The organism is Pararhizobium sp. P1_E7 (assembly GCF_056405855.1).
On the sequence record NZ_JBFUBH010000026.1, the window covers coordinates 1 to 52,102 of the forward strand.

At 60.2% G+C, this 52,102-nt stretch carries 47 protein-coding genes; 10 read left to right on the forward strand and 37 right to left on the reverse strand.

All coding sequences use genetic code 11. The features are described from left to right. The 6 genes from clpA to AC1D17_RS19775 all read right to left on the reverse strand — a co-directional run. Nucleotides 1–1,959 (reverse strand): ATP-dependent Clp protease ATP-binding subunit ClpA (clpA, locus tag AC1D17_RS19750; protein WP_477567034.1); only part of this gene is annotated, 1,959 nt, incomplete at its 3' end. A gap of 9 nt (nucleotides 1,960–1,968) precedes the next feature. After that, complete coding sequence (clpS, locus tag AC1D17_RS19755; protein ID WP_455271789.1) at nucleotides 1,969–2,322, reverse strand: ATP-dependent Clp protease adapter ClpS; 354 nt, start codon at nucleotides 2,320–2,322, stop codon at nucleotides 1,969–1,971. Nucleotides 2,323–2,575: 253 nt separating this feature from the next. Continuing rightward, entirely contained in the window at nucleotides 2,576–2,938 is a 363-nt protein-coding gene (locus AC1D17_RS19760; protein ID WP_477567035.1) for a phasin family protein, read from the reverse strand. A 232-nt stretch (nucleotides 2,939–3,170) separates the two neighbouring features. Further along, nucleotides 3,171–3,374: a DUF3126 family protein gene (locus AC1D17_RS19765; protein ID WP_068955492.1), complete on the reverse strand. Its 204-nt coding sequence runs from the start codon at nucleotides 3,372–3,374 to the stop codon at nucleotides 3,171–3,173. Nucleotides 3,375–3,481: 107 nt separating this feature from the next. Further along, entirely contained in the window at nucleotides 3,482–4,309 is an 828-nt protein-coding gene (gene cysE, locus AC1D17_RS19770) for a serine O-acetyltransferase (RefSeq protein WP_264218929.1), read from the reverse strand. 104 nt (nucleotides 4,310–4,413) lie between these two features. Next, the gene (locus AC1D17_RS19775) at nucleotides 4,414–5,199 is read right to left on the reverse strand and encodes an alpha/beta fold hydrolase (RefSeq protein WP_477567036.1); all 786 of its coding nucleotides are present in this window, start codon (nucleotides 5,197–5,199) and stop codon (nucleotides 4,414–4,416) included. A gap of 164 nt (nucleotides 5,200–5,363) precedes the next feature. Between AC1D17_RS19775 and AC1D17_RS19780 the strand changes: the two genes are divergently transcribed. Beyond that, nucleotides 5,364–5,609, forward strand: coding sequence for a zinc-finger domain-containing protein (locus tag AC1D17_RS19780; protein ID WP_477567037.1), 246 nt, complete (start codon nucleotides 5,364–5,366; stop codon nucleotides 5,607–5,609). A gap of 17 nt (nucleotides 5,610–5,626) precedes the next feature. After that, nucleotides 5,627–6,781, forward strand: a complete 1,155-nt coding sequence (locus AC1D17_RS19785) for an FAD-dependent monooxygenase (protein WP_477567038.1) — start codon at nucleotides 5,627–5,629, stop codon at nucleotides 6,779–6,781. Between the two features lie 36 nt (nucleotides 6,782–6,817). Here AC1D17_RS19785 and AC1D17_RS19790 read toward each other — a convergent pair whose 3' ends face one another. After that, entirely contained in the window at nucleotides 6,818–8,008 is a 1,191-nt protein-coding gene (locus tag AC1D17_RS19790; RefSeq protein WP_477567039.1) for a cystathionine beta-lyase, read from the reverse strand. A 347-nt stretch (nucleotides 8,009–8,355) separates the two neighbouring features. On the opposite strand from AC1D17_RS19790, the gene AC1D17_RS19795 reads away from it, so the two are divergent. The 4 genes from AC1D17_RS19795 to AC1D17_RS19810 all read left to right on the forward strand — a co-directional run bounded on the left by AC1D17_RS19795 (nucleotide 8,356) and on the right by AC1D17_RS19810 (nucleotide 12,649). After that, a complete protein-coding gene (locus AC1D17_RS19795; protein WP_477567040.1) occupies nucleotides 8,356–9,381 on the forward strand; it encodes an amino acid ABC transporter substrate-binding protein in 1,026 nt (341 codons plus the stop codon). A 96-nt stretch (nucleotides 9,382–9,477) separates the two neighbouring features. Continuing rightward, on the forward strand, nucleotides 9,478–10,692 hold the full coding sequence (locus tag AC1D17_RS19800; protein ID WP_477567041.1) for an amino acid ABC transporter permease: 1,215 nt from the start codon (nucleotides 9,478–9,480) through the stop codon (nucleotides 10,690–10,692). Nucleotides 10,693–10,696: 4 nt separating this feature from the next. After that, nucleotides 10,697–11,854, forward strand: a complete 1,158-nt coding sequence (locus AC1D17_RS19805) for an amino acid ABC transporter permease (RefSeq protein ID WP_477567042.1) — start codon at nucleotides 10,697–10,699, stop codon at nucleotides 11,852–11,854. 18 nt (nucleotides 11,855–11,872) lie between these two features. After that, nucleotides 11,873–12,649: an amino acid ABC transporter ATP-binding protein gene (locus AC1D17_RS19810; protein WP_477567043.1), complete on the forward strand. Its 777-nt coding sequence runs from the start codon at nucleotides 11,873–11,875 to the stop codon at nucleotides 12,647–12,649. 85 nt (nucleotides 12,650–12,734) lie between these two features. Here the strand turns inward: AC1D17_RS19810 and AC1D17_RS19815 are convergent, their stop codons facing one another. The 10 genes from AC1D17_RS19815 to cysG all read right to left on the reverse strand — a co-directional run bounded on the left by AC1D17_RS19815 (nucleotide 12,735) and on the right by cysG (nucleotide 26,647). Beyond that, nucleotides 12,735–14,294, reverse strand: a complete 1,560-nt coding sequence (locus tag AC1D17_RS19815) for a caspase family protein (RefSeq protein ID WP_477567044.1) — start codon at nucleotides 14,292–14,294, stop codon at nucleotides 12,735–12,737. Beyond that, entirely contained in the window at nucleotides 14,294–15,829 is a 1,536-nt protein-coding gene (locus tag AC1D17_RS19820) for a caspase family protein (RefSeq protein WP_477567045.1), read from the reverse strand. Before AC1D17_RS19820 ends, AC1D17_RS19815 begins: the two co-directional genes overlap by 1 nt. Next, nucleotides 15,830–16,726, reverse strand: a complete 897-nt coding sequence (locus tag AC1D17_RS19825; protein ID WP_477567046.1) for an OmpA family protein — start codon at nucleotides 16,724–16,726, stop codon at nucleotides 15,830–15,832. 73 nt (nucleotides 16,727–16,799) lie between these two features. Beyond that, on the reverse strand, nucleotides 16,800–20,048 hold the full coding sequence (locus tag AC1D17_RS19830) for a c-type cytochrome (RefSeq protein WP_477567047.1): 3,249 nt from the start codon (nucleotides 20,046–20,048) through the stop codon (nucleotides 16,800–16,802). Nucleotides 20,049–20,094: 46 nt separating this feature from the next. After that, nucleotides 20,095–21,354 (reverse strand): ferredoxin reductase family protein, encoded by a 1,260-nt coding sequence (locus tag AC1D17_RS19835; RefSeq protein WP_477567048.1) that lies wholly within the window; start codon nucleotides 21,352–21,354, stop codon nucleotides 20,095–20,097. Between the two features lie 354 nt (nucleotides 21,355–21,708). Next, the gene (locus AC1D17_RS19840) at nucleotides 21,709–22,521 is read right to left on the reverse strand and encodes a ferredoxin--NADP reductase (RefSeq protein ID WP_477567049.1); all 813 of its coding nucleotides are present in this window, start codon (nucleotides 22,519–22,521) and stop codon (nucleotides 21,709–21,711) included. Between the two features lie 137 nt (nucleotides 22,522–22,658). Further along, complete coding sequence (locus AC1D17_RS19845) at nucleotides 22,659–23,156, reverse strand: DUF934 domain-containing protein (protein ID WP_477567050.1); 498 nt, start codon at nucleotides 23,154–23,156, stop codon at nucleotides 22,659–22,661. Nucleotides 23,157–23,173: 17 nt separating this feature from the next. Continuing rightward, nucleotides 23,174–24,847 carry a nitrite/sulfite reductase gene (locus AC1D17_RS19850; protein ID WP_477567051.1) on the reverse strand — a complete coding sequence of 558 codons (1,674 nt, stop codon included), beginning with the start codon at nucleotides 24,845–24,847 and terminating at the stop codon, nucleotides 23,174–23,176. Nucleotides 24,848–24,861: 14 nt separating this feature from the next. Beyond that, a complete protein-coding gene (locus AC1D17_RS19855) occupies nucleotides 24,862–25,176 on the reverse strand; it encodes a DUF2849 domain-containing protein (RefSeq protein WP_264218946.1) in 315 nt (104 codons plus the stop codon). 1 nt (nucleotide 25,177) lies between these two features. Then, nucleotides 25,178–26,647: a siroheme synthase CysG gene (gene cysG, locus AC1D17_RS19860; protein ID WP_477567052.1), complete on the reverse strand. Its 1,470-nt coding sequence runs from the start codon at nucleotides 26,645–26,647 to the stop codon at nucleotides 25,178–25,180. Between the two features lie 247 nt (nucleotides 26,648–26,894). Between cysG and AC1D17_RS19865 the strand changes: the two genes are divergently transcribed. Then, nucleotides 26,895–27,482: a nucleoside deaminase gene (locus AC1D17_RS19865; protein WP_477567053.1), complete on the forward strand. Its 588-nt coding sequence runs from the start codon at nucleotides 26,895–26,897 to the stop codon at nucleotides 27,480–27,482. 5 nt (nucleotides 27,483–27,487) lie between these two features. Next, nucleotides 27,488–28,321, forward strand: coding sequence for a nucleoside triphosphate pyrophosphohydrolase (gene mazG, locus AC1D17_RS19870; RefSeq protein ID WP_477567054.1), 834 nt, complete (start codon nucleotides 27,488–27,490; stop codon nucleotides 28,319–28,321). A gap of 60 nt (nucleotides 28,322–28,381) precedes the next feature. Here mazG and hflX read toward each other — a convergent pair whose 3' ends face one another. The 8 genes from hflX to dusB all read right to left on the reverse strand — a co-directional run bounded on the left by hflX (nucleotide 28,382) and on the right by dusB (nucleotide 38,512). Continuing rightward, complete coding sequence (gene hflX, locus AC1D17_RS19875) at nucleotides 28,382–29,707, reverse strand: GTPase HflX (RefSeq protein WP_477567055.1); 1,326 nt, start codon at nucleotides 29,705–29,707, stop codon at nucleotides 28,382–28,384. Between the two features lie 78 nt (nucleotides 29,708–29,785). Further along, the gene (gene hfq, locus AC1D17_RS19880; RefSeq protein WP_018325164.1) at nucleotides 29,786–30,028 is read right to left on the reverse strand and encodes an RNA chaperone Hfq; all 243 of its coding nucleotides are present in this window, start codon (nucleotides 30,026–30,028) and stop codon (nucleotides 29,786–29,788) included. 110 nt (nucleotides 30,029–30,138) lie between these two features. Then, nucleotides 30,139–31,002, reverse strand: coding sequence for a D-amino-acid transaminase (locus AC1D17_RS19885; protein ID WP_477567056.1), 864 nt, complete (start codon nucleotides 31,000–31,002; stop codon nucleotides 30,139–30,141). Between the two features lie 33 nt (nucleotides 31,003–31,035). Continuing rightward, nucleotides 31,036–32,400, reverse strand: a complete 1,365-nt coding sequence (ntrX, locus tag AC1D17_RS19890; protein WP_060638306.1) for a nitrogen assimilation response regulator NtrX — start codon at nucleotides 32,398–32,400, stop codon at nucleotides 31,036–31,038. Then, nucleotides 32,390–34,663 carry a sensor histidine kinase NtrY-like gene (locus AC1D17_RS19895; protein ID WP_477567057.1) on the reverse strand — a complete coding sequence of 758 codons (2,274 nt, stop codon included), beginning with the start codon at nucleotides 34,661–34,663 and terminating at the stop codon, nucleotides 32,390–32,392. Before AC1D17_RS19895 ends, ntrX begins: the two co-directional genes overlap by 11 nt. 218 nt (nucleotides 34,664–34,881) lie before the next feature. Then, nucleotides 34,882–36,336 carry a nitrogen regulation protein NR(I) gene (gene ntrC / locus AC1D17_RS19900; protein WP_264218954.1) on the reverse strand — a complete coding sequence of 485 codons (1,455 nt, stop codon included), beginning with the start codon at nucleotides 36,334–36,336 and terminating at the stop codon, nucleotides 34,882–34,884. Further along, nucleotides 36,333–37,490, reverse strand: coding sequence for a two-component system sensor histidine kinase NtrB (locus AC1D17_RS19905; RefSeq protein ID WP_477567058.1), 1,158 nt, complete (start codon nucleotides 37,488–37,490; stop codon nucleotides 36,333–36,335). Before AC1D17_RS19905 ends, ntrC begins: the two co-directional genes overlap by 4 nt. Next, nucleotides 37,487–38,512 carry a tRNA dihydrouridine synthase DusB gene (dusB, locus tag AC1D17_RS19910; RefSeq protein WP_477567059.1) on the reverse strand — a complete coding sequence of 342 codons (1,026 nt, stop codon included), beginning with the start codon at nucleotides 38,510–38,512 and terminating at the stop codon, nucleotides 37,487–37,489. The genes AC1D17_RS19905 and dusB overlap by 4 nt, the downstream gene beginning before the upstream one ends. A gap of 245 nt (nucleotides 38,513–38,757) precedes the next feature. Between dusB and AC1D17_RS19915 the strand changes: the two genes are divergently transcribed. Together AC1D17_RS19915 and AC1D17_RS19920 are read left to right on the forward strand one after the other, a co-directional pair. Further along, nucleotides 38,758–39,966, forward strand: coding sequence for a bifunctional 2-C-methyl-D-erythritol 4-phosphate cytidylyltransferase/2-C-methyl-D-erythritol 2,4-cyclodiphosphate synthase (locus tag AC1D17_RS19915; RefSeq protein ID WP_477567060.1), 1,209 nt, complete (start codon nucleotides 38,758–38,760; stop codon nucleotides 39,964–39,966). Continuing rightward, entirely contained in the window at nucleotides 39,963–40,463 is a 501-nt protein-coding gene (locus AC1D17_RS19920) for a CinA family protein (RefSeq protein WP_477567061.1), read from the forward strand. Before AC1D17_RS19915 ends, AC1D17_RS19920 begins: the two co-directional genes overlap by 4 nt. A gap of 10 nt (nucleotides 40,464–40,473) precedes the next feature. On the opposite strand, the gene AC1D17_RS19925 is transcribed toward AC1D17_RS19920, so the two are convergent. From AC1D17_RS19925 to kdsA, 12 genes are all read right to left on the reverse strand, one after another. Further along, nucleotides 40,474–40,926, reverse strand: coding sequence for a type II toxin-antitoxin system RatA family toxin (locus tag AC1D17_RS19925; protein ID WP_477567062.1), 453 nt, complete (start codon nucleotides 40,924–40,926; stop codon nucleotides 40,474–40,476). Nucleotides 40,927–41,089: 163 nt separating this feature from the next. Further along, a complete protein-coding gene (gene lipA / locus AC1D17_RS19930) occupies nucleotides 41,090–42,067 on the reverse strand; it encodes a lipoyl synthase (RefSeq protein WP_264218960.1) in 978 nt (325 codons plus the stop codon). Nucleotides 42,068–42,158: 91 nt separating this feature from the next. Beyond that, the gene (gene lpdA / locus AC1D17_RS19935; RefSeq protein WP_477567063.1) at nucleotides 42,159–43,604 is read right to left on the reverse strand and encodes a dihydrolipoyl dehydrogenase; all 1,446 of its coding nucleotides are present in this window, start codon (nucleotides 43,602–43,604) and stop codon (nucleotides 42,159–42,161) included. Between the two features lie 20 nt (nucleotides 43,605–43,624). After that, complete coding sequence (locus AC1D17_RS19940; protein ID WP_477567064.1) at nucleotides 43,625–44,206, reverse strand: GNAT family N-acetyltransferase; 582 nt, start codon at nucleotides 44,204–44,206, stop codon at nucleotides 43,625–43,627. Further along, nucleotides 44,207–44,848 carry an SGNH/GDSL hydrolase family protein gene (locus tag AC1D17_RS19945; protein WP_477567065.1) on the reverse strand — a complete coding sequence of 214 codons (642 nt, stop codon included), beginning with the start codon at nucleotides 44,846–44,848 and terminating at the stop codon, nucleotides 44,207–44,209. It abuts the gene before it with no gap. Nucleotides 44,849–44,852: 4 nt separating this feature from the next. Further along, nucleotides 44,853–45,374, reverse strand: a complete 522-nt coding sequence (locus tag AC1D17_RS19950; protein WP_477567066.1) for a hypothetical protein — start codon at nucleotides 45,372–45,374, stop codon at nucleotides 44,853–44,855. A gap of 14 nt (nucleotides 45,375–45,388) precedes the next feature. Then, a complete protein-coding gene (locus tag AC1D17_RS19955; RefSeq protein WP_477567067.1) occupies nucleotides 45,389–46,729 on the reverse strand; it encodes a pyruvate dehydrogenase complex dihydrolipoamide acetyltransferase in 1,341 nt (446 codons plus the stop codon). A gap of 14 nt (nucleotides 46,730–46,743) precedes the next feature. Further along, nucleotides 46,744–48,123, reverse strand: coding sequence for a pyruvate dehydrogenase complex E1 component subunit beta (locus AC1D17_RS19960; RefSeq protein ID WP_477567068.1), 1,380 nt, complete (start codon nucleotides 48,121–48,123; stop codon nucleotides 46,744–46,746). A gap of 21 nt (nucleotides 48,124–48,144) precedes the next feature. Continuing rightward, nucleotides 48,145–49,191 (reverse strand): pyruvate dehydrogenase (acetyl-transferring) E1 component subunit alpha, encoded by a 1,047-nt coding sequence (pdhA, locus tag AC1D17_RS19965; protein WP_113550315.1) that lies wholly within the window; start codon nucleotides 49,189–49,191, stop codon nucleotides 48,145–48,147. A 147-nt stretch (nucleotides 49,192–49,338) separates the two neighbouring features. Beyond that, nucleotides 49,339–49,647 carry an FtsB family cell division protein gene (locus AC1D17_RS19970; protein ID WP_264218967.1) on the reverse strand — a complete coding sequence of 103 codons (309 nt, stop codon included), beginning with the start codon at nucleotides 49,645–49,647 and terminating at the stop codon, nucleotides 49,339–49,341. Nucleotides 49,648–49,782: 135 nt separating this feature from the next. Further along, nucleotides 49,783–51,057 (reverse strand): phosphopyruvate hydratase, encoded by a 1,275-nt coding sequence (gene eno, locus AC1D17_RS19975; protein WP_264218968.1) that lies wholly within the window; start codon nucleotides 51,055–51,057, stop codon nucleotides 49,783–49,785. Between the two features lie 133 nt (nucleotides 51,058–51,190). Then, nucleotides 51,191–52,033 (reverse strand): 3-deoxy-8-phosphooctulonate synthase, encoded by an 843-nt coding sequence (gene kdsA, locus AC1D17_RS19980; protein ID WP_477567069.1) that lies wholly within the window; start codon nucleotides 52,031–52,033, stop codon nucleotides 51,191–51,193. Nucleotides 52,034–52,102 lie beyond the last annotated feature (69 nt).

The following is a 52,102-nucleotide window of genomic DNA, read 5'->3' on the forward strand; positions in this document are numbered from 1 at the left end:
GTGAACAGTGAACAGACGGTTCAGCGCCTCCACATCGTCGCCCTCGCGCTTGGCCGAGCCGAAACCGAACGCAGCCTTTGCCATTTCGGACGCACCCGCATTGGTCGTCATGATCAGGATGACGTTGCGGAAGTCGATCTTCTTGCCGTTATGGTCGGTCAGCGAGCCATGGTCCATGACCTGCAACAGGATGTTGAACAGGTCCGGATGCGCCTTCTCGATTTCGTCGAGCAGCAGAACCGAATGCGGATGCTGGTCGATGCTGTCGGTCAAAAGGCCGCCCTGGTCGAAGCCGACATAGCCGGGAGGTGCCCCGAGCAGCCGCGAAACGGTATGGCGTTCCATATATTCCGACATGTCGAACCGGATAAGCTCGACGCCGAGCGAGGCTGCAAGCTGCTTGGCGACTTCGGTCTTGCCGACGCCGGTCGGGCCGGAGAACACGTAGGAGCCGATCGGCTTGTTCGGTTCGCGCAGACCCGCACGTGCCAGCTTGATCGCCGACGCAAGCGCCTCGATTGCCAGGTCCTGGCCGTAGACGACCGAGCGCAGTTCCTTTTCCAGGTTGGCGAGAACGGCCTCGTCATCCTTGGAAACGGATTTCGGCGGAATGCGGGCCATCGTTGCGATCGTCGCTTCGATTTCCTTTTCGGTGATCAGCTTGCGGCGCTTGCCCACGGGCAGCAGCATCTGCGCCGCACCTGTCTCGTCGATCACGTCGATGGCCTTGTCCGGCAGCTTGCGGTCGTTGATGTAGCGGGCCGAAAGCTCGACGGCCGACTTGATCGCCTCGTTCGAGTATTTCAGCTTGTGATAGTCTTCGAAGTAAGGCTTCAGGCCCTTCATGATCTCGATGGCGTCATCGATCGTCGGTTCGCTGACATCGATTTTCTGGAACCGGCGCACCAGCGCACGGTCCTTTTCGAAGAACTGGCGATATTCCTTGTAAGTGGTCGATCCGATGCAACGGATCGCGCCCGAAGACAGCGCCGGCTTCAACAGGTTGGATGCATCCATCGCGCCGCCGGATGTCGCACCGGCACCGATCACGGTATGAATCTCATCGATGAAAAGCACGGCACCCGGATATTCTTCCAGTTCCTTGACGACCTGCTTCAGGCGCTCTTCGAAATCACCACGGTAGCGGGTACCGGCGAGCAGCGTGCCCATGTCGAGCGAGAAGATCGTCGCGTCCTGCAACGCTTCGGGAACCTTCTTCTCGACGATACGCTTGGCCAGGCCTTCGGCGATCGCGGTCTTGCCGACGCCGGGGTCGCCAACATAGAGCGGATTGTTCTTGGAACGGCGGCACAGGATCTGGATCGTACGATTGACCTCGGCATGGCGGCCGATCAGCGGGTCGATCTTGCCGACCTTGGCCTTCTCATTGAGGTTGACGCAATAGGCCGTCAGCGCATCCTGCTGCTTCTTTGGACCGCTTTCGTCCTGCTCACGCGATGCCTTCTGTTCGGATTCCGGCTCATCGGCACCGCGCGGCGGGCGCGATTCGGATGCGCCGGGGCGCTTGCCGATACCGTGCGAGATGAAGTTGACGGCGTCGTAGCGCGTCATCTCCTGCTCCTGCAGGAAGTAGGCGGCATGGCTTTCGCGCTCGGCGAAGATGGCAACAAGCACATTGGCGCCTGTCACTTCCTCGCGCCCGGACGACTGGACATGAATCACCGCGCGCTGGATGACGCGCTGGAAGCCCGCCGTCGGCTTGGAATCCTCGTCATAGCCGGTCACCAGGTTGCCGAGTTCATTGTCGACATAATCGGAGACGGTCTTGCGCAGGGCGTCGAGATTGACGTTGCACGCGCCCATGACGGCCGCCGCATCGGCATCGTCGATCAATGCCAACAGGAGGTGCTCCAGGGTCGCATATTCGTGATGGCGCTCATTGGCCAGCGTCAGAGCCTGGTGCAGAGCCTTTTCAAGGCTTGTTGAAAATGTTGGCACGTCAGTTCCTCATTTCTTTTCCATGACGCATTGCAGCGGGTGCTGATGCTCGCGGGCGAAATCCATCACCTGCGTCACTTTGGTTTCGGCAACTTCGTAGGTGAAAACACCGCATTCACCCACGCCGTGATTGTGAACGTGCAGCATGATCAGAGTTGCCGCCTCGCGGTCCTTCTGGAAAAAACGCTCCAGGATGTGGATCACGAACTCCATCGGCGTGTAGTCGTCATTCAGAAGCAGCACGCGATAAAGGCTCGGCTTCTTGGTCTTCGGCTTTGTCCGAGTGATGACGGACGTGCCACGGTTGGCATTGCCCCCATCCCCGTCGCTGTCTTTTTGCATCCGGACCGGCGTGGCGATCATTCTACTTCATTCCCTTGTCCAGCCGCAAATGCTTGGGAGGAATTCGCGGCCTGTTCGTGACACATAATCTAGTGGTTCTTTTTCAGATTTTAAGGCTGTTCGTCTGCACTGCAATCATATTTGCGCGGTGAGGCACAAGATTGATCAACTTTCTTGGGGCTGCCTGCCGCCAATCTCCCGGATAGACAACAAAAAACCGGCTGCAGAAAGCGCAACCGGTTTTTCAGTGCTGAAAATATGGGATACTGGCTGCTTAAGCGGCCGCGGCAGCCGCGGCGGCCTTCACAGCGGCCGCTGCCTTGGCAACCRGCGCTTCATAGGGCTTGTAGGCATCCTTGGCGAGATCGGCATACATTTCGCCGATCTTGGTGGCCTCGGCGACATAACCTTCGTAAGCCGACTTCAGGTAGCTGGTTTGCAGCTCGAAAGCGGCTTCGACGCTCTTGACGGTGCTGATCTTCTCGATATGGGCAACGCTGTCTTCAAAGGCCTTCTTGGAGTAGTCGGCGGCTTCGGTGGCGATTGCCTGGAAAGCCTTCGTCAGCGACGCATAGCTCTTCGACATCGCGTCCATCGTTTCCTTGCTCTTCTTATTCGCATCTTCGAAATTGAACATCAGGCTGCTCCTTTTTGGTGACGCTCGCAATAGCAACAATCTATGTGCACTGCACAATAAAGTCAATGTAGACGTGCAGTGCGATAAAATGCTTTGATTGCAACAGCTTGATGAAAGACCGGAAAATCGGCCAAATTTTGCGGAAAAAATAAACAAAAGTATGATTTTAACAAAAAACCCGGCCTGAATATCAGGGCCGGGTCAAATTCAGGCATTCAACCGAGGATCGCACTTACAGGTCGATATCGAGGATCGCCATCGAAAAGTTGTACGACAGTTCGCCGTCTTCCTCGTCCCGGAAAACAACGCCCAGAAACTCGTCGCCCAGGTAAACCTCAGCGGATTCGTCCTTCTTCGGGCGTGCCTTGATGACCATTGCCTGATTGAAGGTACGCTTGAAATAGGCTTCGAGCTTTTTGATTTCTTCGGGCTTCAAGACTCTTCTCCATGACGATTTGATTTGCGACGGTTTGATTTGCGCCGCTTCTGGCACAGAGGCTCAATCGGTGTAAACCCCCGGCCGGCAGCCAACCGGCAAATCGCTCAGATCTCGAAGGAAACCAGCAACTGATCCATGGAGCGGGACGGCTCCGAACATCCGGCTTCGCCGACGACACGGGCCGGAACCCCGGCGACGGTGGTTTTTGCGGGAACCTCCTTGAGCACGACGGAGCCCGCGGCAACGCGCGAGCAGTTGCCGATATGGATATTGCCGAGAATTTTTGCGCCAGCGCCGATCAGCACGCCATTGCCGATCTTCGGGTGACGGTCGCTCCCTTCCTTGCCGGTGCCGCCGAGGGTGACGCCGTGCAGGATGGAAACGTTGTCGCCGATAACAGCGGTTTCGCCCACCACAAGCCCTGTCGCGTGGTCAAGGAAAATTCCCTTGCCGACACGCGCTGCCGGATTGATATCGGTCTGGAAAACCGAGGAAGAACGGCTCTGAAGGTAGAGCGCGAAATCGCGCCGACCGCGGTTTATCAGCCAATGCGCCAGACGGTGCGTCTGGATGGCGTGGAACCCCTTGAAATAGAGGATTGCCTCCAGAAAACGCGTGCAGGCGGGATCGCGGTCGTAGACGGCCTGAATGTCGACGCGCAGGATGCTGCCCCATTCCGGCCAGTCTTCGAGCATTTCGGCAAAGGTCTGGCGCAGAAGATTGGCCTGAAGGTCGGGATGATCGAGCCGTTCGCAGATCCGGTAGATGACGCTGTCTTCAAGCGAACGCTGGTTGATGATCGTGGAATAGAGGAACGCCGCAAGCAGGGGATCCTGCTGGGCAGCGATCCGCGCCTCTTCCTGCAGACTATCCCAGATCGGGTCCATGATCTTCACGGTTTCGGTCGGGCGTATGTCAGTCCTGGCGACCATCGCCACTCTCCTTCGTAGTCCGTCTATCCCCCAGATATAGGCCAAATCGCGCTGGATATAAATGGCCGCTCCGAAATAGACGCTTAAAACGCTTGGTATAGGCGTTACGCTTGCCCGACCTTGGCCCAAAACTCAAGCGCGGCCTTCTTGAAGACCCTGTCGCCAACGGCAAGCATGTGATCGCGGCCGGGAATGTCCAGCGCCAAGGCATGCGGAATAAGGGCGGCCAGCTCCTGCGGTGAACCCGCGATGTCGTCCTTGGTACCCACAGCGATCAACACCGGCACATCGATGCGGCCGACATCGTCAACCGACAACAGGTCGCGCGAAGTGGAGATGCAGGCGGCGAGTGCCTTGCGGTCGCTTTTCGTCTGGTCGGCAAAGGCGCGGAACATCCGTCCCCGCTCATGGGTCACCTCGTCGAGGGAGGGCGCGTTCAGCGCATCGGCGATCGGATCCCAGTCGCCAACGCCGGTCACCATGCCGATACCCAGTCCACCGAGAACGAGAGACCGCACGCGGTTCGGATGCGCCAGCGTCAGGAACGCCGAAATGCGGGCGCCCATCGAATAACCCATCACATGCGCTTCGGCGATACCGAGATGATCAAGCAGCGCCACGGCGTCGCCAGCCATTGCCTGCGGATGATAGACTGAGGGATCATGCGGCTTGCCGCTGGCACCGTGGCCGCGATTGTCCAGCGCAATGACCCGGTATCCGGCATCGCCCAGCGTCTTCAGCCAACCCGGATAGACCCAGTTCACATTGGCGCTGGAGGCAAATCCATGGATCAGCAGGATCGGATCGCCGGACGGATCGCCCTCGTCGAAATAGGCGATCGACAGGCCGTCATGAGTGAAGGTCGAAAAGGCGGGTGGGTTCAGATCCATGGCATGCGTCCTGTTTTGAGCGAACCTATGATAGCGGCTGCGCCGGGAAAACCCCGGCACGCCAAAAAACCCACAGGCGCGGCATCTTTGCCGCTACACTTTTGACGCAAAGCTTTCTATGGTGCGGCCAAATTCGACTATTCTTCTACACGACGGAGCATCACATGGCCGCGCACGGTATTCCCCACTTTCAAAACGATGGCGGCCACGCGGTCATCGAGGTCGGCGTCAAGGAATTCATGTGCACGGGTGCCTCCGTGCCTTTCGACCATCCACACATCTATATCGACATGGGCGACGACAACGAAAAAGTCTGTTCCTACTGCTCGACGCTGTACCGCTATAACGCCAAGCTCCATGCGGACCAGACGGCACCGGACGGCTGCACGTTCAATGTGAAGGCGGCCTGAGCGGCGGCTTCGCTGATATGAAACAGGGCACGCCCGTCGCAATTGCCGGGGCCGGCATAGCCGGCCTGACTGCCGCCCTCAGTTTCGCCCGCAAGGGCATTCCCACCGAAATCTTCGAACGGACCGGCATCCTGACGGAAGCCGGCGCCGGGCTTCAACTGTCTCCCAATGCAACACGCATTCTGATACGGCTGGGCTTAGCTGAACGGCTTGAAGGGGTCTGGAGCGAACCCGAAACGATCAATCTCGTCGATGGCGGTTCGCTGCGGACGATTGCCGCCGTCCCTTCCGGTACCTTCGCGCGCAAGCGCTGGCATGCGCCCTATGGTGTCCTCCACAGGGCCGACCTGCAGACAATGCTGCTCGATGCAGTCAACGCCAATCCGTTGTGCCTTCTTCATCTTGGCCGGCAGATCGAAAGCCCGACCTCCATCGCTGAGATCATCGGCACAGAGCCGCGTTTGATCGTCGGTGCCGACGGCGTCTGGTCCAGTCTCAGACAACACGTGCAAGGCGCTGGAAAAGCGACGTTCTCAGGCAACGTTGCCTGGAGACTGACGTTGGGTGAGGCGAACGCTCCCGTTTTCTTCGACGCCGCGAAAGTCACCGCATTTCTCGGCAACGGCTGCCATCTCGTCGTCTATCCGCTGCCGCAAAAACACACATTCAACATCGTGGCGATCAGCGGCGGGGCCGATTCTGGAAAAACATGGGACCGCGCCCTGCCCTTAGATGAAGCAAAGCACAGGCTGATGGGTGCCTTTTCCGGCTGGCATCCCGGGATCACCGGCATTCTGCAAACGGCCGTGGAGCCGACGACCTGGCCACTCTACGAAATGAGTGCCGGCGCATGGCACCGGGGCGACGAGGTCGTTCTGATCGGGGATGCAGCCCATGCGATGATGCCGTTTGCCGCCCAGGGTGCCGCGATGGCGATCGAGGATGCGTTTGAGCTTGCGTCTTTCGTGGCTGGCGGACAGTCCCTCGCCGCCTTTGCCGGCCACCGCCAAAACCGGGTCGCGCGCGTCCGCTCCCGCGGCGCCTTCAATCGCTTTGCCTACCACGCCCGCGGCCCAATACGGCTCGGGCGTGATCTGGTCCTGTCTGTGCGGCGGCCGGAAAGCCTGGCCGCCGATTTTGACTGGCTCTACGGATACGAGCCGAAGGACTGATACCAAGTCTCGATGATAGAGACCTGGTATGCGGCTTCAGACGGCTTTGGCAGCAGCAAAGCCGGCTTCGATGTCCCTGCGCAGATCCGCCACGTCCTCAAGTCCGATCTGCAGCCGGATGACAGGGCCTTCGCTTGGCGCCTTGCAGATTTTGCGGTCGGAAAGACCGACGTGAACGGCAAGGCTTTCAAAGCCGCCCCAGGACCAGCCGAGCCCGAAAATCGACAGGGCGTCCAGGAAGGCATGCGCTTTCGGCTTGAACTGCTCCGGGCTTTCGGCCTTGAGGACAAACGAGAAAATGCCGCTCGATCCGGTAAAATCGCGCTTCCACAGCTCATGACCCGGAAAGCTCGGCAGCGCCGGGTGCAGGACGCGCGCAACGTCGTCGCGTTCCTCGAGCCAGCGGGCGATGTTGAGCGTGCTTTCCTGATGGCGCTCAAGACGGATACCCATCGTTCGCAGGCCCCGCAAAATCTGGTAGCTGTCATCGGGTGCGCCGCAAATCCCAAGAGCGCCATGGGCGTCCAGCAGCCGCTCCCAATGGGCCGCATTGGCGGAGACCGTCCCCATCAGAACATCGGAATGACCGGAGGGATATTTGGTGGCCGCGTGGATCGATATATCGACACCGTGGTCCAGCGGCTTGAAATAGAGCGGTGTCGCCCAGGTATTGTCCATCGTCACCACGCATCCGTGGCGATGGGCGACCGCGGAAATCGCCCGGATATCCTGCATCTCGAAGGTGTTGGAGCCCGGCGCTTCGGTATGCACAAGCCTGGTATTCGGCTTGATCAGGCCTTCGATGCCGGCGCCGATCATCGGGTCGTAATATTCGACGGCGACCCCCAGCCTCTTCAGCATCGTGTCGCAGAAATGCCGGGTCGGGAAATAGACCGAATCGACGATCAGCGCATGATCGCCGGCGGACAGGAATGCCAGCAACGGCACGCTGACGGCGGCAAGGCCCGAGGGTACGAGGATCGTGCCTGCCGAACCTTCCAGCGCATCGATCGCCTCGCACAACGCGTCGGTGGTCGGCGTTCCGCGCGTCCCATAGGTGTATTTCTGCGACTTGGTTTCCATGGCTTTTGCGTTTGGAAACAATACCGTGGATGCGTGCACGACGGGCGGATTGACGAAGCCATGAAAATCGGAGGGCGAGTTGCCGATATGGGACAACCGGGTGTTCACGCCGGCGCCGGCGAGAAAATCATTCTTTTCATTCATGGGATACGGTCCGCCTGTGAAATTACATATCCGAGCACTTTTCCGCCCGCCGGACCGAGGGGTCAAGGGACTTCCGGTGCGGCACTGACGCGCAAACGTGGAAAAACTCCGTTTCTGACGATTTTTTAAACAAAACAACGGAACAAACAGTCGAAAACTGCCTAAACATGCGGCGCAATAAACGATTCTGGCAGCGCGGCCCGGAAAATCGGCAACGTATCTTGACCCTGCGCGGTTTTGAGCATGAGATAGACGGTACTCGCGCCAGGAGGGTGGCGGGGGCCGTAGCTGCGTCCAGGCGCAGCTGTGCGGAATAAGAACAAAGACAACAGAAAAAGGTTCTAAAAATGGCAAAAAGAGTTCTGACAGCGCTCATCGGCGCTGCCGTCATGGGGATTGGCGCCCAGGCAGCATCGGCAACGACGCTCAGCGACGTTAAGGCGAAGGGCTTCCTTCAATGCGGCGTCAACACCGGACTGACCGGCTTTGCCTCCCCCGACGCTTCCGGCAACTGGAGCGGCTTCGACGTCGACTATTGCAAGGCGATTGCTGCCGCCATCTTCGGCGACCCGACCAAGGTGAAGTATACTCCGACCTCCGCCAAGGACCGCTTCCCGGCGCTGCAGTCCGGCGAAGTCGACGTTCTGGCCCGTAACACGACCTGGACGATCAACCGCGACACAGCACTCGGCTTCAACTTCCGCCCGGTCAACTATTACGACGGCCAGGGCTTCATGGTCCGCAAGTCTTTGAACGTGAAGTCGGCGCTTGAACTGTCGGGTGCTGCCGTCTGCGTTCAGACCGGCACGACGACCGAACTGAACCTTGCCGACTACTTCAAGGCCAACAACCTTCAGTACAACCCGGTCGTCTTCGAAAAGCTCGAAGAAGTGAACGCGGCCTATGACGCTGGCCGTTGCGACGTCTACACGACCGACCAGTCGGGCCTGTACTCGCTGCGCCTGACGCTGGCGGCTCCGGACGATCACATCATTCTGCCGGAAATCATTTCCAAGGAACCGCTCGGACCGGCCGTTCGTCAGGGTGATGATCAGTGGTTTGACATCGTTTCCTGGGTTCACTACGCGCTTGTCGGCGCCGAAGACTTCGGCATCACCCAGGCCAATGTCGAGGAAATGAAGAAGTCGGCCAACCCGGACATCCAGCGCTTCCTCGGCGTTGAGGCGGACACCAAGATCGGTACCGACCTCGGCCTCGAAAACGATTGGGCCGTCAAGATCATCAAGGCTGTCGGTAACTACGGCGAAGTGTTCGACCGCAATATCGGCACGGGCAGCCCCTTGAAGATCGAACGCGGCCTGAACGCTCTGTGGAGCAAGGGCGGCATCCAGTACGCACCGCCGGTGCGCTAAGACCATACGACAATCGGAAAGCGGCTCCGGCCGCTTTCTCTCCCAAAAATAAGAATCGCTCGAAACAGGGCGATCAGGGGAATGAAGAGGCTCTAAATGACGATCGACGCCACGATTCCGCCCGGCAAGCACACGACACCGCCCGGCAAGCACAAGCCGACCGGCTCAATTTTGAACGATCCCAAAGTCCGCGGCATCATCTTCCAGGCCGTGACGCTGCTTTTGCTGGCCATTTTCATCTACTGGGTCGCCGTGAACACCAGTGCAAACCTGAAGCGTGCAAACATTGCTTCCGGTTACGGCTTCCTCAACGGACGGGCCGGCTTTGACGTCGGACAATCGCTGATCGCGTATTCCAGCGATTCGACCTATGGCCGCGCGCTTTGGGTGGGTTTTTTCAACACCATCCTGGTTGCCGTTGCAGGCATTATCACGGCGACGATCATCGGTTTTGTGGTTGGTATCGGCCGGCTGTCGAAGAACTGGCTGATCGCCAAGCTGTCGATGGTTTATGTCGAGGTCTTCCGCAACATTCCGCCGTTGCTGGTCATTTTCTTCTGGTATTCGGGCGTTCTCGCCGTCCTGCCGCAGCCGCGGGAATCGGTGGCGCTGCCCTTGAATATGTATATCAACAACCGTGGCCTCGCCTTCCCCCGGCCCGTTTTCGACAGCGGCGCACAGTTCATCTTCTACGCTCTGGTCCTCGCGGTGATCGCCAGCATCGTCTTTGCGCGATATGCGCGAAAAAAGCAGATGGAGACAGGCAAGCGCCTGCCCGTGCTCTGGACCGTCCTGGGCCTGCTGATCGGCCTGCCGCTCCTGACATTCCTTGCCACCGGCTCGCCGATTTCGTTTGACGTTCCGGTCGCCGGCAAATTCAACCTGACGGGCGGATCGGTCGTCGGACCGGAATTCCTGTCGCTGTTTCTGGCGCTGTCCTTCTATACGGCGGCGTTCATCGCCGAAATCGTGCGCGCCGGTATTCGCGGCGTCAGCCATGGCCAATCGGAAGCCGCGCATGCGCTCGGTATCCGGTCGGGCCTCACTACCCGCCTGGTCGTGGTGCCGCAGGCCATGCGGATCATCATCCCGCCTTTGACCAGCCAGTATCTCAACCTGACCAAGAACTCGTCGCTTGCCATCGCCGTCGGCTACTCCGATCTCGTCGCCGTCGGTGGTACGATCCTCAACCAGACCGGTCAGGCCGTTGAAGTCGTCAGCATCTGGATCGTCGTCTATCTGACGCTCAGCCTGTCGACATCGCTGTTCATGAACTGGTTCAACGCCAAGATGGCACTGGTGGAGAGATAAGATCATGAACACACACCAGACCAATTTCGTCCGCACCAGCATGCTGGCCCAATCGGCACCTCCCGTGCTTGAAAAAGGTTATATCGCCTGGTTTCGGAAAAACCTCTTCGCCACGCCGAAGGACACGGTGCTGACGATCATTGCCGTCCTGCTCCTTGCCTGGCTCCTGCCGCCGGCGATCAAATGGCTGTTCATCGACGCCTCCTGGACAGGCGGCGGGCGCGGCGTCTGCGCGACAGTCGCTCAAGGAGGCTCGCAGCCGGAAGGCTGGAGCGGCGCCTGCTGGGCGTTCGTCGGTGCAAAATTCGACCAGTTCCTCTTCGGGCGCTACCCGATTGACGAACGCTGGCGGCCGGCGCTGGTCGGCGTCCTGTTCATTGCCCTGCTCGTGCCGATGCTGATTCCGAAAATTCCGCACAAGGGCCCGAACGCGATCCTGCTCTTTGCCGTGCTGCCCCTCGTGTCGTTCTTTCTGCTGCTCGGTGGCGTGCTCGGCCTTCCCTATGTGGAAACGCCGCTCTGGGGYGGCCTGATGGTAACGCTGATCCTGTCCTTCGTCGGCATCGCCGTGTCGTTGCCTTTCGGCATCATCCTGGCACTTGGCCGACGATCGGCAATGCCGGTTATTCGGCTGATCTGCACTGCCTTCATCGAACTCGTCCGCGGCATTCCGTTGATCGCGGTTCTGTTCATGGCCAGCGTCATGCTACCGTTGTTCCTGCCTCAGGGCATGACCGTCGACAAGTTCCTGCGGGCGCTGATCGGGGTGTCGTTCTTCGCTTCCGCCTATATGGCTGAAGTGGTGCGCGGCGGCCTGCAGGCGATCCCGAAAGGACAGGCGGAAGGTGCGGATTCGCTGGGTCTCGGCTATTGGCAGAAGATGCGGCTGATCATCCTGCCGCAGGCGTTGAAACTGGTCATCCCGGGTATCGTCAACACCTTTATCGGCCTGTTCAAGGATACATCGCTGGTGTCGATCATCGGCATGTTCGACCTGCTCGGCATCGTCCGCCAGAACTTCTCGGACGCCAACTGGGCATCGCCGGTCACGCCGCTGTCGGGTCTCGTTTTCGCCGGATTCACTTTCTGGCTTTTCTGCTTCGGCATGTCGCGCTATTCAGGGTTCATGGAACGAAGGCTCGACAAGGGCCACAAACGATAACAATTGAGGGAGAATATTATGGCTGCTGAAGCCCTTGCATCAAAACTGACCGTGTCGTCCACGGATGTCGCCGTCGAAATTTCCGGCATGAACAAGTGGTATGGCGATTTCCATGTCCTGCGCGACATCAACCTGAAGGTCATGCGCGGCGAGCGCATCGTCGTCGCCGGCCCATCCGGCTCCGGCAAATCGACGATGATCCGCTGCATCAACCGGCTGGAAGAACACCAGAAGGGCAAGATCGTCGTTGACGGCATCGAGCTCACCAACGACCTGAAGAAGATCGACGAAGTGCGCCGCGAAGTCGGCATGGTGTTCCAGCACTTCAATCTCTTCCCGCACCTGACGATCCTGGAAAACTGCACGCTGGCACCGATCTGGGTGCGCAAGATGCCGAAGAAACAGGCGGAAGAAATCGCCATGCACTTCCTCAAGCGCGTCAAGATCCCCGAGCAGGCCAACAAGTATCCGGGCCAGCTCTCCGGCGGTCAGCAGCAGCGTGTGGCGATTGCCCGCTCGCTGTGCATGAACCCGCGCGTCATGCTGTTCGATGAGCCGACATCGGCGCTCGATCCGGAAATGATCAAGGAAGTGCTCGACACCATGGTGGGCCTTGCTGAAGAAGGCATGACGATGATCTGCGTCACCCACGAAATGGGCTTTGCCCGCCAGGTCGCCAACCGCGTGATCTTCATGGACCAGGGCCAGATCGTCGAACAGAACGAACCGGCGGCCTTCTTCGACAACCCGCAGCACGAGCGCACCAAGCTGTTCCTCAGCCAGATCCTGCACTGAGGCAAAACAGTCCTACCAACGAACGAAAGAGGCCCGCGGCGTTCGCCGCGGGCCTCTCTGCTTTTCAGGATCTTTGATCCGGCAATTACTCGATGGTGTATTTCAGGGTGCCCAGCGACCAGTGCACGCCGCGGTTTTCCGCGTCACCGCTCCAGACCTTCTGAAGCCTGGCGATAATCGCGCTCAGCGACTGGCGGGCATCGAGTTCGGCATTGAGACCCTGCGCCGACGGCGCGACATCCTTGAGTTCCACCGCATCGCTGACGACGATCGCGACCAGCATGTTCTCACCTTGACCGTCAGCCTCGAAATCGAAACCGTAATAGTCGTCCGGTATGGTCAGCGCCGATCCGGCCGAAAGCGGCGTGATTTTCTGCGCCATGTCGTTCGGAAAGATCTGCGTGGCGATGCCGTCACCGTTCACATCCAGAAGGATGAGATTGCCGTCATATTTGCTGGTCACCGAAATCTTGAAGGCCTGACCTTTTTTCAGCACCGGGCCTGGATCGAGCGAAACCATCACGTCGCCGCTATCCGCCTTGCCGGCGATATCGCCCATGGCCATAACGGGATCCGCAGCGACATAGGCTGGCGCGACGCCGGCCTCTACCTTCACTTCCTGGTAGGCCGGCGCGGGCTGTCCTTGAGGCTTTTCCGCAGTCGTCTGTTCTGCCCCGTATGGTTCAGAGTACGCCTCAGGCTTGGCGATGCTCGCGCCGAGGGCTTCCGGCACGCTTTCCAGCTGCGGATCGAGATTGTCGCAATCCTCCAGCGCCGAGCAATATTCCTTCGATTTTTTCGTCACATACTCGAAAAGCTCGGCATTGCTGACCAGACCATTGTTGTTCGCATCGGACTCACTGGGTGTGTAGCCGGCTATGTAAGCGGATGTGAAAACGCCGTGACGGTCCTCGACCGGCAGCCGAACGTCATCCCAGGCCACCTGATAGGCTGCTGCGGCACTCCAGGCGGTAAGTCCCCCGGCCGTCAACTGCGCCGGCTTGTCGATGACACCAAGGTCGATCCGAAGCCCCCTGGTTGCCGGCTGTGTGGCCGCCCGGGCAAACGGGCGCGGCAGATAACGCGCGCCTTTCAAACCTGACGCCGCCTGCGGCGACAATGAGCGGGAAATCGTGCCTGAATGGCAGGCATCGATTACCAGCGTCACCGCCCTGCCCTTCAATTTCGCAAGCACTGCCTCAAGGTCGTCGTCGAGGATGACGTTTGTCCAGTCGGTCTCATCAGCCTTGATATCGTAGGTCGATATGGCCTCGTCCATCCCGTCCTCCTCATCGCCGCTGACGTCCTTGACCTGCAGGCCATGGCCGGAGAAATAGAGATAGACCCGGTCGCCGGGTGCGGTTCCTGTAACAAGCCATTCGTCCATCGTCGACAACATCGCCTCTCTCGTGGCTTTTTCGTCGGTCAGAACCCGGATTGCCTCAGGCTTGAAGGACAGTGTTCCGGTCAAAAGCTGCTGAATAGCCTTCACGTCGTTCTTCGGACCGTGCAGGAACATGTCCTCCGACAGGTTTTCATATGCGCCGATGCCAATCAGCAAAGCCCGGTCTTCCGCGCTTGCCGCCCCTACGCTCAGGAAGGCGGCACATATCGATAGCGCCAGTACGGTGCGTAAAACGGCCATCACAGTTTTTCCCGGGTGTAGAGCGGCTGGATCGCCACGCTGGTGTCGGTTCCGTCGATGCGGGTGGACAACAGCTGCAATAGGGTGGCTGCATCGATACTCTTGCTCGCCAGCGCCGCGCCAATCGCATCAATGGGTTCATTGGTGGAGATGACGATCAGGTGGTCGGCACCGAAGGGTTCGACGACCTGCAGGTTGGCGAGCTTGAACTCGACACTCGCCGTGCCCTCGGACTGGACATCCAGAAGCTGCACCTGCCCGGTATTGGCAAGATTGAAAACAACCATGTTCTTGTAGCCAGACGCCGGTGCATCGAAGGAAATCTTGTCGCCACCGGCATAGATGTCTTTTTGTGGTGTCAAGGACACGACGCCCGGGTTCTGGCTTGCCATGACTTTTAGAAAGTCGAGCAGGATAAACTTGTTCACCACGGACTGGATCATGCCGGCATCGATATGTTCGCCCGCAACGTCTCCATTCGGCGTGTAGAAAATTCCGCTTGCCGCATCCCAGCGATAGGGTACGCCCTTTCCGCCGGTATTGTCCGGCACCACATCGGAAGCCTCAACGGATAGCGCAAGCTTACCATCCCAGCCGGTTTCCCGGACAGGCTTGTAGGTCTTCTTTACACCCGGATCGGCCACGACAGCGCTCCGGGTCAGCGGCAGAACCACTTCATCCTCGGAACGCGGCAGTTGCGGCGTAAAGTTCGGCACCTGCAAGGCTTCGGACTGATGCTTCACATTGGCAAAGACATAGTCTTCCAGCTCCACCCTCGAAATCTTGCCGTCGCCATTGCGATCCGCCGATCCCTCCACCGCGCGGGCAAAACTCCAGCTCAAGGCGCCGCGCGCTTCACCGCCGATGATGACCTCAGGCGACGGCTGGCTCTCCAGCGAGGCGGCGAGCACCGTGACCTTACGGAACTGCGCTTCCTTTACGGCAGCACCGGACACCGCCTCGTCCGACGGCGGCGGCAGTTTTACGGTGACGGCATGGGCAAGGCGTGTCTTGCCGGAAAACGACCGGCTCATGCCGCCGGAATGGCAGCTGTCGGAAACGAAGAGAACCTGTACGCCCTTTGCTTCAGCTTCGGAAAACCAGGCATTCAGCTCGTTATCGACGATGATTTCGTGGTCGGTTTCCGCAGCACGGCCGCGATCAAATCCCGGCAATTGCAGAAACTCGTCGAGCCCGTCGGCCTCATCCCCGGCAACAAGCTCCGGCATCTGTGCGCCGTGCCCTGCATAGGTGAAAATGATCGTATCGCCTTGCGAGGCGCTATCGACAAAGCCTGCCCAGGCCGCGCGAATATCGTCCTTGCGAGCTGTCGCATCGAAGAACGTCGCCATCTGATCAACACCAGCCCGCTGCAAGGCGCCTTCGACGTCTTTGGCATCCTTGACGGCCCCATCCAGGCTCACCTCGTAGGGATAGGCATCGACGCCGACGACCAGAGCATAGGTCTTGGCCGATGCGGCAGCGAGCGGTGCGACGGAGAGGAGAAGGGCAAGCGACAAACCACGCAGCATCATTCAGTTCTCCACATCGACTTCAACGCGCCGGTTCATCTGGTTCAGCGTTTCCTCGTCATAGGCACTGGCATCATCCGCCTTGAAGGGCTCGTCCTCGCCCTTGCCGACAGTCGTCCATTCGCCTGCATAGCCTTGAGCGACGAGATACTGCGCCAGGGCCTCGGCGCGCTCCAGAGACAGCACCCGATTGGCCTCCGCTGCGCCGACCGTGTCCGTATGGCCGATCAGGGTGATCGTCGTCGGTTTCACCGATTTCAGGCATTCCGACAGGTCCTTGGCCGAAACCAACCCCTCCGGGGTAAACTCCGCCGTGCCGAACACGTAGCGCACCGGCGTCGATTTCTTCTTCAGCGAGACGCCGCGATAGCTGATCTTGCAGGCGCCCCGCATGGCAAGCGTCACCGGCTTGGGTGCGGCAAGCCGCATCTCGGTGGCCATATGATCGAGCCGGGTAATGTATTTGTCGTCCGGCGCCATCCAGTCCGGCGTCAACACCTCGTTGGCGGCATCCTCCAGCGCCAGCTGATAGTAACGCGCCGCGGCCTCATAGTCCCGGCGGTCCCGGTTGATATCGCCGAGCGCATCGAAGACCTGCCAAGGGGCCGAATTGCTGGTGCGGATCGTCTCGAGTTCTTGCTCGAAATCCGCCAGATTGGCACCCTGCCCGACAGCACCGACGATCCGGTTGAACGATGCGAGCGCCGCCACGCGATTGATCATCGCCTTGTCATCTGTCGTACAACCCGGTTTCGGCCTGCCGGCAATCTGCTTGGCCAGCGCTTCATCACCGGCATCGGTGGCCTCAGCGATTTGCGTCAAGGCATCGCACGCCGCGAAAGCCGTACCGGCAAAGAAAAATGCCAGCAGCGCTGCTCCGGCCAAAAGCTTCAATTTCATGACGCTGCCTTCCCATGCCACGCAAAAATACGGTTCGAGAGTGCCTGCCGCCCATCGGCGGCCGGCCCTTTCCCTATTGCTTGATCTCGAACGTCACCACCTGCAGGCCACTGGCGCCGTTGTCGCCCTCGGCTTTCTTGGCCAGGTTGATCGCCAGCCCGCGCGTCGGCGGCAAATGCGATTCCGCCACCAGCTGGCGCGCCCGCTCGACCGAGAGTTTCTGATCGCCAAGCCCGCCTTCGCGGCAATAGGCAATCATCGTTTCGGCCGGTGCCGGCGTATCGAAAGTCAGGTTACCGGTGCCCGGCTGCGGGATCTGGCGTTTTTCGCCTGCCTTAAGTGTCGTATCGCCGATCATCGCATCCGGAATGACCTCGACGTTTCCGGTCTCCTCGACATAGAGGATCTGCAGCTCGCAGGCCTTGTTGGAGCTGAGTTCGAAGGACAATTGATCGCCGACCCTTGCGGTTGTCGTTGCGACATGCAGCGCCAGTTCGAGCTTGTTGTAGTCAGCGGGCTGCTCCTGACGATAGGCGGGTGTCGCCGCAACGACGGTCTCGGCCTTGACATAATCCGGCTGTGCCGTCTGACCGGCCACATCCTGGCTCTGGCTTGCCGCTGCCACATGGACCGTGGTCGTATCGAGCGGCTTCAACTGCATCAAAGGATGCAGCAGCAGCGGAAACTGCTGCTCGACTTCGGCCCGCGGGATGGTTCCGCCCGCTTCCAGCGTCGTTACCCAATCGATACCGAGCCGCAGGGTATCGACATCTTCCACTCGCTTGATAGCCGAGGAAAATTCGGCCGGGGTCATATCGAATTCCGCTGACAGAGCGTCGAAATCGAGCTCATCCTCGTACTTGTCGGCAAAATATGTGACGAGTTCGGCATTGCCAGGCGCCTGCATGCTTTGGGCGCTGCCATCCGGCGTCGGTTCGGTGACGCCCAGCTTGACCAGCGCCTCGACGAAGCGCTGCCGGTCCTTGTTGTAGGCGGCATCAAGCTCTTCCTGCGGCACATACATGTCGAGCAGGAGGGCCTGCTGATCCTTGTTGAACAGCGTCGATGTCTGGATGTGTTCGCGCAGTTGGTCGCGCTTCGACAGGATGCCGTTGGCATGGCAGTCGAAACAGGACCGGGCATTGATGATCTCTACGCCCTTGCCGATCGGCCGTTCCCGGAAGGAAACGATCGAGGTCGGTCCGACATCCAGCTGCTTGCCAGCCGCTGTCGACAGATAGTAGCCCTGCAAACCGTTCGGCAGCGAGAAAATCATTTCGCCGCCGTCATGTTCGAAGGCAGTCAGCCCGCCATCGAACGGCTCAAGCTCCTTTGGCCCTTGCGGAAAGCGCTTCAGCACCTGGCGGCCGACATCGCCGCCGAAATCATAGGATTTCCAGTAATAGCCGCCGAACGGCATTTCGTGGCGCTCAAGCATGCGGTTGTGGTCGGAAACACCGGACGAGCCATCGGCAAAGCCCGCCCGCAGCACCTGACGGCGGCGGATATTGTCGTCCACGTTGATCTGGAACCGCTGTTCGAGCTCGCGGATATGTGTCGGCAGCTTCATCAACTGGTTGTAGATCTTCGGCTTGGCCGCATTGGCCATGAACCAGTCGATGCGCATGATCGGCAGGACGGTATCGGTTTCCTTGGTCAGCGCCAGAAGCGACGCGTCGCTGCCCGGATCGACCCCGTAGAAATATTGAGAGATCAGGAAATTATAGTCGTCAGCCGACCATTGCAGATCGCGCAAATCGACCCGGACCATCAGTCCGTTGGTGCCTTCGACCTCTTGCGGCAGCACCACCTTGGGACCGTAGGAGAGCGAGTTCAAAAGCTTCTTGAAGCCGCCAGCCAGCACGTCCATGCGCTTCATGAAGGTCTTGTCGTCCTCGCAGCCCATCATGCCGTTATACTGGTTGCGGTAGGAGAAATAGCGCATGTATTGCCGGTCGAGATCGTTGACCGTGGAAATATCCTTCAGCCCGGCCTCGATGAAGTCGCGATAGGACAGCATCGGACGGGTGCGATCGGGTTTGCTTGCCGCAGTTTGCGGCAGGTCGGATTGCTTGAGCGAATTGATCCAGTCCTCCAGGCTCTTGACCTCTTCCGCAGACGGCCGTTTTCCAAGCGGCATGCGGCCGCTGGTGACCGAGGTGAACAGACGGGATTTGGCGGCATCGCCCGGAACGACGAAAGCCGCGTCGGCTGCAATCGTATTCAGATCGCCGGCCGGATAAGACCCTTGCGAGCTTTCGCCCGGGCCGTGGCAGTTGCGGCAATATTTCCCGATGAAGGCATCGGCCTGCGTCGCCAGAGCCGCATTGTCACCGGCAAGGGCGGCGGCCGGTGTGCTTTCCTTGCAGACCGCCGTTGCCGATTGCGCCACCGGCTGCGGCGGCTTGACCTCACGGTCGGACAGGAGGGCATAGATCGCCGTGCGGTCCTTCTCGGTCAGTGCCGAAAGCCCGTGGGCGATCTCGCGCATCACCGGGTCTGTCAGCGGTGCACCGGACAGTTTCTTGCCTTCGTCGATCAGGCCGACGGTAAACACCTCCGGCGAGGCGAGCCCTGCCATCCTCGCCTTGGAAATATCCGGCGCTACCGCGCCGGTCAGGCCCTTTTCGCCCGTATAGGCGTTTTCCAGGTCGAGCCCGTAGGTCGTCGTGCGCGGTGTATGGCAATCGCCGCAGCCACCGACGTTTTCGACGAGATAACGTCCACGCTCCATCTGCGTTTCTTCGCGCGACTGATATTCCGGGACGTTGAAATGGCTGCGTTTCCACAGGGTGATCGTCGTCTGGCGACTATAGGGAAAGGCGATCTCGTGTTCCTGCGATACCGCATCCGACCCAATCAGCGTGTCGATATAGGCTTTGATATCGAGCACATCCTCCGGCTTCATGCCGCCATAGGCGGTGTAGGGCATGACTGGATAGAGATTGTTGCCCTCGCGATCGATCCCTTGCATCACCGCATTGAGGAACTGTGCATTGCTCCAGCCGCCAATGCCATTGGCATGCGGCGAGATGTTCGGTGCATAGAACTTGCCGATCGCCGTATCCATCTGCAGTCCGCCGGATAGGACCTGGGTATTGCTGCCCGATCCATGGCAGGCGCCGCAGCCTGAGGCATTGAATAGATACTTGCCGTTGTCGGTGTTGGCCTTGTAGGTCGCGTAGGCGTCCTCGGTGAAAGCATCGCGCCCCGACGCGGTGGCGGGACACTGGGTCAGAGCCAGAATCGCCGCCGCTATCGCCAAAGCCTGGCGTGGCAGGCCGCGGATCATTTTCCCGGACAGTCGATCGAACATGCGCATGGCTTGTTCCCCTTGCTTTCTCAAACGACAAAATATGCGAGGCGCGTTATCGGAACTCGAACTGCTCGAACTCGACCCGTTTGGGTTTCTTGCCGAGGTCCTTCAGGCCCTTTTCGATGGCTTTTCGTAAGGGCGGCGGCCCACAGAACCAGAGGTCGGCCCCCGCCGGATCGACGGCGCTCGATGCTGCAAGCTTGGCTGCATCGAGCCGTCCGTCGGTTTTGGAATCATGCAAAGTAAAACTGAAATTCGAGAGTTTTTCTGCCTGCGCCTCGAATGTGTCGAGGCCGATCGCCTCGCTGCGGTCACGCACGCAATAGACCATATGAATGTCCTGGCCTTCGTCACCTTTCAGGCGTCCCGCCATCGCAAGGAAGGGTGTCACACCGATGCCGCCGGCCAGCCATATCTGCTTCTTGCCGCCCCTGCGATGGTTGAAGCGACCATAGCCGCCCTCCAGCTTGAGCCGGTCGCCGGCGGCAAGTCCTTCCCGCAGGGCCTTGGTATAGTCGCCCAGCGGCTTGATGGCGAAACGGACCACGCCATTTTCATCCATGCCGGCAATCGTGAAGGGATGCGGCTCGCGCAGGCCCGGCTTGCTGACCCGGAAGAACCCGAACTGGCCGGGCTTTGCGCGCAGCGGACGCCGGGTCGGGCGGGCGGATATGATCGTTGCACCCTCGTGGCGCGTCACGTCGATGACTTCATAAGTTCGCGTGCGCAGCCAGGGGAAGAGCTGGGTGTAGATGTAGCTCACAGTCCCGATCATCGCAAAAATGTTGAGATAGGTCGCCAGCATCGCGGTGCCGTCATAGGGCCGCTTGATGAACGTCTGGTGGAAGGCGACCATGATGAACAGCAGGCCGATGAAACGGTGGGTCAGCCGCCAGAAGTGGTAGGGGATCTCGATCTTGGTTTTCGGGATGATCTTGACGATACTCAGCACCAAAAGCACCACGAAGGCATAGAATGCATACTTGCCCGCCTGTGCTGCGAGCTTGTTCAGCCCGCTGGTCAGCGACAGGCCCTTGAAATCCGGCGTTATGAAATAGTGCACGAGGATCAGCACCAGAACCGTGATGCCCACCCGGCGATGCGTCTGATAAATCCGGTCAAGCCCGCCGAAAAGCCGCTCGACGAACGGCGGACGCGTCGCCATGAACAGCGCGAGCGCCATGCCGGTAAACGCCATCGAGGACGCCATCAGCGAAAACGTCGTGCCCGCATTGGTGTGGCTGACCGCAGGGACGGCCAAGAGCCCCGCAAATCCCATCAGCGACCAGACAAGAACAGCACCCGCGCTCACGCAAATATCCCTCACCGCACCGCAATCGCGGAGCCCCTGGGACAAGACTGGCAAGCCCCTCAAGCTTCGTCAACTGCTATTGTGGAAGATACGATTTTGCGGTTGGCTTTATTCGCCCGGCACCCCAACCTTTTGTGTTTGCGGGGAAATTGTACCTGGCCAAGGGATCGCAGGTTGAAGCAATCCTGGGTTACTCAGCCTGCCTCCGGCAAGCACTTCCCGTGCTTTCTGCGCCATGAAAACCGGATGAATGCATTGGGCGCGGCGCAACCGCCCTGCCCTCCCGGATTGCATCCAAACAAAAAAAGCGGCCCGAAGACCGCCCTTTTCCATCCCGGTTTTCTCGATCAATCGTCAGCCAACGAACGCACGTTCGATGACGAACTCGCCCGGCTTGTTGTTGGAGCCCTCGTTCAAACCGGCCGCCTCGAGAATTTCCTTGGTTTCCTTCAGCATCTCGGTCGAGCCGCAGATCATGCCGCGATCCACCGCCGGATCGAAAGCCGGAAGGCTGAGATCGGAGAAGAACTTGCCGTCACGCATCAGGTTGGTGATGCGACCCTTGAATGGATAATCCTCGCGGGTCACCGTCGCATAGTGACGCAGCTTGTCGCCGACCAGTTCGGCCAGAAATTCGTGATTGCGGATTTCCTCGATGAGGTCGAAGCCGTACTTCAGTTCGGCAACGTCGCGGGTCGTATGGGTGAGGATCACCTCTTCGAATTTCTCGAAGGTTTCCGGATCGCGGATCAGGCTTGCAAACGGCGCGATGCCGGTGCCGGTCGAAAACATGTAGAGGCGCTTGCCAGGCGTGAGCGCGTCAAGCACCAGCGTGCCGGTCGGCTTCTTGCGCATCAGCACCTGGTCGCCCGGCTTGATACCCTGCAGATGCGAGGTCAGCGGGCCATCCGGAACCTTGATCGAGAAGAATTCAAGCTCGTCATCCCAGGCCGGGCTGGCAATCGAATAGGCGCGATAGACCGGTTTGCCGTCGACCATCAGGCCGATCATGGCAAATTCGCCGGAGCGGAAACGGAATTCGGCCGGACGCGTCATGCGGAAACTGAACAGCCGGTCCGTGTAATGGGTGACCTTCGTCACTGTTTCAGCGAACACGCCGGCAGGTACGGTTATGGCAAATTCTTCGATCTTGGCAGGAGCATTCATCTCGGCGTCAGGTCCTGTAATGATGTGCAGTTCTTTCAGGTATCAGCGGATATTCCAAAAGGCACTGGTTTGGAAGCAAATCCGTTCCAATTATAGCGCCTTTTGCAGATTGATGCGTGCTTCAGTGTGTCGCGGCCTCAGGAAACCCGGCGCCACCTATAGGACTTCGCGTCCGTCGATGGCTTGGCTGCCGGCTGATAGTGATTATCGATGCCGGGCAGCCGTCCTTCGGACAGGCGCTTGAGAGCCGTCTCGTTGCTGACGGCAAAACTGTCAATGCCGCAACGCAGCATCAGCGGCACCTGGTCGATCAACACGTCGCCGACGGCGCGCACTTCCTTGCCGTAGCCCAGACGGGCCCGCAGCAGCGATGCGTGGCTGAAGGCCCGGCCGTCGTTGAACGCCGGAAAGGCAACAGCAATCAGCGACACCTGCTCCAGAAATGGCTGCAGACGCGTCACGTCGTCGGCCGGATTGATCAAAACGCCAAGCCCGCCATCACCGGACGATGCCTTTTCGAGGAAGGCATCGATGCCGAGAATGGCTTTCTCGTTCGAGCCGGCCTTGGTTTCCTCGGTTTCGACAACCCAGGGATCGTCGGTCACGAAGCCGGTTTCTTTCCAGATCTTTGTCATATGCTTGTCCTTGAACCTCAGGCCGCTTCCTGGGCATTGCCGCCGTAGAGCGCATCCTTGAAGGGCTGTGGCCCAACCCGGCGGTAGGCGTCGAGGAAGATCTCCGACGCATCCTTGCGCAAGGACAGGTAGGTGTTGACGATCGTCTCGATCGCATCCGTGACCTTTTCCGGCTCGAAACCGCGGCCGATGATCTCACCGATCGACGTATTCTCGTCGCCCGAACCGCCCAGCGTGATCTGGTAAAGTTCAGCACCCTTCTTTTCCACGCCCAGAAGGCCGATATGACCGACATGGTGATGGCCGCAGGCATTGATGCAGCCCGAAATCTTGATCTTCAGTTCGCCAATTTCGGCCTGCCGGTCCGGACTGCCGAAGCGCGTTGAAATTTCCTGCGACAGCGGGATCGAGCGCGCATTGGCAAGCGCGCAATAGTCCAAGCCGGGACAGGCGATGATATCCGTGATCAGGCCGGCATTGGCCGTGGCAAGCCCGCTGGCGGCCAGACCGCGATAGAGCGCTTCCAGATCGGCGAGCGCCACATGCGGCAGGATGATGTTCTGCTCGTGACTGATGCGGATTTCGTCAAACGCGTATTCTTCGGCGAGATCGGCGATCGCATCCATCTGGCTGTCGCTCGCATCGCCCGGAATACCACCGATCGGCTTCAGCGACACCGTCACCATGCCATAGTCCGGATGCTTGTGCGGCTGCACGTTCTGTTGCACCCAGCGGGCGAAATCCGGATCGGCCTTCTTCCAGCCAGCAAGATTCGCCCAGCCTTCCGGGCGCTCGACGAGCGGCGGCAGAGCGAAGTAGGTGGTGATGGCCTGGATGTCGGATTCCGGCAGCTTCAGTTCGGTGTTCTTCAGTTCGGCAAATTCCGCATCGATCTGCCGCGTCAGTTCCTCGGTACCGGTTTCGTGCACGAGGATCTTGATGCGGGCCTTGTACTTGTTGTCGCGGCGCCCGTGCAGATTGTACACGCGGATGATCGCGGTCGTGTAGGACAACAGGTCCTCTTCCGGCAGGAAGTCGCGAATTTTCTTGGCGATCATCGGGGTACGTCCCTGCCCGCCGCCGACATAGACGGCAAAGCCGATCTCGCCCTTGTCGTTTTTCTTCAGGTGCAGGCCGATGTCATGCACCTGGATTGCCGCGCGGTCGCGCTCGGCGCCGGTGACGGCGATCTTGAACTTGCGCGGCAGGAATGAGAATTCCGGATGAACGGAGGACCACTGGCGCAGGATTTCGGCATAGGGACGCGGATCGGCGACTTCGTCGGCAGCGGCCCCGGCAAAATGGTCTGCCGTAACGTTGCGAATGCAGTTGCCAGATGTCTGGATGGCGTGCATCTCCACCGAAGCGAGTTCCGACAGGATATCCGGCGTATCGGACAGTTTCGGCCAGTTGTACTGGATGTTCTGACGGGTGGTGAAATGGCCATAGCCGCGGTCATATTTGCGGGCGATATGGGCAAGCATGCGCATCTGCTTGCCGTTCAGCGTGCCATAGGGGATCGCAACGCGCAGCATATAGGCGTGAAGCTGCAGATAGACGCCGTTCATCAGCCGCAGCGGCTTGAAGGCATCCTCGGCAAGTTCGCCCGAAAGACGGCGCGTCACCTGATCACGAAACTGCGCGACACGGTCGGCAACAAAGGCATGGTCGAATTCGTCGTAACGGTACATCGGTCTTCTTTTCCTTAAGCCGCGTGCAGGGGGCCGGTCAGGCCCTTGTATCCCGGCGCATAATCGATCGTCGGGCCCTCGGCGCGAACGCGCTCGCGCAGACGCAACGGCCGCAAGACGCCTGCCACTTCTTCAATATCAATGACATTCACGTCAACCACCTTGTTGTCGGCAAAAGCGGCTTTTCCGGTCGCTTCAAGGGCAGTGACCGCTTCGGCATGGCGGGCGACAAACGCGTCCTGCAGCGATTCCACCCAGTTGCCCGACGCATCGAGCCAGACGGAGATACCGTCGGACAGGCGGTTTGCGGTCAATACCTTGTCGGCCATGTCAGTTCCTCACTTCATCCGTCAGTTTGTGCGTCGCCACCGTCTTGGCGCCGGTATTCGTGTGGGCGGTATTCTTGTGGGCGGCCAGCGGCTCGGACCGCTCGAAATTGGCGCCTGCAACCGCATCACCGATAATGACCATGACGGGGCCATCCAGTTCGTCGCGATATTGAAGGTCCGGCAGATCCTTCAGCGTCCCGTGCAGCAGCTTGCGCTCGGGGCGGCTGGCATTTTCGATCACCGCAACCGTGGTCTCCGCCGGCAGACCGGCCTTAATCAGGCGGGCGGCAACGGACGCGGCAACCGTGCGGCCCATGTAGACGGCAACGGTCGCACCGGAAATTGCAAGCCGGGCCCAATCCGGCAGGACGTCGCCGGTCAGGTCGTGGCCGGTGGTAAAGATCAGCGACGAGGCGACGCCGCGCAACGTCAATGGCAATTCGAAATCGGCGGCGGCAGCAAAGGCCGAGGTGATCCCGGGAACGATTTCGTAGGTGATGCCGGCTTCGCGCAGCGCTGCCATTTCCTCGCCGGCACGGCCGTAAACGAGAGGATCGCCGGATTTCAGCCGCACGACGCGCTTGCCCTCCTGGCCGAGACGCACCAAAAGCTGGTTGATCTCATCCTGCGATTTCGAATGGCAACCCTTGCGCTTGCCGACCGATAGGCGCTCCGCATCGCGGCGGCCCATATCGACGATCGCCTGCGGCACCAGCGCATCATAGACGATCACATCGGCTTCCATCATCACCCGCTGGGCACGCAGCGTCAAAAGGTCCTCCGCACCCGGGCCAGCCCCGACCAGCCAGACATGGCCGGGAACGCGATCGACAGAGCGCAGCAGACGGGATGCCTCACGGCGGGCTTCGGCTAGATTTCCAAGCGACACCTGATCTGCGACAGGGCCGGAGAAGAACCGGCGCCAAAAGACGCGGCGGGAAACGCCGCGCGGCAGGACGCGGTCGGCGGCGTCGCGATAAGCCTGCGCCAGCGACGCCAGCGCGCCAAGAGACGGAGAAAGCAGTTGGTCGATCTGCGCGCGGATCATCTGCGCCAGCACCGGACCGGCGCCCTCCGTGCCGATGGCAACGGCAACAGGTGCGCGGTTAACCAGCGCCGGCGTCAGGAAATCGCAGAATTCAGGCTGATCGACCGCATTGGCAGGAATCTTTTGCGCGCGCGCAGCCGCAACAATCAGGCGGTCCTGCGCCGCATCGCCGGTGGCGGCAAATACCAGCGTTGCGCCTTCGACCTGGTTCGCCTCGAAACGCTTTTGCACGAGCTCGATGGCATTGGCTAACAGAAACGCGGCAAAATCCGCTTCCGGCGCATCCGCATAGGCAACGATCCGGGCCTGTGTATTCATGAGCAGCCGAACCTTGGCGAAGGCTTCATCGCCATTGCCGAAAACCGCCACACATTTTTGCGCAACGCGGAAGAAGGCCGGAAAGACGGTCAGTCGCTCAGTCATAGCGTGGGAATCTGATCCTGTTGCAGGTACCGCAGAATATCTCTTTTATATAACCGAAATTGAAGAAACAGAAATTCCGATGCCTTTGCGGCCGGATATTCTTTTGCTCGACTTCAGCATAAATTGAGCAAATATCACCGGCCATGGCGGCGCGGCAACAGTCTGCCGGAGCGATCCATCCGGCATTGCCTATTCCGGCCGATATCCGTTAAATGCCGTCATTCCTTTGGACCGGAGCGCTGAGCTTATGAAGAATTCCGACCTCGCAGATCGCCTGCTGACCGTCATCGAAACCGACGTCCTGCCCTTGACGGAGAAGGGTGTGGCTGCCGGCAACAAGGTTTTCGGAGCGGCGATCCTGCGCAAATCGGACCTGTCTCTGGTGATCGCCGAGACCAACAACGAGACGGAAAACCCGCTCTGGCATGGCGAGGTGCATACGCTGAAGCGGTTCTACGAGCGCGCGGAAAAGCCGGACACCAAGGACCTGATATTCCTCTCCACCCATGAGCCCTGTTCGATGTGCCTCTCGGCCATCACCTGGGCGGGCTTCGACAATTTCTACTATCTCTTCAGCCACGAGGATTCGCGCGACGCTTTCTCGATCCCGCACGACCTGAAAATCCTGAAAGAGGTTTTCCGCCTCGATCCCGGCGGCTATGCCAAGACCAACGCCTTCTGGCGGTCGGCATCGGTCGCCGATCTGGTGGCAACATCCGAAGAGGCCGCAAAACCCGCGCTGCGGGCAAAGGACCAGCGCATCCGTAAACGATATCAAGCGCTCTCCGATGCCTACCAGTCCGGCAAGAACGACAACGCCATTCCGTTGAATTGAGCCCCATGCAGCCCTCCAAGGATATCAGCCGCCTCATCGACATCATGCAAGCCCTGCGCCAGCCGGAAACGGGCTGCCCGTGGGACGTCGTCCAGACCTTCGAGACCATCAAGCCCTATACGCTGGAAGAAGCCTATGAGGTTGCCGACGCCATCGAGCGAGGCGATATGGACGATCTCTGCGACGAACTCGGCGACCTGCTGCTGCAGGTTGTTTTTCACGCGCGCATGGCTGAGGAAGCCGGCGATTTCGCCTTCGGCGATGTGGTGGAAGCGATCACGCGCAAAATGATCCGCCGGCATCCGCATGTGTTTGCCCGGTCGGATGCGGACACACCACAGGCGGTAAAACTGCAGTGGGATCAGATCAAGCAGGCGGAAAAAACCGAGCGCGTTGAACGGCGAGCAAAGCGCGGCCTGCCGGAGGATGTCAACAAGGGGCATCTGGGCTCTGTCCAGCGCAGTTTTCCGGCATTGGTCGAAGCCCTCAAACTGCAGGAACGGGCAGCCAAGGTCGGCTTCGACTGGTCCTCGCCCGAGCCGATCCTCGACAAGATCGAGGAAGAGATCGCCGAACTGCGCGAGGCCTTGGCATCGAACGACAAGGCAAAGGTAGCGGACGAACTCGGCGACCTGATCTTTGCCGTCGTCAATATCGGCCGCCATGTCGGCGCCGATCCGGAAATGGCCCTGCGCGGCACCAACACCAAGTTCCGGCGCCGTTTTGCACATATCGAGACGGAACTGCAGACAGCGGGAGAAACGCTTGAGGCGGCAACGCTGGAGAGGATGGAAGATCTCTGGCAGGCAGCCAAGGCGATCGAGCGGCAGCTGACGTAACGCTTTCCTATACATTGACGTAACGGCATTCCGTTACGTCAATGTACTCTTCAAGGCCTACTACCAGTCCTGTGCAGCCGCCTTCGGGCCGTTGCCGAGGCGCCGCTCGAGTTCTTCCGCCTCGTTCGGCGTCATGCGCAGATCGAGGCTGACGGAGCCGTCTTCCATGTCTTCCCGGCCATCGACCATCGTGTGCTCGTAAATCCAGGACAGGAGCTGCAGCTTGTTCGGCGGAAGCACGACGGTGCATTCCGTCAGGACCCCGGACAGGCGCTTGTTGATCTCGTCGAGAAGATGATCGACACCCTCGCCCGTGACGGCTGAAACGGCGACGGTGTTTTCGCTGTTTTCCGCTTTCTGGACGAGGCTTTCATGCGCGTCGGCATCCAGCAGGTCTACTTTGTTCCAGACTTCGACGATGCGCTCGGAGCGCGCCTTCTCGTCAATGCCGAGATCGGTGAGGATGCGCAGAACGTCCTGCGATTGAACCTGATTGTCCGGATCGGAAAGATCGCGCACATGCAGGATGAGGTCGGCTTCCAGCACCTCTTCCAGCGTCGCGCGGAAGGCGGCGACCAGATGGGTCGGCAGATCGGAGATGAAACCGACGGTATCCGACAGCATCACCATGCGCCCGTGCGGCAGCTTCATGCGGCGCAGCGTCGGGTCGAGCGTCGCAAACAGCATGTCTTCGGCCAGAACGCCCGCACCGGTAATACGGTTAAACAGTGTCGATTTGCCGGCATTGGTATAACCGACAAGGGCGACGATCGGGTGCGGCACCTTCTTGCGCTTGGCGCGATGCAGCTGGCGGGTGCGGCGCACCTGCTCCAGCTCCTTTTCCAACTTGACGATCTTTTCCTGCAAAAGCCGGCGGTCGGCTTCGATCTGGGTTTCACCCGGACCACCCATGAAGCCCGCGCCACCGCGCTGACGCTCCAGGTGGGTCCAGCTGCGCACCAGGCGGCCCTTCTGGTAATTCAGATGGGCGAGATCAACCTGCAGCGTGCCTTCCTTGGTGGAAGCGCGGCGGCCGAAGATTTCCAGGATCAGACCGGTCCGGTCGATGACCTTGCAGTTCCATTCCTTTTCCAGGTTGCGCTGCTGAACCGGGGTCAGCGGATGATCGATGATGACCAGCCCGGCATTGTGCTCGCTGAGCAGATGTCCGATCTCCTCGATCTTGCCGCTGCCGAGCAACGTACCCGGTTTCGGCTGGGCTATGGGCACGATCAAGCCCTGCACGACTTCGAGATCGATGGCGAGCGCGAGCCCAATCGTCTCTTCCAGCCGGCTTTCGTCGCTGCGTGTCGAGGTCGCGGTAATGATATCCGCATTCTGTCTTCCGGTCTTTTTCAGGACCGGGACGATGACGACAGCGCGCATGTCATCACGCAGCTTTTCAAGCTCCGGGATGATCGACGCCGATTTGGTATCACGTTTGGTAATGTGTCTTGTATCCCGTCAGGATGCGGATTCTTCGCTCTCGAACATCTGCATCGGCTGGCCCGGCATGATTGTCGAGATCGCGTGCTTGTATACGAGCTGGGAATGCCCGTCACGCCGCAAAAGCACACAGAAGTTGTCAAAAGAAGTGACAACGCCCGTCAGTTTCACACCATTGATAAGAAATATCGTCAGAGATATCTTCTGCTTGCGGACGGTGTTGAGAAAAAGATCCTGCAAGTTCTGAGAACGTTCCGCCATAGCGCCGCTTCTTTCTTATTTTCCGGTCCGATTTAACCGGTTGATTATACGATCTGAATAGCCCGAACGCTGAAAAAACTGGTCTTTAAAGCGCTCCCCCGGATTTGGTATCAAATCGCGGTCTTTTCCGCAATGTCGAAAAAGGCTTCACGAATTTTCTGTGACACGCTACCCGGGTGACCATTGGCGATAATTTTACCGTTAACCGCCACAACCGGAAAGCAGATGCTGGTGGCTGCCGTGATGAAAACCTCGCGCGCCGCGAGCATGTCTTCGACGGAAAAGGCCTCTTCGACGATTTCAAGCCCGATCGCGGCGGTCACATCCTTCAAGGTCGTCCGGGTAATCCCGCGCAGGATGCCGTGCTCGGCGTGACGCGTCCGCAGCCGGCCGTTCTTGTCGACTATCCAGACATTGGTCGCTGCCCCTTCCTTCACCGTGCCGTCCCGATCGATGAAGATCGCCTCCTGGGCGCCCTCCTCCTTGGCCACCTGACGGGCCAGCACGTTCGGCAGCAATCCGACGGACTTGATATCGACGCGGTCCCAACGGTTTTCCGGAACGGTGATGGCGCTGATGCCTGAGGCGTTCTTCTTCGCAATCACCGACGCATCGGTTCGCTTCGCGGTCACAACGATGGTCGATGGCGTGTCCGCTGCCGGAAAGACATGGTCGCGCCGCGCCGCGCCGCGCGTCACCTGCAGATAGAACATGCCGTTCCTTACCCGGTTGCGGCGCACGACCTCGCGAATGACGAGGATGAGCGCGGACCGCGTCATCGGCCATGCCATCCGCAGTTCGCTCAGCGAGCGGTCCAGCCGGTCGAGATGACGGGTCAGATCGACGATGAAGCCGTGGCGGATCTCGCAGACCTCATAGACGCCATCGGCAAACTGGAAGCCCCGATCCTCGATATGGACAGCAGCTTCGGTATGGCGCTGGTAGGCGCCGTTGACATAGGCAATTCTCGACATGGACGATCCGTCTTGGCAGGATGGCAGCGCGTCTTAGACGCCGAGCGATTTCAGTTTCCGGTGCAGCGCCGAGCGCTCCATGCCGACAAACTCCGCCGTGCGGGAAATATTGCCGCCGAAACGATTGATCTGAGCGATCAGGTAGTCCCGCTCGAACATTTCGCGCGCTTCGCGCAAGGGTAGCGTCATGATGTGATGATCGCCCTGCGCCGAAATCTTCGGCAGGCTGTCGCCGACCTCGCTTGGAAGCATGTCGGCCGAGATCGCCGTATCCGGACCATCGCTGCGCGCCAGAATCATCAAGCGCTCTATATTGTTGCGCAGCTGCCGGATATTGCCCGGCCAGTCGTGCGACTGCAGCACGGCAAGCGCGTCATCGCCGATCTTGCGGGTGCGAATGCCCGCCTGCTCGCTGATCTGGCGCATGAACATATCGACGAGAAACGGAATGTCCTCACGCCGTTCCGCCAGCGGCGGCACACGAACGGGAATAACCGCCAGCCGGTGGTAGAGATCTTCGCGAAAAGCGCCTTCGGCGATCTGGCTTTCGAGATTGTAGGCGGTCGAAGAGATGATGCGGACATCGACCTTGACGCGCTTGGAGCCGCCGACCCGCTCGAACTGCTGATCGACCAGCACGCGCAGGATCTTGTTCTGCGTCTCGCGCGGCATCTCGCCGACTTCGTCGAGATAGAGAATGCCGCCATGGGCCTCTTCGAGCGCGCCGGTCTTGCGCGGTTGGCCCGGTGTTCCCTCGGTTCCGAACAGCGCCATTTCCATACGATCGGGTGTGATCGCTGCGGCATTCAGCGCCACGAAAGGCCCGCCGGCCCGCGAGGACTTGCGGTGGATCATGCGGGCAACCAGTTCCTTGCCGGAACCGGACGGGCCGTGGATCATGATGCGGCTATTGGTCGGCGCAACCTTCTCGATCGTCTGGCGCAGCTGCGAGACAGCGACCGATGTTCCGATCAGCTCGACAGGATCGCCGGAGCGTTTCTTCAGCTCGGAAACTTCCTTCTTCAGCTTGGAGTTTTCCAGCGCCCGCTCGGCAATGAGAATCAGCCGGTCCGCCTTGAAAGGCTTTTCGATGAAGTCATAGGCGCCGCGGCGGATCGCCGAAACGGCGGTCTCGATATTGCCGTGCCCGGAAATCATCACCACCGGCAGATCCGGATAGCGGCTCTTGATCTCGTCAAGCAGCGCCAGACCATCCAGCCGGCTGCCCTGCATCCAGATATCCAGGAAAACCAGCCGCGGCACGCGGTCGCTGATGGCGGCAAGCGCGCTGTCGCTATCGAACGCCGTGCGGGTTTCGTGCCCCTCGTCGGACAGGATGCCGGAGACGATCTCGCGAATGTCTTCTTCGTCGTCCACAACCAGAATGTCAGCCGCCATGGGAAGTATCCTTGTCCTGTCTGTCTTCAGTGCCACTGCTTTGCCCGGCCGGCGGCAAAATAATACGGATCATAGCACCCTGGCCGCGATCGAAATCGGCGGGTGCATCATGCAGTTCCAATTGTCCGCCGTGATCCTCGATAATCTTCTTGACGATCGCGAGGCCAAGGCCCGTGCCCTTCTCGCGCATCGTCATGTAGGGCTCGAGAATACGATGGCGATTTTCGGTCGGCAGACCCCGACCATTGTCGATGATATCGACGACGAATTGGCCGCTCGTTTCGTTCAACCGCGACCGCACCATCACCTTGCGATCGCCGCGAACAGCATCCGCAGGCAAGGCCTCGATCGCTTCAACCGCGTTCTTGATGATGTTGCCGAAGGCCTGGCCCAGCATGCGGCTGTCGAAGGTGCCGTCGAGCGGCTCCTCGCCGAGATCGCGAATAAAGGTCACATGGGTATTGCCCATCTCCCGCAGGAAGATCGCGTCCTTCAGGATATTGCGCAGATCTGCCTTTTCCTTCGTCGGTTTGGGCATCCGCGCGAAACCGGAGAACTCATCGACCATGCGGCCGATATCCTCGACCTGGCGCACGATCGTATCCGTGCACTGGTCGAACACCGTCCGGTCGTCCTGGTTGATCTGCTTGCCGTAGCGGCGCTTCAGCCGCTCGGCCGACAGCTGGATCGGCGTCAGCGGGTTCTTGATTTCATGGGCGATGCGCCGGGCGACGTCCGCCCAGGCCGTCGAGCGCTGCGCGATCACGAGATCGGTAATGTCATCGACTGTGATGACATAGGAATCCTTGGCGTCATGCGATTCCTCGCGCGTCACCTGAACATTCAGCGTCCGCTCCGTGCCGCCGCGCATGATATTGATCTGCTTGCGGTAATCATTGCGGTGGCGGCTGGCGGCCTCGTTCAGTACCTGCTCGATTTCGGGCGCCACATCGGCAAGTCTTTCGCCGACAAGTTCCAGCGTGGTGCGTGACAGGAAATGTTCCGACGACGGATTGGCAATGGTGATGCGCCGATCGTCCTCGACGCCGATCACGGCTGCCGTCACGCCGGAAAGCACCGCCTCGATGAAGCGCCGCCGATCGTCCATCTCGTCCTTTGCCTCGAGAATCTGATCGCGCTGCGTGCGGATCTCGGCGATCATCTTGTTGAAGGTGCGCGACAGGCTGCCGACATCCCCATCCACCGCATGCACGGGCACGATGACATTCAGATTGCCGCCAGCGACGCTATCGGCGGCCCCGATCAGCAATCGGATCGGCCGGACGATCCGGTCGGCAACCGCGATGGCCGTCCAGATCGCAGCCAGAAGCACGATCAGTGCGAAACCGAGATAAAGCACCCCGAAGGCCACCTGCAGCGAGGTTCGTCCGGCTTCGAGATTCTTGTATTCGACGGTGTTTTCCTCCATCAGCCGCATCGAGCGCATGACCTTCGGGTCAACGCTGCGCACCGTGTAGAGATAGGCACCCTCGATATTGTCGATCGGAATGATAGCTCCAACGAGATTGGTCACACCGGGCGGAATGAGGGTCGGCTGCCCCGACACGGTACTGAGCAGCGCATCCTTCGGAATGGCCGGCAGCGGCCGCTCGGTCGGAATATTGGCCTGCAGGATCGGCGAACCGTCCCCCCGCACCAGGAAAGCCCCCAGCATACCGCGTCCACGGGCCTGCCGCGTCATCAGTTCGATGAAGCCGGTCCGATCGAGGCTGTAGAGTTGGCGATTACGCTCCAAGTCATTGGCCATGGAGACAGTCTGCCCCTGCAGATAGCTGGCATTTTCCATCACATAGGCCTGCGCCACATCGAGCGATGAACTGACAATCGACTGCGTGCGTAGCGAGAACCAGCGATCAAGACCGACATCGAGCGTGATGCTGGCGAAGATCGCCACCAGAATGGCCGGCGTGATCGCAACGATCGAGAACAGCGCAACGATGCGCACGTGCAGCCGGGCAGCCGCCCTGCCCCGGTTGCGCGCTTTCAGGAGACGCAGGATTTCGCGGCCGATCAGGAAAAGCAGTCCGATCACGAACAGCGCATTGATCGCCGCCGAACCGATGATGATATTGGTTTCCGGCTTGATCGGGGTGAGGCCAAGAAGAACCAGCAGCGATATGATCGCGCAGACCAGGGCACCGGTCGCCAGCAGCAAGCCCGGCAACGCAAATGATGCGCGCCTGTCATGCCCGTTCGTGGCAACGTCTTCTTTCGCCAGTGGCGCAATCAGCCCTTCGGCCATCAGAAATGCATCCCCTCGCCCGCCTCGCTTCCATCGGAAAGCAGCGGGCATTTTTACGCGCCTTGGTCAAGAAATGACCGCCATGACCTGATCGTTTCCCTGCATACAAACGCTAAGAGGTCAGATCCGGCGGATGACGGGCGGAACGAATCGCCGGTCACCCGTGTGCTTTCTAAGCAACATATTGTGGCGAAAATGCAACGCTTAGGGGTGCCAAGTCAAGCGCTCCGTGAGCTCCGGTAAACCGAAACTCCAAGCTCGCGGATTTTCTTGCGCAGGGTGTTCCGGTTCAGGCCAAGCAGGTCGGCGGCCTTGATTTGGTTACCGCGCGTTGCCGTCAGGGCAGCCAGAATCAGCGGATATTCCATTTCGGCGAGGACGCGGTCATAAAGGCCCGCCGGCGGCAGGCCATCGCCAAAGCCTGAAAAATACTGCCGCATGTTTTCTTCCACGGCTTGCGAAATCGACATCGACCCAGAGCGGCTCGACGTCTTCTCGATCGGGCTATCGGGAATATCGGAGCGCAGCTCTGTTTCGATAATTTCCCGGGTGATGACGTCCTGCGGATACAGCGCCGTCAGCCGGCGCACGACGTTTTCCAGCTCGCGGACATTGCCCGGCCATGGGTGTGCCTTCATCAGTTCGAGCGCTTCCTGGTCGAAACGCTTGACGTCGAGCCCCTCCTTTTCCGCCTGCTGAACGAAGTGCCGGACGAGATCGGGAATGTCCTCGGCGCGGTCGCGCAGCGGCGGCAGCCGCAACGGTACGACGTTGAGACGGTAATACAGATCCTCGCGAAACAGACCCTGATTGATCGACTGCTTCAGATCCTTGTTGGTCGCAGCAACGATGCGAACGTCGGAGCGGATCGGGGTGCGGCCGCCAACCGTGGTGTATTCGCCCTGCTGCAGCACGCGCAGCAGGCGCGTCTGCGCATCCATCGGCATGTCGCCGATTTCGTCGAGAAACAACGTGCCGCCTTCCGCCTGTTCGAACCGGCCGGTCGAGCGGTTCTGCGCGCCGGTAAAGGCACCTTTCTCATGGCCGAACAGCTCCGATTCGATCAGATCGCGCGGGATCGCCGCCATATTGATGGCAACGAAGGGGCCGTTGCGGCGCTTGCCGTAATCGTGCAGCGCCTTGGCGACCAGTTCCTTGCCGGTGCCGGACTCACCCGTGATCATCAGCGTCAGGTCGGTCTGCATCAGCCGCGCCAGTACGCGGTAGATTTCCTGCATGGCGGCCGAACGGCCGACCAGCGGCATGCCGTCCTGCGAATCGTCTTCCAGTTTGGCAGGCTTGCGCTTCGGCTCGGCCAGTGCACGGCCGATGATGGCAATCAGTTCGGTCAGATCGAAGGGTTTGGGCAGATAGTCGTAGGCGCCCTTTTCCGAGGCCTTGATCGCCGTCATGAACGTGTTCTGCGCACTCATCACCAGCACCGGCAGATCCGGCCGCGCCTTCTTGATCCGCGGCAGAAGATCGAATGCATTCTCGTCGGGCATCACCACGTCAGTGACGACGAGATCGCCATCGCCAGCCGAGATCCACCGCCACAACGTCGCTGCGTTCGAGGTGATACGGACGTCGTAACCGGCACGGCTGAGCGCCTGGTTGAGCACGGTGCGGATGGCAGCGTCGTCGTCAGCGACGAGGATGGTGGCGCCAGTCATCGGGATTGTCCTTTTATGATGGTCAGTGGTTCGCTGTCCTCGGCCGTCGATCCTTTCGACGCGGGCATCAGAACGCGAAATATCGTGCGGCTCGACTGGCTGTCACACTCGACGATGCCGCCGTGACCGCCGATGATCTTGGCGACCAGAGCAAGGCCGAGCCCGGAGCCGTTGGTCTTGGTGGTAATGAAAGGATCAAACAGATGCGGGACCAGGTCAGACGGCACACCCGGTCCGTTGTCGTGGACGCAGAATTCAAGCGGTAGCGAAATCTTTTCCCGCGTTCCGGCGACAGACAGTCGGATGCCCGGCCTGTAGGCCGTGGTCAGCATGATCTCCCCGTCCGGCTTGTCGGCAACCGCTTCCGCTGCGTTCTTGATCAGGTTGAGGAAGACCTGGATCAGCTGGTCGCGATTGGCATAGACCGGCGGCAGCGACGGGTCGTAATTCTCGGTGATCCGGATTTTCCGGGCAAAACCGGCCTTGGCAATGGCCTTCACGTGATCGAGCACCGAGTGGATATTGACCGGATGGCGATCGACCGGCCGTTCGTCCGAAAATACTTCCATACGGTCGACCAGCGATACGATACGGTCCGTCTCGTCGCAGATCAGCCGCGTCAGCGCCCGGTCTTCATCGTTGACCGACGTTTCGAGCAACTGGGCCGCACCGCGGATACCCGATAGCGGGTTCTTGATTTCGTGGGCGAGCATCGACGCAAGGCCGGTGACAGAGCGCGCGGCAGCCCGGTGGGTCAGCTGCCGGTCGATCTTGTCGGCCATCGAACGTTCCTGGAAGACGATCACGACCGAACCCGGCTCGGACAGAACCGGCGCCACATAGAGATCGACGAGCTTATCGGCGCCCAGCCGCGGCGAGCTCAGATCGACACGATATTCATTGACGGCGGCCCGGCGTTCGCGGACCTGCTCGATCAGCGTCAGAAGCGGGCTGCCGAACGGAATGAAGGCGCTGATGTCGTGACGGGCAAGATGGTTGGCACTGGCACCGAAGAATGCCTCCGCTTCCCAGTTCGCAAAGGCGACGAGGCCGTTCTCATCGACGAGGATGACAGGATTCTGGATGGCGTTCAGCACCGCCATCGGCAGCGAATCGACGGCCTTGCGCTCCTCGTCGCCCATTTTCTCGGTCATGCCGCATCCTTTTCTTCGTCGAAGCCGGTTCCAGCTGCAATGGCAGCCACCGCTCTAGCGATGGCGTCAGCGGGATCGGTCGACGTCATGATGGTCGCTTTCTCCTGCGGTGCGAGTTGCGGCGCAAACCGGCTGAGATACCAGCCGAGATGTTTGCGCGCGTGCCTGAGGCCAATGTCGATTCCGTAGAACTCCAGCATCATGCCGTAATGCTCGGCAACGATATCCGCGATCTCCGCGGCATCCGGATGTTCAACCGCTGAGGCAAGCACGCCGGCATGCCAGGGCCGGCCCTGGTTGGAGCGGCCGATCATCACCGCATCGGCGCCGGAGCGCCGGAGAATTTCGTTGGCATCTTCCCGGGTCGCCACATCGCCATTGGCAACGAGCGGCACAGAAATCACGTCGCGAACGGCGCGAATTGCATCCCAGTCGGCCTTGCCGTTGTAGAACTGCATGCGGGTGCGGCCATGAATGGTGATCATCTGGACGCCAGCCTCCTGCGCCCGCCTGGCAATCAACGGCGCGTTGATCGTGTTTTCGTCCCAGCCGAGGCGCATTTTTAACGTCACGGGAACATCAACCGCCCGAACCGTTGCCTCGATCAGCGACAGCGCATGATCAGGATCGCGCATCAGCGCCGAGCCGGAGTAGCCGCCGATCACTTTCTTGGCCGGACAGCCCATGTTGATATCGACGACATCGGCGCCGTTGTCCGCGGCGATCTTTGCCGCCTCACCCATCCAGTACGCCTCGCGTCCGGCCAGCTGCACCATATGCGGATCGATTCCGGAGCTTTTCAGCCGCGCCCAGCTTTCCGACGCGTTGCCGACCAGTTCACGGCTTGCCACCATCTCGGTCACGACCAGGCCAGCCCCGAACCGCCAGGCCAATTGCCGAAAGGGCAAGTCCGTCACACCCGACATCGGCGCAAGCACGACGCGGTTTCGGAAGGAGAGCTGGCCAACCCGAAACGGGGATGACAAATCCGGTATTTGCAAATGATTATCTTTCGGGCACATATGTATTCTGCACTATTTTTAGACATACTTGGCAGGCTTGCCAAGCGATTTCAGAGCTCAACGACAAAATTCCCTGGACAACTGGTAAAGCCCCAACCTTCGCGGTAAATCACCACGGCGATTGAGGCACCGTCCGGCGATGGCGCGATCCCGGTGCTTTGACCTTATGTCTGGCGCGTGAGAGCCACACTGGTGTCCGGCATCCGGCACAGGCGGCGATCCATTTGTGGGAACCCATATAGAAAATGCACGCAAAAGAACAGTTTTCCTGTGGTGTCGTCATTGTGGCTGCAGGCCGGGGTGAACGCGCGGGCGCCCTGCGCGATGGACCGAAGCAGTACCGCTCCATCGGCGGGCGGCCGGTTATTACCCATACGCTTGACGTTTTTGCGACATGGCCGATGGAAAAGAAGATCGTCGTCGTCATTCATCCAGACGACGAAGCCCTGTTTGCTCGGGCCAGCAGCCTCGTTGCCGGCGACGCCATCACCTTCGTCCATGGCGGAGCGACGCGCCAGCTTTCGGTACTGGCCGGCTTGAGGGCCCTGGAACAATCCGGCATCACCCATGTGATGATCCATGATGCCGTGCGGCCGTTCATCGATCATGCCCTGCTCGATCGCTGCGTCTCAACCCTGGCGCAGGGTGCTGAAGCGCTGCTGCCGGCCGTCGCGGTTGCCGACACGCTGAAGCGCGGATCGGCGGAGGGAACAGTCCTGGAGACAGTGCCAAGGGCCGGTCTCTACAGCGCCCAGACGCCCCAGTGTTTTCGCTTTGCGCCGATCCTTGAGGCTCATACCAATGCCGCCGCCTCCGGCCGCTCCGATTTCACCGACGATGCCTCGATCGCCGAATGGTCAGGCCTGCCCGTGACGCTGATCGAAGGATCGGTGGACAATGTGAAACTGACGATCAAACGGGATATCGCCATGGCCGATGAAAAACTGAACCGGAACGCGCTTCCGGATGTCCGCACCGGCAATGGTTATGACGTGCATCAGCTGATCGATGGCGACGGTGTGACGCTCTGCGGCATCTTCATGCCGCATGACCAGAAACTGCTCGGCCATTCCGACGCCGATGTCGCCCTGCACGCCTTGACCGACGCCCTGCTTGCCACCTGCGGTGCGGGCGATATCGGCGATCATTTTCCGCCGTCCGATCCGCAATGGAAGGGTGCTGCCTCGCGCATCTTTCTGGAACACGCGGCAAAGATCGTTCGAGAGCACGGCGGCACGATCATGAATGCCGATGTTTCGCTGATTGCCGAAGCGCCGAAGATCGGCCCGCACCGGCTGGCGATGCGTGAAAATCTGGCGGATATGCTCGGCATTTCGCTGGATCGCTGCTCGGTCAAGGCGACGACCAACGAAAAGATCGGCTTCATCGGCCGGCGCGAAGGCATCGCCGCGATCGCAACGGCAACGGTCGTCTACACGGGAGAGGTCAAATGAGCGGCTGGCCGCAGGATATCGAAGCCAAGGCAGGCCTGCTGATTGCCGCCTTTACGAAACGCGGCCTGATGGTCGCCACGGCCGAATCCTGCACCGGTGGGCTGATCGCGGGGGCTCTCACCGAAATCCCGGGCTCCTCGTCGGTGGTCGATCGCGGCTTCGTCACCTATTCCAACGATGCCAAGATCCAGATGCTCGGCGTCGATACCGCAACGCTTGAAGCTCACGGCGCCGTCTCACGCCAGACGGCGATTGAAATGGCACGCGGCGCGCTTACCCATTCGAAGGCGGATATTGCCATCGCCGTGACCGGGATTGCCGGACCGGGCGGCGGTTCAGAGGAGAAGCCTGTCGGGCTGGTTCATCTGGCCGCCGTATGCCGGAACGGCACTGTTCAGCACCGGGAAAAGCGCTATGGCGACATCGGGCGCGACGCCGTCAGGATGGCCACCGTGCGCACGGCGCTCGACATGCTGGAAGAGGTGTCGGAAGACTGAAACCGTTCCGCTATACCGTCGCGTAGATCGCATCGGCACGCTTCTCGAAGGCCTCGGAAAACATCCGGAATGCCCTGTCGAACATCGAGCCCATGAGAGCGCCGAGAATGCGGCTCTTGAATTCGTAGTCGATGAAGAAATTGACGGAACAGCCACCCTCGCCCATCGCCTCGAAGCTCCAGCGGTTGTCGAGATACTTGAACGGCCCGTCGATATATTTGACGTCGATGATGCGCTCTGCCTTGGCGAGCAGAACCTGCGTCGTAAACGTCTCGCGGATCGCCTTATAGCCGACGGTCATATCCGCGACGAGCAGCTCCTTGTCACCGCGCTCCCGACGCGAACGCACGGTCAACGCCTCGCAAAGCGGCAGGAATTCCGGATATTTTTCAACATCGGCAATCAGGTCGAACATCTGGCCGGGTGAATGCTTGACGGGTCTGCGGGTCTCGAATTGTGGCATGGCGTTCAGATATTCAATGATCTGCGGAAAAACAAGATGGCGAGAGCGTCACGCACCAAGCGGCAGTTGCTGTTGAGACGCGCGGCCAACTCGCCGTCCCGCTTTCCCAAACAAAAAGGCCGCGGCGTTTGCGACCGCGGCCGTTCAATAAGATTGTAGATTGCTATCCGGCCGCAGCCGACAGCTTCTTCTCGCGTGCTGCCCTGAGCCGCGCGAAATCGTCACCGGCATGGTGCGACGAACGGGTGAGCGGGCTGGAGGCGACCATCAGGAAGCCCTTGGTATAGGCAACGGTCTCGTAGGACTTGAATTCCTCCGGCGTCACGAATTTTTCGACCTTGTGATGCTTGCGGGTCGGCTGCAGGTACTGGCCGATAGTCATGAAGTCGACATCGGCGGTCCTGAGGTCGTCCATCAGCTGCAGCACTTCGTTGCGCTCCTCGCCAAGGCCGACCATGATGCCCGACTTGGTGAACATCGTCGGATCGAGCTCCTTGACCCGCTGCAGAAGGCGGATCGAGTGGAAATAACGCGCGCCGGGACGGACCGTCAGATAGTTGCCGGGCACGGTTTCCATGTTGTGGTTGAAGACATCGGGCTTGGCGGCAACGACGCGTTCCAGCGCACCGGGCTTCTTCAGAAAATCTGGCGTCAGGATTTCGATGGTCGTCAAAGGCGACGCAGCCCGAATGGCCCAGATCACCTTTTCGAAATGCTCGGCGCCACCATCGGCCAGATCGTCGCGGTCGACCGAGGTGATGACGACGTGGGACAGGCCCATCTGCTTGACGGCCTTGGCAACGTTTTCCGGTTCGGCCATGTCGAGTGCATTCGGCTTGCCGGTCGAGACGTTGCAAAAGGCGCAGGCGCGCGTACAGATCTCGCCCATGATCATGAACGTCGCGTGCTTCTTGTCCCAGCACTCGCCGATGTTCGGGCAGCCCGCCTCTTCGCAGACCGTGACGAGCTTGTGCTCCTTCACGATGGATTTGGTTTCGGCATAACCCTTGGAGGTCGGCGCGCGGACACGGATCCATTCCGGCTTGCGCAGCATCTCGGTGTCGGGCTTGTGGGCCTTTTCCGGGTGGCGGACACGCGGGGCATCGGGGTCAAGAGTGGTGCGGTCGAGGATCGTGACCATCAATGGCTTCCAATTTTGCTTCGAGCGCAACAGCGCCCGTCAGGGCCGGACAGAAAGGCCCGCCTTCAGATGGAGGCGAGCCCTATCACAATCAAGCGTTCAGTGCACGCCCATAGGCGTCGAGCACGCTTTCCTTCAGCGTTTCGGAAATCGTCGGGTGCGGGAAGATCGTGTGCATCAGGTCTTCCTCGGTCGTTTCGAGGTTCATGGCAACGACAAATCCCTGGATCAGTTCGGTGACTTCAGCGCCAACCAGATGTGCGCCGATGAGTTCGCCCGTCTTCTTGTCGAAGATGGTCTTGACCAGGCCCTGGTCCTCGCCAAGCGCAATCGCCTTGCCGTTGGCAACGAAGGGGAAGCGGCCGACGCGAATGTCGCGGCCTTCAGCCTTGGCTTTCGCTTCCGTCAGACCGACCGATGCGACCTGCGGATTGCAATAGGTGCAACCCGGGATCTTCAGCGTGTCCATCGGATGAACGTTCGGCAGGCCGGCGATCTTTTCGACGCAGATGACAGCCTCGTGCTCGGCCTTGTGGGCCAGCATCGGCGGTCCGGCAACGTCGCCGATCGCGTAGACGCCCGGCACATTGGTCTTGCCGTAACCGTCGATGACGATACAGCCGCGGTCTGTCTTCACACCCAGCGCTTCGAGGCCGAGGTTCTCGATATTGCCCTGAACGCCGACAGCCGAGATCATCCGGTCGGCGGTGATCTTCTCGACCGAACCATCCTTCTTCTCGACATGCGCCGTCACCGCGTTGGCAGCCTTCTCGACCTTCGTCACCTTGGCATCGAGAATGATCTTCATGCCCTGCTTTTCAAACTGCTTCTTGGCGAAGGCAGAGATTTCGGCGTCCTCGACCGGCATGACCTGCGGCAGCAGTTCGACCACTGTCACATCGACACCCATCGTGCGGTAGAACGAGGCGAACTCGATGCCGATGGCGCCGGAGCCCATGACCAGCAGCGACTTCGGCATTTCCTCCGGCTTCATCGCCTCGAAATAGGTCCAGATCAGCTTGCCATCCGGCTCGATGCCCGGCAGCGCGCGCGGGCGTGCGCCGGTGGCGACGATGATGTGCTTGGCGGTATAGGTGCCCTCGCCCAGCGTGTTCTTCGGGATCGGGCCCTGCGGCTGGACGATCGCCTTGGTGGTCTTGGCAACGACGATCTCGTTTGCCTTGGTGAGCTTTGCCTCACCCCAGATGACGTCGACCTTGTTCTTCTTCATGAGAAACGCAACGCCGCCGTTCATGCGCTCGGCAATGCCGCGCGAGCGCTTGACGATGGCTGCCAGGTCCGGCGATATCTTGCCTTCGAGCGTCAGGCCGTAGTTCTTGGCATGTTCGGCAAGGTGCAGGACCTCGGCGGAGCGCAGCAGCGCCTTGGTCGGAATGCAGCCCCAGTTGGAGCAGATGCCGGCCAGATGCTCGCGCTCGACCACGGCGACCTTGAGGCCCAGCTGGGCTGCGCGGATGGCCGCGATATAGCCGCCGGGGCCGGAACCGATAACGATGACGTCGTAGGAATTTGCCATTCTTGTTTCCTGCCTCTTCCTTAAGCCATGTTGCGGGCCAGCAAGACCCATTCATGCCTTTTGCTATCTTCAAAGAGCGGCACGGCTTCAAGCCTTGCCTTCTCCGCAAATCCGCTGGCCGCGTAAAGCGCCAGCGCCGTGTCATTGTGGCTTTCGGTGATCAGGCTGACCTGCCTGCCCTTGGCCCTTTCGATTTCGTGAGCAAGCAAAGCCCGCCCGATACCCTTGCCGCGATGGTGCCGGTAGACACCGAGGCTGTCGATGAACCGGCTGCCGATCACCTTGACCTGCAGGTCCAGCAGCGGCTTGATCACCGGATGGGGTGCTGCGATATCACGAACACTCTCATCCATATCGTAGCCGATCGACACACCGGCAATCTCGCCATCCCACTCGGCACACGTCGCATCTTTCCAGGCGCCGCGCTCATCGTCCATCCGCAAACGCGCCCGCCCCTGCTCCAGGGCGGTATCCTTCATTCCCCGCATCACGGCTCCGTGCCAGAGCCAGCTCGCAAAACCATGAGAGGCGATATCGACCAGGATGGCCAGATCCGCCGCGTCCCGCCGTTTCGCCGCTCGCAGATGCAGAGCCGCCCTCATTCAGAGCCCGAGCATCATCCGGACCATCGGCTCAAGGCCGCGTCCGATGGCGCGCGTATTTTCCGTATCCAGATGCACGCCATCCAGCGGCGTCGTCCTTGCCACCGACCCGGCATCGAAAAAGCCGCAACCGAGTTCATCGGCAAGATCCGCATAGAGCGAGGCCATCATCGACGACTGCTCGACAGCGCCGGCAAACATTGCCGCAAAATTTGCATTCGCCGTCTCGCTGATCGCCGGCGGTGCGACGATCAGAATTTCCGGCGCCTCGGCCTGCACATCCGGCCAGCTGTGATGCCAAGCGAGCTTCACCAGCCTCTCGATGCCTTTGACTGCGCCGAAAGCGGTTCCATGCACCACGGGCTTCATATCGTTGGCGCCGAGCAGAAGGATCACCAGATCGATCGGCGCGTGGCTTTGCAGAATGGTCGGCAGGATGCGCGCACCGTTGCGGTCGCAGTCGGCCAGATGATCGTCATAGGCGGTGGTGCGGCCGTTCAGACCTTCGGCGATCACATGAACGCCATTGCCAAGCGCCTTCTGCAGCACACTTGGCCAGCGGTCTTCCAGCGCATGCCGGCCGCCGGTCTCCGCGTCATATCCCCAGGTCAGACTGTCACCGTAGCAGAGGACTGTTTTCATCGCGTCATTCCCGTCCCAACAACCGATCGACATCCGCCAAACCGTCTACGTCCTGCGGCAGCTCCGCCTTCATGCGCTTCACGTCAGTGAGGCCATAGGGGTCCCCATCGCGGGCGTCGCGAATGCCGGCCCCGATAACGTCAAAGCCGTCACACATCCTAAGGTCCTGGGCCGTACCGATATCAGCGCCTTTGAACAGCAAGCAGAGAGCGCCCTTGCCGTCATCACCGTTGCTCGCAGTCCAGACTACCGGCACCACCTTATCGCCTAGTGCCGCCGACCAGACGACACCGGTGCCGTCGGATCGAAGATATTCGAGCTGAGGAATCCGATCGCTGTCGTTACGGAACAAAAGCGTCTTGCCCGTAATCTGCTCGACACGCTGAGTAACCTGCTCGTTCAGCTCTTCACCCTGCGCCGAAGCCGCTGATAACAAGGGAAAGACAGCAACGACAGTTGCGGCGCAAAAGCGCCGCAACATCAGTAACTTTTTCGTTGCATTTTCCACCTTGGAAGACATCGTCACGACGCTCTCTCCCGTCAGACCAGCATGCCCATCGGGCTTTCGATGTAGCGCTTGAAGGCGCCGAGCAGTTCGGCCCCGAGCGCACCATCGACGGCGCGGTGATCGGTCGACAGCGTCACGGTCATGACGTTGGCAACGACCATCTGGCCCTTCTTGACCACGACCCGCTCCTCGCCTGCACCGATCGCAAGGATCGTCGCATGCGGAGGATTGACGACGGCGGCAAAATTCTTGACGCCCATCATGCCCATGTTGGATACGGCGGTGCCGCCGCCCTGATACTCTTCCGGCTTCAGCTTGCGGCTCTTGGCGCGGGCGCCGAGATCCTTCATCTCGTTGGAGATGGCCGACAGGCTTTTGAGTTCAGCACTGCGAATGATCGGGGTGATCAGGCCGCCCGGGATCGACACGGCAACGCCGACATCGGCGTGCTTGTGCTTGACCATATTGGCGTCGGTCCAGGAGACGTTGGCGTCCGGAACGTCGCGCAGGGCGAGCGCAAGCGCCTTGATGACCATGTCGTTGACCGAGAGCTTGTAGGCGGGCTTGCCGTCCCTTTCCGGGCTTGCAGCATTGAGCTGGGCACGAAGGGCAAGCAGCGCATCCAGTTCGCAATCGACGGAAACGTAGAAATGCGGAATGGTCTGCTTGGATTCCTGCAGGCGCTTGGCAATCGTCTTGCGCATGCCGTCATGCGGCACGAGCTCGTAGGAGCCGTCGGCAAAGTTTTTCAGAACGGCTTCGTCTGAGGCGCCCTTGGCCAGCGGCGCCGGAGCAGCAGCGGTTGCAGGAGCAGCAGCTGCAGGTGCCGCCTTTGCGCCGCCGCCGGCAACTGCGGTTTCGACATCCTTCTTGATCACGCGGCCATGCGGGCCGGTGCCGGAAACAGCCGAGATATCGATCCCTGCATCCCTGGCCAAGCGGCGGGCGAGCGGCGAGGAGAAGGTCCGCGTGCCGGACGATGCCGGAACGGATGCCTGCGCGGCAGCTGGAGCCGGAGCAGCGGCGGCAGGTGCCGCCTCCGCCTTTGCCGGTGCGGTTTCGGCCTTGGCTGCCTCAGCCTTCGCAGCTGGTGCCGCGCCACCGCCGGAAGCGGCAGCAGCCACGTCTTCACCGTCGGCGGCCAGGATGGCGATCAGGGCATTGACCTTGACGCCTTCGGTGCCAGCGGGAACGACGAGCTTGGCAACGGTACCTTCATCGACGGCTTCGACTTCCATGGTCGCCTTGTCGGTCTCGATCTCGGCGATCACGTCGCCGGACGAAACCTTGTCGCCTTCCTTGACCAGCCACTTGGCAAGGTTGCCCTCTTCCATGGTCGGCGAAAGGGCTGGCATGGTGATGTTGATAGGCATCTCTTCACCCTCCCTTATTTGTAGCAGACGGTCTTCACCGCCTGGACGACTTCGCCGACATTCGGCAGGGCCAGCTTTTCAAGGTTGGCGGCGTAAGGCATCGGAACATCCTTGCCGGCAATCGTCAGGATCGGCGCATCGAGATAATCGAAGGCCTGCTGCATGACGCGGGTGGCAATTTCGGTGCCGACGGAGGACTGCGGGAAGCCTTCCTCGACGGTGACCAGACGGCCCGTCTTCTTCACCGATTCGATCACGGCCGGCAGGTCCATCGGACGGATGGTACGCAGATCGATGATCTCGACGTCGATGCCTTCCTTCTCCAGTTCAGCTGCGGCCTTGACCGCGTAGGTCATGCCGATGCCGAAGGAAACGATCGTCGCGTCCTTGCCCACCCGGTGGGTACGCGCCTTGCCGATCGGCAGGACGAAATCGTCCATCTTCGGCACATCGAAGGAGTGACCGTAGAGGATTTCGTTTTCAAGGAAGATGACCGGGTTCGGATCGCGGATCGCGGCCTTCAGCAGGCCCTTCGCGTCGGCCGCCGTATAGGGCATGACGACCTTCAGGCCCGGAACATGACTGTACCAGGCGGCATAGCACTGCGAGTGCTGCGCGCCGACGCGGGCGGCTGCACCTGACGGACCACGAAACACCATCGGAGCGCCCATCTGTCCGCCGGACATGTAGAGGGTCTTTGCCGCCGAGTTGATGATATGGTCGATCGCCTGCATGGCGAAGTTGAAGGTCATGAATTCGACGATCGGACGCAGGCCCGTCATCGCGGCGCCGACGCCGATACCGGCAAAGCCATGCTCGGTGATCGGTGTATCGACAACGCGGCGGGGGCCGAATTCCTGCAGCAGGCCTTGTGTGATCTTGTAGGCGCCCTGGTATTCGGCGACTTCCTCACCCATGACGAAGACGTCTTCGCTGCGGCGCATTTCTTCCGCCATCGCGTCGCGAAGGGCTTCGCGCACGGTGGTGGAGACCATTTCCGTGCCGGCCGGAATATCCGGATCAGACGGAATGTCGGCCTTCGGCTGAGCCGGAACAGGCGCCGGCGCTTCCGACTTTGCCGGAGCCTCGACTTTGGCGGGCTCGGCAGCGGGTGCTGCAGCCTTCGGAGCGGCAACGTCGCCGGCGCTCTCGCCGTCCTGAAGCAGGACTGCGATCGCGGTGTTGACCTTGACGCCTTCGGTGCCGGCGGCAATCAGGATTTTGCCGATGACGCCTTCGTCGACGGCTTCCACTTCCATGGTCGCCTTGTCGGTTTCGATTTCGGCGATCACGTCGCCGGAGGCGACCTTGTCACCCTCGTTTTTCACCCACTTGCTGAGCGTGCCTTCTTCCATCGTCGGGGACAGAGCGGGCATCAGAATTTCGATAGGCATGATGTTTTCCTCGTCCCGGTCTTAAAGCAGAATATCGGTGTAGAGCTCGGATACATCCGGCTCCGGATCGGCCTGGGCGAAATCGGCACTGTCGGCGACAATGTCGCGAACATCCTTGTCGATCGCCTTCAGCTCGTCTTCGCTCGCCCAGCCGTTTTCAAGCAGGCGCACCCTTACTTTTTCGATCGGGTCGTTCTCGGAGCGCATCTTCTGCACCTCGTCCTTCGAACGGTACTTGGCCGGGTCGGACATCGAGTGGCCGCGATAGCGGTAGGTCTGCATCTCGAGGATCATCGGGCCTTTGCCCGCGCGGCAATGCTCGACAGCCTCGTCACCGGCGGCCTTGACCGCACGAACATCCATGCCATCGACCTGGAAGCCGGGAATGCCAAGCGCCACGCCGCGCTGCGAGAAATCGTGACCGGCTGACGCGCGCGACACCGAGGTACCCATGGCGTAGCGGTTGTTTTCGACGATGTAGATCACCGGCAGATTCCACAGAGCGGCCATGTTGAAGCTCTCGTAGACCTGGCCCTGGTTGGCAGCGCCATCACCGAAATAGGCGAGCGACACATTGTCATTGCCGCGGTAGCGGTTGGCAAAGGCGAGACCGGTGCCGAGCGAGACCTGCGCGCCGACAATGCCGTGGCCGCCGTAGAAATTCTTTTCCTTGGAGAACATATGCATCGAGCCGCCCTTGCCGCGGGAAAGCCCGCTGCGGCGGCCGGTAAGTTCAGCCATGACGCCGCGTGCACTCATGCCGCAGGCGAGCATATGACCATGGTCGCGATAGGCAGTGATGACCTGATCGCCTTCCTTGAGCGCCATCTGCATGCCGACGACGACAGCTTCCTGGCCAATGTAGAGATGACAGAAACCGCCGATGAAGCCCATGCCGTAGAGCTGGCCGGCTTTTTCCTCGAAACGGCGGATGAGGAGCATTTCGCGGTAGGCCTTCAGATCGGCATCGCGATCGAACTCGGCGATGGTACCGTTTGTGAAGTCCTTCTTAGCGGGCTTTGCCGCTGCCTTGCGACTGGAAACGGACGCGGATTTTCGCGGTGCCATTCAATCCTCCCTATGGTTGGCTTTCGCGGTACCATAGGGAAAGAATGCGATCACAGCAATGCCATATTTGCATGGCTTATATTCCTACCAAGGCCTTGATAAGAATAGCATATTTCAAATTAACCCGTTTTCGGTTAATGCGGCAACTTAGTGAAAAATAACAATTTCGTCGCTGCGGGACATGTTCAGTCCAAACCGCGCCTTTTCGTCAAGCATGTCGCGTTCAAGCGAGCCGTCGCTGAGCAGCGCCACTTCTTTTTCAAGCGTTTCGCGCTGCGCCGTCAACTCATCCAGACGGGCCTGGCGCTCGATGCGCTGCCGGTCGAACTTCTCGGTCGCCTTCAATCCATAGTCGCCATGGATGGAATGATAACCGAAATAGGAGAGGAAAGCGACAGTGATGAGCGGCATGACAAACCGCCCGAGCTGCCGTTTCTTATGGTGTTTGGTCCACATAGATCATGCCCTGATACGCAATACCTGAACACGCTAGCAGCCATTGATTAACCGACCGTTGACCATAAGAACCGGCAGTAAAAAACCCGCGTCCGTTTCCAGACGCGGGTTGCAGCATATCAGTGCGGGTACGGGTCAGCCGCGCAGGATCGAGCGGCCGGCATATTTTGCCTGCGGACCGAGCTGTTCTTCGATGCGGATCAGCTGGTTGTACTTGGCAAGACGGTCGGAGCGCGACAGCGAGCCGGTCTTGATCTGTCCGCAATTGGTGGCGACGGCGAGATCGGCGATCGTCGAATCCTCGGTTTCGCCGGAGCGGTGCGACATGACGGCGGTGTAGCCGGCCTTGTGCGCGGTCTCGACGGCGTCGAGCGTTTCCGACAGCGAACCGATCTGGTTGACCTTGACGAGGATCGAGTTGGCGACCCCCATCTTGATGCCGTCGCGCAGACGCGAGGAGTTGGTGACGAACAGATCGTCGCCGACCAGCTGGACCTTCTTGCCGGCGAGATCGGTCAGCGTCTTCCAGCCTTCCCAGTCGTCTTCAGCCATGCCGTCTTCGATCGAGGCGATCGGGTACTTGGCGGCGAGTTCGGCCAGGTATTCGGCCATGGCGCCCGGCTCGAGCGTGCGGCCTTCGCCTTCCATGACGTACTTGCCGTCCTTGAAGAATTCGGTCGAGGCGCAATCGAGGCCGAGGAACATGTCTTCGCCCGGCTTGTAGCCAGCCTTCTCGATCGACTTCATGATGAAGTCGAGCGCTTCGGATGCGCTGTTCAGGCCCGGCGCAAAACCGCCTTCGTCACCGACATTGGTGTTGTGGCCTTTGGCCGACAGTTCCTTCTTCAGGACGTGGAAGACTTCCGAGCCCATGCGAACGGCATCGCGCAGGCTGTCGGCGCCGACCGGAAGGATCATGAATTCCTGGAAATCGATCGGGTTGTCGGCATGGGCGCCGCCGTTGATGATGTTCATCATCGGGACCGGCAGCAAGCGGGCGTTCGGGCCGCCGACATAGCGGAACAGCGGCAGGTTGGAGGCTTCGGCGGCAGCGCGGGCGACAGCCAGCGATACGCCGAGGATGGCATTGGCGCCGAGGCGCGACTTGTTGGCGGTGCCGTCCAGTTCGATCATCGTGGCGTCGATATGAAGCTGGTCTTCGGCATCCATGCCGCCGATCGCTTCAAAAATCTCGCCATTGACGGCTTCGACTGCCTTTTCGACACCCTTGCCGTGATAGCGCTTGCCGCCATCACGCAGTTCGACGGCTTCGTGCGCGCCGGTCGAAGCGCCCGAGGGAACAGCGGCGCGGCCAAAGCTGCCGTCTTCGAGATGGACGTCGACTTCGACGGTCGGGTTACCCCGGCTGTCGAGAATTTCGCGGCCGATGATGTCGATGATTGCAGTCATGATCTCTTCCCTGCTTCAAACATGGTGGTGGAGGATGGTCCTGTCATAATTCATGGACCGGAAATTACAATGGCGGGCGCTGCGCAATCGCAGCCAGCGCCCGGCCTTCAAGAAAAATTCACAAAACCCGCACTCAGCGTTTCGCGACTGCGTCGAATGCCAGCAGGGTTTCCAGCAGGCGCGGCATATCCTTCAGGTGAACCATGTTCGGACCGTCCGACGGCGAATTGTCGGGGTCCTCATGCGTTTCGATGAAGACGCCGGCAACGCCGACGGCAACAGCTGCGCGCGCGAGTGTCTCGACGAATTCGCGCTGGCCGCCCGAGGAGCCGCCCTGTCCGCCCGGCTGCTGTACGGAATGGGTCGCATCGAAGATCACCGGTGCGCCGAGACCGGCCATGATCGGCAGCGAGCGCATGTCGGAAACCAGCGTGTTGTAGCCGAACGAAGCGCCGCGTTCGCACAGAAGCACATTCGGATTGCCGCTTTCGGTGAATTTGGCGAGCACGTTCTTCATGTCCCAGGGAGCCAGGAACTGGCCYTTCTTGACGTTGATGACGCGTCCGGTCTTGGCGGCGGCAACCAGAAGRTCGGTCTGGCGGCAGAGGAAGGCCGGGATCTGCAGGATATCGACGGTCGGCGCGACCAGGGCGCACTGCTCTTCCGTGTGGATGTCGGTAATGACCGGGAAGCCGTATTCCTGCTTGAGATCGGCAAAGACTTCCATCGCCTTCTCCAGGCCGATGCCGCGCTTGCCGGTAAGCGATGTGCGGTTGGCCTTGTCGAAGGACGACTTGTAGACATAGCCAAGGTCGAGCGACTTGCAGAGTTCAACCATCTTGCCGGCGATCATGAAGGCGTGGTCACGGCTCTCCATCTGGCAGGGACCGGCGATCAAAGACAGCTTCTGGCTATTGGAAAACACCACCTGATTGGCGCCGCTGCCGGCCACCACGTTTGCATTGGTCTGCATGATTATTCTCCGAATGCGAAGATGACGCCCTGCCCCGGGGCTTCCGGAACGATCAGGCGACTGTCTTTTCTG

Excerpts from the sequence above, each read along its gene's own strand:
- clpS (WP_455271789.1), bottom strand. The coding sequence starts at position 2,322 with ATGATCGCCACGCCGGTCCGGATGCAAAAAGACAGCGACGGGGATGGG.
- cysE (WP_264218929.1), bottom strand. The coding sequence starts at position 4,309 with ATGGTCGCCAGGACTGACATACGCCCGACCGAAACCGTGAAGATCATG.
- AC1D17_RS19775 (WP_477567036.1), bottom strand. The coding sequence starts at position 5,199 with ATGGATCTGAACCCACCCGCCTTTTCGACCTTCACTCATGACGGCCTG.
- AC1D17_RS19780 (WP_477567037.1), top strand. The coding sequence starts at position 5,364 with ATGGCCGCGCACGGTATTCCCCACTTTCAAAACGATGGCGGCCACGCG.
- AC1D17_RS19785 (WP_477567038.1), top strand. The coding sequence starts at position 5,627 with ATGAAACAGGGCACGCCCGTCGCAATTGCCGGGGCCGGCATAGCCGGC.
- AC1D17_RS19790 (WP_477567039.1), bottom strand. The coding sequence starts at position 8,008 with ATGAATGAAAAGAATGATTTTCTCGCCGGCGCCGGCGTGAACACCCGG.
- AC1D17_RS19795 (WP_477567040.1), top strand. The coding sequence starts at position 8,356 with ATGGCAAAAAGAGTTCTGACAGCGCTCATCGGCGCTGCCGTCATGGGG.
- AC1D17_RS19800 (WP_477567041.1), top strand. The coding sequence starts at position 9,478 with ATGACGATCGACGCCACGATTCCGCCCGGCAAGCACACGACACCGCCC.
- AC1D17_RS19810 (WP_477567043.1), top strand. The coding sequence starts at position 11,873 with ATGGCTGCTGAAGCCCTTGCATCAAAACTGACCGTGTCGTCCACGGAT.
- AC1D17_RS19815 (WP_477567044.1), bottom strand. The coding sequence starts at position 14,294 with ATGGCCGTTTTACGCACCGTACTGGCGCTATCGATATGTGCCGCCTTC.
- AC1D17_RS19820 (WP_477567045.1), bottom strand. The coding sequence starts at position 15,829 with ATGATGCTGCGTGGTTTGTCGCTTGCCCTTCTCCTCTCCGTCGCACCG.
- AC1D17_RS19825 (WP_477567046.1), bottom strand. The coding sequence starts at position 16,726 with ATGAAATTGAAGCTTTTGGCCGGAGCAGCGCTGCTGGCATTTTTCTTT.
- AC1D17_RS19830 (WP_477567047.1), bottom strand. The coding sequence starts at position 20,048 with ATGCGCATGTTCGATCGACTGTCCGGGAAAATGATCCGCGGCCTGCCA.
- AC1D17_RS19840 (WP_477567049.1), bottom strand. The coding sequence starts at position 22,521 with ATGAATGCTCCTGCCAAGATCGAAGAATTTGCCATAACCGTACCTGCC.
- AC1D17_RS19845 (WP_477567050.1), bottom strand. The coding sequence starts at position 23,156 with ATGACAAAGATCTGGAAAGAAACCGGCTTCGTGACCGACGATCCCTGG.
- AC1D17_RS19850 (WP_477567051.1), bottom strand. The coding sequence starts at position 24,847 with ATGTACCGTTACGACGAATTCGACCATGCCTTTGTTGCCGACCGTGTC.
- AC1D17_RS19855 (WP_264218946.1), bottom strand. The coding sequence starts at position 25,176 with ATGGCCGACAAGGTATTGACCGCAAACCGCCTGTCCGACGGTATCTCC.
- cysG (WP_477567052.1), bottom strand. The coding sequence starts at position 26,647 with ATGACTGAGCGACTGACCGTCTTTCCGGCCTTCTTCCGCGTTGCGCAA.
- AC1D17_RS19865 (WP_477567053.1), top strand. The coding sequence starts at position 26,895 with ATGAAGAATTCCGACCTCGCAGATCGCCTGCTGACCGTCATCGAAACC.
- mazG (WP_477567054.1), top strand. The coding sequence starts at position 27,488 with ATGCAGCCCTCCAAGGATATCAGCCGCCTCATCGACATCATGCAAGCC.
- hflX (WP_477567055.1), bottom strand. The coding sequence starts at position 29,707 with ATGCGCGCTGTCGTCATCGTCCCGGTCCTGAAAAAGACCGGAAGACAG.
- hfq (WP_018325164.1), bottom strand. The coding sequence starts at position 30,028 with ATGGCGGAACGTTCTCAGAACTTGCAGGATCTTTTTCTCAACACCGTC.
- AC1D17_RS19885 (WP_477567056.1), bottom strand. The coding sequence starts at position 31,002 with ATGTCGAGAATTGCCTATGTCAACGGCGCCTACCAGCGCCATACCGAA.
- ntrX (WP_060638306.1), bottom strand. The coding sequence starts at position 32,400 with ATGGCGGCTGACATTCTGGTTGTGGACGACGAAGAAGACATTCGCGAG.
- AC1D17_RS19895 (WP_477567057.1), bottom strand. The coding sequence starts at position 34,663 with ATGGCCGAAGGGCTGATTGCGCCACTGGCGAAAGAAGACGTTGCCACG.
- ntrC (WP_264218954.1), bottom strand. The coding sequence starts at position 36,336 with ATGACTGGCGCCACCATCCTCGTCGCTGACGACGACGCTGCCATCCGC.
- AC1D17_RS19905 (WP_477567058.1), bottom strand. The coding sequence starts at position 37,490 with ATGACCGAGAAAATGGGCGACGAGGAGCGCAAGGCCGTCGATTCGCTG.
- dusB (WP_477567059.1), bottom strand. The coding sequence starts at position 38,512 with ATGTGCCCGAAAGATAATCATTTGCAAATACCGGATTTGTCATCCCCG.
- AC1D17_RS19915 (WP_477567060.1), top strand. The coding sequence starts at position 38,758 with ATGCACGCAAAAGAACAGTTTTCCTGTGGTGTCGTCATTGTGGCTGCA.
- AC1D17_RS19920 (WP_477567061.1), top strand. The coding sequence starts at position 39,963 with ATGAGCGGCTGGCCGCAGGATATCGAAGCCAAGGCAGGCCTGCTGATT.
- AC1D17_RS19925 (WP_477567062.1), bottom strand. The coding sequence starts at position 40,926 with ATGCCACAATTCGAGACCCGCAGACCCGTCAAGCATTCACCCGGCCAG.
- lipA (WP_264218960.1), bottom strand. The coding sequence starts at position 42,067 with ATGGTCACGATCCTCGACCGCACCACTCTTGACCCCGATGCCCCGCGT.
- lpdA (WP_477567063.1), bottom strand. The coding sequence starts at position 43,604 with ATGGCAAATTCCTACGACGTCATCGTTATCGGTTCCGGCCCCGGCGGC.
- AC1D17_RS19940 (WP_477567064.1), bottom strand. The coding sequence starts at position 44,206 with ATGAGGGCGGCTCTGCATCTGCGAGCGGCGAAACGGCGGGACGCGGCG.
- AC1D17_RS19945 (WP_477567065.1), bottom strand. The coding sequence starts at position 44,848 with ATGAAAACAGTCCTCTGCTACGGTGACAGTCTGACCTGGGGATATGAC.
- AC1D17_RS19955 (WP_477567067.1), bottom strand. The coding sequence starts at position 46,729 with ATGCCTATCAACATCACCATGCCAGCCCTTTCGCCGACCATGGAAGAG.
- AC1D17_RS19960 (WP_477567068.1), bottom strand. The coding sequence starts at position 48,123 with ATGCCTATCGAAATTCTGATGCCCGCTCTGTCCCCGACGATGGAAGAA.
- pdhA (WP_113550315.1), bottom strand. The coding sequence starts at position 49,191 with ATGGCACCGCGAAAATCCGCGTCCGTTTCCAGTCGCAAGGCAGCGGCA.
- AC1D17_RS19970 (WP_264218967.1), bottom strand. The coding sequence starts at position 49,647 with ATGTGGACCAAACACCATAAGAAACGGCAGCTCGGGCGGTTTGTCATG.
- eno (WP_264218968.1), bottom strand. The coding sequence starts at position 51,057 with ATGACTGCAATCATCGACATCATCGGCCGCGAAATTCTCGACAGCCGG.